This is a genomic window from Diplocloster hominis (assembly GCF_032380655.1).
Taxonomy (GTDB): Bacteria; Bacillota; Clostridia; order Lachnospirales; family Lachnospiraceae; genus Diplocloster; species Diplocloster hominis.
Genome location: NZ_JAWDIY010000002.1, coordinates 168,072 through 225,742, shown reverse-complemented (window position 1 = coordinate 225,742; position 57,671 = coordinate 168,072). Strand labels below are relative to the sequence as shown.

Here is a 57,671-nt window from a genome sequence, read left to right as displayed (position 1 = left end):
TCTTCTATTTTCTTTTCCTCTAATAAATACTCATAACCATCCCGGCCGTCTCAACCAGATTCGTCCCGCTGTCCATACTGCATTTCTGCAGATACCGGTGCGCTTCCTCCTCCGTCATATTATTGCGCTCCATCAGTAAAGCTTTCGCCTGCCGGATCATTTCTTTCTCAGATTCCGACCGTTCCTTCCTCTTCTGGCGGTTCTTCCTTCTTCGCCCGGCGATCGTATGAACCATCATTTCTACGGTACTGACCAGGTCGTGCACCTTGACCGGCATAGCCACACATACAATATCGTTATTCACACACTCGCTCCACAGATGCTGGGAAGCGACAAGAAGCATCTCAAAATGAGGTGGTAGAAAATCATGCAGATCCGTGTACATCATATCCGCAGCCCGATAACCGCAGATCACAATCCCGTCGTTCAGAGCCTCCGCATACTGGATCGCCTGTGAACCGGCTGTGCATACGGCAGCCACGTCAAAGCCATGCCGAACCAACAGATTGCGGATATTTTTCGCGTCCTCGGGTTTTGGAAATACAACAATGATACTGGTCAATTTTTCCCTCCCGTGGCGCATTTACTGCGCCTTTAAATTGAAGAAAAGGTCAGATTTTATAGAGATATTCCGCAATCTCCCAGGAAGTAACCTGCGTCCGGTATGCTGTCCATTCCGCCTTCTTAGCCTCCAGATAACGCCTGCAAATATGGTCTCCCAAAACATTCTGAATATACAAATCCTCTTCCAGGGCCTGGACCGCCTCGATCAGCGTTCCGGGAAGCATGCCGATCCCCAACTCTTCCCGTTCCTGCTCCGTCAGTTCGAAGATATTTCTGTCAATACTGTCCGGCGGCAAAATCTGATTGCGGATGCCGTCCAGTCCGGCAGCCAGGCACACAGCCAGCGCCAGATAAGGATTGGAGGATGCGTCGGGGCATCTTAATTCCACCCTGGTTTTTTCTCCTTTATTAGAAGGTATCCGGATCAGAGGACTGCGGTTCACCGCCGACCAGGCGATATACACCGGCGCCTCAAATCCCGGGACCAGCCGTTTATAAGAATTCACGATCGGATTCGTGATGGCTGTCATTGCGCGGATGTGCTTCATGATGCCTCCGATAAAATAATAGGCCTCTTTGCTGAGTCCTGCCGAATCGGAAGGATCATGAAATATATTTTTGCCGTCCTTGTTCAGAGACATATTCGTATGCATTCCGGAACCATGCACGCCATACTTCGGCTTCGGCATAAATGTGGCATGCAGGCCGTGGCGTTTTGCTATGGTTCTGACGGCCAGCTTAAAGGTCATAATATTGTCAGCGGCAGTCAATGCCTCGTCATATTTAAAATCAATTTCATGCTGCCCGGAGGCAGCCTCGTGATAGGAATACTCGATTTCAAAGCCCATTTCTTCCAGGGTCAGCACCATATCCCGTCTTGCGTTCTCTCCCAGGTCCACAGGACTGATGTCAAAATAGCCGGCTTTTTCATGGGTGGTTGTAGTGGGCTGTCCGCTGTCATCCGTGTGAAAAAGGAAAAATTCACATTCCGGACCAACCTCGAAAGTATATCCCATATCCTGTGCTTCCCGGATTACTTTCTTGAGTATATATCTGGGATCTCCCTCGAAAGCCTCCCCATTTGTGCGGTGTACATCACAGATCAGCCGGGCAACCTTTCCCTGTTGGGGACGCCAGGGGAAAATCTGCAGCGTATCATAATCCGGATACAGATACAGATCGGATTCTTCGATTCCTACAAAACCGTCGATTAGGGAACCGTCGAACATACAACGGTTATCCAGCGCTTTGTTCAACTGGCTGGAGGTGATCGCCACATTCTTAAACATCCCATGCATGTCGGTGAACTGAAGCCGGATAAACTCCACATCCTCTTCTTCCACAAGCTTCATAATGTCTTTTTTTGAATATTTACTCATATCCCGCTCTCCTTCTCCGCTGTTTTCCCTCAGGTTTCTGGCCGCATAAAGCGCCAGGATTCTGGAGTACACACCTATTGAAAAAAAGGCATACCCAAATTATGAGCACGCCTTTGTCCTTTCAAAAATGATAACAAACGCCTTTGTATTTGTCAATCGCTGATCTGTTTAAATTTTTATTTCGGCAATGTACCAGAATTTTCCTCTGATCAGACTCCATAATCATGATATTTGCCCAGGAATTCCCTGGTACGCGCATTGTCGGACTGGAAAATATCCTCAGGAGTCCCCTGCTGCGCAATCACTCCATTGTCCATAAAAATTATCCGATCGGAGATATCTCTGGCAAATGCCATCTCGTGTGTAACGATCACCATGGTGATATCCAGATCTGCCAGCGAACGGATCACCTTCAGCACTTCACCGGTCAGTTCCGGATCCAGGGCGGAGGTTGGTTCATCAAAAAACAGAATCTTTGGATTCAGCGCCAGAGCTCTGGCAATCGCCACCCTCTGACACTGGCCGCCCGAGAGCTGACAGGGATAAGCATCCTCTTTATCCGAGAGCCCCATTTTTTTCAATAATTCCCTGGCCTCCTTATACACCTCATCCTTCGGTCGTTTCTGTACATGAATCGGTGCGTCCGTTATATTTTTCATTACGGAAAAATGAGGAAACAGGTTAAAGTTCTGGAATACCAGGCCATAGTAATTTTGTATCTTTTTTAACTGTGCACTTTTCGCATAGACGGCATTTCCATTTTCATCCGTCCACACCGCCTGTTCGCCCATATAGCTCATCGTTCCGCTGTCCATCCGCTCCAGCATCGTCGCGCAGCGCAGCAGCGTGGATTTTCCGGAGCCGGAAGGGCCTATAATCGACAGTACTTCTCCTTCTTTTACAGACAGGGAGATATCCTGAATTACTTCCAACTCATCAAATGTCTTTCTTAGATTATTGATTTCCAACAGATTCATCCTGGCGCCTCCCTACCGGTAATAGTTAAATTTCTTTTCCACAAACTCCATAACACTGGCCACCAGCAGATTGAATACATAATAAAACACGCCGGCTGCCACATAGGGAATCATACTGACCTGGGAGGAAGCCAGCGCCTTCGCCTGGGTAAACATCTCCGTAACGGCTATGGCAAAGGCCAGGGACGTATCCTTAACCAGGGTGATCACTTCATTGGTAATCGAAGGCAGTATCCGTTTGATCACCTGCGGCAGGATAATCTTGAGAAAGGTCTGGGCCTTGCTGTACCCCAGAAGTTTCGCCGCCTCGTACTGCCCGTCAGGCATAGACTCAATGCCTCCCCGGTAGATCTCCGCGAAATACGCGGCATAATTCAATCCGAATGCGATAAATGCCGCATACAGCCGGTAACTGTTGGTCACCTGGAGTCCCAGAATATAGTAAGGTCCGAAGTACACCACCATCAACTGCAGCATCAGAGGAGTTCCCCGCATAATGGATATGTAGATTTTAAATATTGTCCGAATGATCGGATTCTTGGCCATGCGCCCGAAAGCTATTACCAGGCCCAGCGGCAGCGAAACGATCAGCGTCACGCAGAATATCTCCAACGTTGTCAGCATACCACTGCCCAGTTTTGATAACAATAATGCCCAGTTCACGTTTTATCCTCCTGTCTGCAGGGACGGAATTGAAAAATGCGGGCGAGTCAACGCCCGCCCGACTGTATTCCGAACCTGTATATCTTTTATCTTTTCTTAGTTATTTACCGATTGTGGTGATATCGGATCCGAACCATTTGGTGGAGATCTCAGCTGTGGTTCCGTCTGCCGCCATCTCTTCCAGTGTCGCCTGCACCTTGTCCCTTAATTCCGTATTGTCCTTCTTAAACGCGATACCGTATTCCTCGGTGGCCAACACGTCATCCAGTACTACAAAATTGTTCTCTCTGTTCGCGATCTGATAATCAGCCACTACGCTGTCCATTGCAATGGCGTCCACCGCTCCGGATTCCAGATCCATAAATGCGGTATTATAATCGGGAACTGCCTGCAGCTGGCCAAAGCTGCCGCTTAATTCGGGATCATCATTCAAGGCTGCCTCTGCGGAAGAATCCGCCTGTACATCCACAACTTTTCCGGCCAGTCCCTCTTTGGAATCTATTCCGGAATCTTCTCTCACCACAAATACCTGCTTATTATTCAGGTAAGGATCTGTCCATGCATAGTTCTCTTCCCGTCCGTTCATAGTGAAACCGTTCCAGATACAGGTAATCGTGCCGGCATCCAGCTCCATATCTTTGGAATCCCAGGCGATCGGCTGAGGCACATATTCCATGCCAAGCCTCTTCGCTACTTCCTGTGCCATCTCCAGGTCAAACCCGGTGAATTCACCGTCGTCTCCCACAAATCCCATGGGCGGGAAATCCTGATCGAAACCTACGATAAAGGAACCGCCTGCTGCTGCATCCGAAGCCGGAGCTGCCGTCTCCTTATCCGTCGCGGGTGTGGCAGATGCCTGTACTTCTTCGCTGTTCGCAGGTGTCTCCGAGGGAGCCGCAGCCGGAGCTTCTTCTTTATCTCCACAGCCTGCTGCAAACATACTGACTGTCAATGTCAATGCCAATAAAACTGCTAACTTTTTCATAACTAATCCTCCTGTTTTCCTTTGGTAGTGCTCTACCCTATTAAAGCATTTCCATATTATCATGCAGGGGGCGGGGTTGTCAATATCTTTCCTGCTATGGCTGGATTATGGCTGGATTACAGCTGTATCCGGTTCAATAAGCTGCGTATATCAACCATTCACTTCCCATTCGGGGAAACCCATATTCTTAGCAGAATTGTATACTGGGTGAAGAATCTCCTCCAGATTTTTATAGAAGGTATCTTGCCCGATTGCCGGATCGTAAAGCTTCACTAGTGCGTCCTGACTGTTGATGTGCTCTTTTTTACAATGTTCAAACAGAGCATGAACCGTCCTGTTTTTCCACATGAGCTGATAGGCCTGATATTCGACCCTGCACAGCCTTCCAAAATAGGTATTCCAATCAGGAAGCCGGTTACTCTTGCTGCTGTTGACGTTTTTGGTGGTGGGAGTCAAGTTGTAGAGCTCATCATGAGCGACATAGGACCAGGGGATAAAATGGTCGATCGAAACTTCGTCACCTTTCAGTACGCTGCCGGTATAGATGTCACAGACAGGCTCGGCCGCCACGATAGCCTTCCAGTACTTTTTCACTTTTTCCAGATGGCGCTTCGTGGGAGGATCGATTTTATTAGGTATTCCGGGTACACTGGGATTCCTTTTCTGAAGGTACTCGATCATATGAAATCGTAACCATCCCAGCAAAATAGACTGATTGTCTAGAATATAATCCAACCATTCCCTGTTAATACGGATACTCCTTTTGAGCCCCTGGACCTGATCATAATAGTAAAGCAGATGTTTTTCCTGGTTCATACGTTCAATTACTATGGTCTGGCTCTTCCAGAAGGAAGCCTTCGCTCCTGTAAGAAAAGGCGCCTGCAGCCGGAACGGCACATGCAGTGCCAGTGTCCGTTTCATCTGTAGTACTTCAGGTTCCTGATTGTCCTGGAGATATTTCAGGATATTTTCTTTTTTCTCCGTTGTTTTTAAACCGCTATTTACATATACCTGAAACACCAGCTTTTCCAGCGTATCCGAAGGCCCAAAGTTTAGACGGTATTCTGACACCATATACCAGGCGTCTGCAATCATATAATCGATAATCTCAGAAAAAGTTATCAGATTCTTCCCCTGTATCACGTGTTCAATGACCGCCTGAAACCAAAATAGTTTATAGCTCTCACTCATATTATCGAACAGTCTGGAAAATGAGTGGATGGGCAGCTCAGGTGAGTAGGGCAATTCCATTTTTTTATCTCCGGTTTCCTATCAAAAAATTGTAATTCCATATAGTATACTATCTGATATCTCATATTTTCATACGCTCTCGTCTATTCAGTAATAACACATTTCGACCGTTTCCGCAATATATTCTTTGCGTCTGTATATTCTTCACATCTGTATACTCTGGCCTTGTTTTGCAAACAGCAAAAGGATCAGAACGGTACTGGCTGATATAGAAGGAATAAAGGGCCGGGGAGTAAGGAGCCGGAGATGCCGCAGATCTATATGGCGAACGTTTATAATCAGAAATAATACGGTGCTGATCACATGGTTCGCCGTCCATCTTAAGAAATATGGATAGTCTGATTCCTGAAAAGTCAGGAAAAGAGCTGCGCACAAATATACTTTTGTGTCACCGGAAGAAAACACCCTTCCTTTTTGTAGGAGGTATAAAATAACACAATAAATAATAATACCAATTATCTGTTCACGGTATTCTAAGAACGGAGTATTTTTTCCATAAACAAGATACCGGAATACCCACAGGATTATTCCTGTCACTAAAAATAAATGAGAGATGGCTGGATACAGCAGACCTGTATAATGATCGGTATAGCTCATAACAGACAAATAGAGAAGCAAAGCAGCAAATACCGCTGTCTCAATAAAAGAATACAGACCAGATAATAAAAATATAAACGCGCCAAAGCACAGGAGAACTGTAAATAAACGTGGGACAGCTGGGAGTTGCAGTTCCAGATCTTTTTGCTTTATATAATGCACGATAAATTGAAAAGAAACGGATAAAAGGACAGTGATCAAAATTCCTTTCATCATCTTCGATCCGCCAGCCTGATCCTGGTTTTTAATTCATCCAGCATGTTTCCTGAAACACGGAATTGAGGATACACGGTCTTCGTCAGCTGGTTCCCGTCATTTCCTGTCTTATAGGCTGTCACTTCGGTCGTATAGGCACCTTCCTGGGTATATAACGGGACATAGAACTCCTGGGTAAGCTCCTGACTCATGGCGGGAGACAGATCATATTCCTGATCCAGGTGATTCGGGTTCCACTCATCTTCCTGACTGATTAGCTCCTGTGGAAAGGAAACTTTTACCTTTTCGCACATACCATATACTTTAATAGTCAAGATTCCCTGTTCACCGGTTTTAAAAACAGGATCATGCGGTTCCAGGGTTCTCGTTATAAAAGCCTCCACCTCCAGGATCGGATCCCAGATTGCGTACAGGGTGGTATTCTCGCCCAGCATGATTTGCTGCGCAGGCTGATAGGAACCCAGATTCGTATCTGGTTTCGTACTCCAGCCCAGAAAACGGCAGCCGTCCTTTTCAGGTGTCAGGGGACTGATCGTAAAATTGGCGGAATCGGCATTAACAATGCTCCTTGTCTCTGCTGATGGTGCATCCCTCCCTCCGTTTGCGTCATAAGATAAGGTGATCGTCTTTTTCCAGACCGCGTACAAGTGTATTACAGAATCCTGTGTGGACGACAGATTTTGTACGGTCTGCCGATCCGTGTAACGTACCGTGGCAGAAGACACGCTGGTGCTCCATCCCTGGAATAAGGCTTTGTCCCGTATAAAGCCATTGGTATTGAGCGTTTGTGCCACATCGTAGGTATGTTTGCTGGATACTGTATTTCCTCCGGTATTTCCATTGCCGTGATAAGATACGGTATAGGTTACGGGTTTCCAGGACGCTGTCAGGGTTACAGATCCGGTGGGAGTCCATACAGTCCCCGCATCCCCCACCTTCTTTCCATTTAAATACCACCCCTGAAACAGATAACCGATTCTTTTTACTGCAGGCAGAGTGACGGCGGACTGCCTGTAGTTGGCTGTCAGGCTTCCGTTGCCCGTGCCAAAGGTGTAGGTACTTCCATTTATGGTTCCGGAGCCGGAACGGCTCCATCCGGTAAAAACTTTTCCGGCAGTCAGCGTCTTACTGCCCTCTCCTTTGTTCGCATTACAATACACCGTATATCCAGCCGGCGGAACCGGAGCACCTATCGATCTGCTTGTCCCCCATTGCTGCCTGCGCACACTGATTCCCGTACTGCCTTCCCAGCTGCCACCATTCGGGTTAACCTGCAGGGAGAAGGTCTGCTTTTGGAGCTGAATCGTTACGGTACGAGGTCCCTGCACTACGATACCGCTGGGTGTATCTACCCGGATACCCAGATCGTAGAAAGTGGAAGCACTCACGGTAAAAGCCTGTGATGTCAGTGTATTTCCTCCGTTCGGAAGACGGTTTATAAAATAGTAGTCCTTCCATATAAAATCTCTGTGATCCACAAATTGCTGCAAGGTGGTGGTTCCGCCGCTGTTCTGAACATAGGGCGTACCGGCGAACTCATAGTAAGCAGGCATCTGCCAATGAATTGGAACCGAAAATTCCTGTATGTAGGGAGACCCGCAGTCTCCGCAGAAGGTATAGGGAAATACGGATGCCGTGTTGGAATCCAGCCGCATTCCGCAGGGATTTCCTGATAAGGAAAGATACAGAACAGCTGGAAAATTCCGGTAATAAAATTGTTTTCCGGATAGTCCGCTGACCTGGAGGACCGCGATTCCAAAGTCCCGGTCCGGACTGCAGATCTTAATATAAATTCTGCCGGTATCATCCAGATACCGCCAGTCCCAGTGGCCGCAATCTCCATTTCCCAGTGAGGTGGCGGCGTCTGCGCGATAAGGGGTCATTAAGATCCAGCTTAACAGCAAGGACAGAAAAAACATCAGCTTCCAGATCTTTTTCATATTATTTAACCTCTTTCTATAGATCGTGTATTCTTTTAAATGTAATTTACTGATTCTGTAATTTACTGATTCTCAATTTTACTGTATTTTACTGATTCTCAACAAACCGCTGTTTATTTTTTCGTTAAATGTCTGTTCCATTGCCTTTGGAATCCACAGATTCAGTACAGTGGCTGCCGGCTGCTCCTGTTCCATCGGCATACGCTCCACTCTGTTTCCAGAGGAGGTAAAAGCTCCGGATACATAGATATTGGTAAAGACACGCTCATTTACCCCGGTTTCCCGATCCGTAACCGATAAATTAATACGATCGCCTGTTCTTAAGATCCCTCCTACCACCTGGGACAGATCGGTGACGGACACACTTACTTCCACCGGTTCCTCCAGTTCTTCCAATAATTCAGGAAATTCGCATAGTTTTGATACTGTCATGATCTCCCGCTCACAGATGTCCTCTTCCGTAATATTTCCGGCCAATCGCTTACTGTCTTGAATCGCCTGCTCCGGTATGAAAGAGATAGGCACATAAGTCTCCCGGAAACTGTCCGCTATGATTTCATCCGTTAATTCCGTTCCCTTTGGTATGTAAGCTGCCGCCAGAACTACCAGCTTTTCTTCTTCCTTTTTCAGAAAACCCGCTTCCAGCATCAGAAGCAGAAGGAATACCAGAAAAGCCATGAAAAAGCTGAACAGGAATCTCCATGCCAGATTCTTTTTCTTTTTTTCTTTTTGGTATTTCATTTTTATTCTTTTCATTCTTTTGTTTTTATTCTCCTTGTCCTTTTTTGTGCCAGGACGTATGTAATCTTTACAGCTTCCCTTAATGAATGCCCATCGGGCGGGGTGGCAGCATTCGCTGCTCTAAAAGGTTGGTTCATTCTCTCGTTACCACGTCCACACTCTTTTGAACCGTTACTTCTCTGTCCTGATCCCTCCATCCCCGTATCGGGAAACTGATCCTGCTGTAGATCGTAGTACTTTCGATCACTGTACCGTCCGGTGTTCTCACATCCCCCTGAATTCCCAGGCAGTTTTTTGCCAGCCAGACGCCATCTTTTTTTCCCGTCTGATAAATCAAATGGTTCTCTACATTATATATAATAAAATCCTCTATTCGAATCTGTCCCTTCAGCAGACTGTTTTCCAAAGCAGTTTCGTGCTCATCTAACCTCAGGTTTTCTCTGAGAGCCGTTCTGAATTCCTCATACGCCCGAACTTCATCGCTGATCAGTATCTCATGTGAGACGCCGAATTCCGCCAGATCAATAACGGCGGCGGCCAGATTAGAGGCCGTCAGTCCATCCTGCGCATAGTTCCTGGTAATTTTGATCATTCTGCTCTGATACAGGAAAAGGATCAGCAGTAAAACAATACTTACCATGCTTAGAGAAATGACATATTCCACGGCTCCCGCTTCTTTTTTCCTATCATTAGACTTTCTTCTTATTTCTCGGACCTCCTAATATTTCGCAGTGGAAGCTTTCCGTATTCTCACAGGTGTCAGTACTTCTGTCTGGTTCAGGCCGGCAAATCCGCTTAGACGTTGTTGTTTCTGTCGGATCATTCCCTGTATCTGTAATATTACCTGATTACCATAACCCACTTCACCCCTGGTTGTGCCATCCAGATTGATCTGTTCCATACCCAATTCGGACAATTCCTGTATCAGTTCCTGGCTGTCAGAATCTGTAAGATATCCCTGCGTCTCCATCCGCAGAATATATTCCCGTGCCAGACTATCCAGCCTGTCCCTGGAATCCAAATCAGACATCCAGTTTAAAAATACAATTCCGATAATTCCCAGCATCAGGATACTTAATATACTGGGCATGAACTTAAATATGCTTCCCTGCTCTTTTTTTCCCATAAGATAAGACCTCATTTCTGTTACATACTGAACAACTCAGAAACCTTCGTATTCATTGATGTCATAATCGTTGTGATCAGACTGCTGATCTGAGTCCGGAATATCAGGATCAGGGCCACGGCTATCACAGCCAATGCCACCTCAGCGATAATTTCTTTTCCTCCCAGCTCTTTTTTCATCATCTTTCCTTCCCATCTGTGTATTATCATCATGAATTCCTGTTTCCATATATTTTTCATATTTACCTCCATTCGCGCGTTTTCGCGCATATATAGGGATGGATGAACGTCTTTTTGCTCAACCGAACCCTCCTAAAATAGAATAATCGAATCCATTATCTCAGTTCCCAAGCCCAGCAGGCAGACCCCCATGATTCCCACAAAAATCAGCAGCTGCAAAACCTGGATTTTCCGATCCAGCTTTTCTTTTTCTTTCATATGTATCGCATGCTGCATATCGGTGAGCTGGGAGGATACGTCCTCGAGAACCTGTACAGTACGACCGGATTCTAACGACTGCTGCAAAATCATACATAAAATATCAATATATTTATTCTCAAACTTTCCATGAAACTCATCCAACGCGTTAGTTATATCGCTTTTTGCTACGATACGGTTTGTCAGGGTCAGAAGCGCCGCCTTCAACCTACCGTTCTCTACAGCAAGATAGCATTCCGAAAGTGAATAAGTCAGATACACTCCAGCCTTCGTCTGTATTCTGAGCGTATCATAGACATTCTTTATATCCGCCATCATTTCATCATTGTCCTGGTTGTTGGACAGGCGGATGAACCCATCAGGCGCCTGAAATCCAACCGGCAGCAGCAGCAAACCTATCACAGGGTGAATCTGTAACCCCGCAGCCAAGCACAGCAGCGCAAAAAATCCTTTCACTGCCAGATAGGAAACCGGATCGGCTTTCCCTGGAAACATATAGGTAACCCCGTAATGTTCCAGATAATCCTGAATTCGGTCATATCGGAAATATGGTAATCCAGTGGTTTTCATTTTCCGTCTGACCTGTCCGCCCATCTGATTGCGCCACTGGATCAGACGTTCCTGTACCTGTGTGTAAGATACACTGCAAAGTGCCAGCATAAGCAGCACCGGACATATAAGCTCGGTCACTGTTTTCCCTCTGCTGATCATTTCCATGACCTCCATCTGTGAATAGTGTCTCCTTTCTTTTCATTATTTATCATTCTTTATGTGTCAGCGGATACTTTTATTATGATTGTCCTTTTTTCCCTGCGAAAAACATGGAATACAGGCAGGCAAGCAGTACGATCATACAGTACAGCGCAATGCCGTTCCCAATCACAGAATGGAATAGCACATACAGAAACCCATGGCGGATAAAACCGTTCAGCATACTGGTTACAACAAGGCAGAGCAGCAGAATAATACTGATTTCGATACGTCCATTGTCATACAGTGCTTTTCTTTCTTTTTGATCCTGCAGATATTCCTGCAGGCTTCTGCGGTTGTCGCGGATAATTTCCGCGTAGTTCGCCTCATGCCTGGAACAGATCTCCAGATTCCGGATCAGATTCCGGAACTGGGGATGTTCGATCTGAAGCTCCAGATTTCTCAGCGCCTCCTCCACATTTCCCGTATTGCGCGCCGTACTCACACACTCCTGAAGTGCCGGGCGCAGTGGTACATCCAGATAGGGACAGACCTTTTCGAAAATAAAAATCAGATCGTCGCTGGTTTCACTGAAGTTTTCCAGCAGATTGGCAAACTGTGTAATGCTGTTCTGTGTTTTTTTATAATTGGAAACAGAAAGACTGTAGATTACAAGATAAAAAAGAAACATGGTAAAAGCAGCAGCCGGAATCGTCAGAACCCAGATTCCGCTCAGGCTTTTGGCCAGTGCGGCAGCGGCCACGGATGCCGTCATCATCAGAACCAGAAATATTTCGGTATTCAAAAACGGCAGATAGTAACGGATATTGCTCTGAAGGATCATAAGATCAAAACGGTAAAGAACGCTTTTTCTCCTGCCTGCCCCCTCCTCAAACCACCGTTTGGTCTCCTCCCTTCTGCGGCCTTCCTCCTGTTCTTCCGACAGGCGATAAAATTCCAGCAGTGCCCGTTCCACCAATCGCTGCTCCTTCAGGAAATCATGGAGATTCGTAAAACTGGCGAACAGCAGCGGAAGCAGAAGTATCCGCAAACAGAAACTGATTTCTTTGATCAAGCGGTATCATCCCTCCTTATATTATTTTTCTATATTTCAAATCGTTATTTATCCGGTCCCAGCCGTCTATCTGGGAGATCTCCCTCACTTTAAAATTTTCAAGGAAGACGATCGTGGATATATGACACAGCATATGCAGCGCATCTTCCCGGCTGTAATCGCTTTCGTATTTTACATAATCAGCCAGTTTATTCAGCCCTTCCGTAGAGCTGGCTCCATGCACGGATGCCCAGCACTTATGCCCGGTATATGCCGCATTTAAAAAATACAGTGCTTCACCTCCCTTGATTTCCCCTATGATAAAATAGTCCAGGTCCGTCAGCAGGCCATTGCGGGCCAGATCCTTCAAATCATATCGGATCTTTCCCTCACCCTTGCTGGATACTACGTGCTGAAACATCAGATCCGGATGTGTATTGGAAAACAGTTCTTCATTTTCCTGAATCACCAGGCCGGAATTAGACTCCGGGATACAGTCCAGCAATGCGTTCATCAGGGTGGTTTTGCCGGACGCCCCCTTCCCGGTAAACAGGATTCCAGAAGCCCGGGACGCTTCCTGCCTCATCCATTCTGCGGTTTCATCACTCAGCATACCCATTTTTATCAGATCTGCCAGCGTATTTTTCTGCTTGGCAATCTTACGTATATGCAGATAAGGGGTGTCTACGGAGTTAACAAACTCAGTCGTGATATTAAAGCGCAAAATAAACTTAGGATTTGTTGTTTTGTCTGTAAAGTTCTGAACCGCATTCAAATCGCTCAGGTTCGTTCTGTTTTTGATAACCACCCGGTCCACAAACCGCCGATACGCCTCTTTACTTCTGAATTTTAAGGGCGAAGTCATACGCTTCCCATACCTTTTTACCCGTATATGATTCTCATCCAGCACTTTAATATCTGATATGGACTCATCATTGATCAGCTCATCCAGAATATCATAGCTCCACAGGAATTTGCGAAAGCGTTCCAATACGATACCGGCCAGCGGCTCCCCTACCTGTCTGTGTTTCAGGTATTCCCTTACCTCTTGCAGGAATTCATCCCTGCTTTTCATCCCCCGTTCGACCAGATTCAGCGGTTTCATATCAACTCTGGTAAAATAGTCAATGACGTCATCCAACAGTTTATTTACAAAATCTCCCTGAAGAATATGCTCCCTGTTTTCCGTCCGGGTTTTGTTTACATACAATTCGCTCCTCCTTTCTTTCCGCTCCCCGATCTTGTTTATTGTTATGGGCACTTACGTGCGATGCATGAAAAATAGTCAGTGAGGCTTTTTCGAGCGCTACTATTTTTTATCGCTATGAGCACTTAGTGCCTGTATTTTAGGCACTTACGTGCGATGCATGAAAAATAGTCAGCGAGGTTTTTTCGAGCGCTACTATTTTTTATGAAACTCTCCCTGATCACCTCTCTTACTTTAAACCAATTGCTGTCCATTCCCATCATAGAAATCCTGTCAACACAGCTTCAGAATACCTGTGCCACCTGATGGATGATCATAAATAGGAAATACCGTTCAACGCTTGAAACAGATTGGACAATACATCAGTAAATGGAAAAAATCAGATAAATAAAGTAATGAATGAATAAAATAAAACAGATACAAAACAGATCAATCAGAATTATTCTTTAAAGAATGTACAAAGATCATATCTCAAAATGAGGAGCATGTCAACTCTGCATTCTAACCAAAAAACGCCTTATTTTTAACCCTTATTTTTTACACCCGTACCATTGATTTCTTTCTGTCCCAAACCAGGCCAGACCGTAATCATCATGGTAACAAAACACGCAGTTCCCCCGATAAAATTCGATACCGGCTCAGCCAGAAACACTCCATTCGTGCCCAGATTTCCCATCATTGGCAGAAGAAGAGTCAAAGGGATCACGATAATTGCCTTTCGAAGCAGCGAAAAGAATACAGCCTGCCTGGATTTGCCCAACGCCACGAATACGGACTGTCCGGCGAACTGCAGAGACATCATAAAAATGCCGAAAAAATAAATCTTCATAGCTGGAACACCAGCCTTTATAAGTTCAGGCTCGCTGTTAAACAGGTGGATGAAAAACCGGGGCGCCAGCAGTAATAAACCCCAGACCGCAAACGTATAGATGATACACACTGCGGTTGTGAATTTTATAGCGCTTCGCACCCGTGCGTACTCCTCAGCCCCATAATTAAATCCCATCACCGGCTGGGCACCATTGGTCACCCCCATCACCGGCATGGTTATAATCTCCCGCACCGAGTTGATCACTGTCATGACCCCAACATACAGATCGCCCCCGAAATTTTGCAGTGTAGCGTTGCAAATGATCTGCACAGATCCATTGGTGACAGACATCACAAAACCGGACATCCCAAGCCCTGTAATACTTTTGAGCAGCTCAGCCTTTAACCGCATCCCTTCCCGGTTCAGCTTCAGAATTGCCTTTGGCCCCCGCAGGAACTTAAGCACCCAGACGGCAGACAGCATCTGGGAAATCAAAGTGGCTGCCGCAGCTCCCTGCACCCCCATCTGAAAAAAAAAGATAAACAGAGGGTCCAGTACAATATTTGCCACCGCACCCAGAAGTACAGTCATCATGCCGATTTTACCAAATCCCTGTGAATTGATAAAACTATTCATTCCCAGGCTGATCATTACAAATACGGTACCCAGCAAATAGATGGTCAGATACGCATCTGCGTAAGGAAACGTTGCACTGCTGGCGCCGAACAGATACAGCAGCGGCTTTTTAAACAACAGGCAGAGTATCATCAGAATAAAGCCGGTAATCAAAAGCATGGAAAAAGAATTTCCCATAATCTGCTCCGCTTTTTTGTTTTCTCTCTGTCCTCTGGCTATGGAACACAGCGGTGCCCCGCCCATTCCGAACAGATTGGCAAACGCCGTAATGATCGTAATTATTGGCAGCGCCAGGCCAAGTCCGGTCAACGGCACTGTGGACGCTCCCGGAATATGCCCAATATAGATCCGGTCTACCACATTATATAGTACATTAATCAGCTGAGCCAACGTCATGGGCAGCGCCAGGCTTAAAATATTTCCCGAAACGCTGCCCTTGCTGAAATCATTGTTCACGCTCATGTTTCACAACTCCTCATTTTCCGTCCGCATCTGCAGCCTTTGTCGTCCGGATCTCGCGGGCCAGAATTAATGCTCCTTTGGCACAGGCGGGGCCCACCATTTCATATAGGATACTGGAAGACAGTATAATCGTAGAAAGCATGGTTCCCATCCGGGGCGGCAGAATCCGCTGTCCCAGGGCGGCCAGTCCGATCGCCACACCGGCCTGCGGCACCAGGGCCAAACCCAGATATTTGCGCACCTCCGGGGAAGCCTTACCGATCAGAGCGCCGGTCCAGGCCCCCACATATTTGCCGAGAATCCGTACACCAAAATAAACCACGCCGATCACACCGGCCGACACCAGCATGGGAACATTCAGCTTCATACCGGAAAGTACAAAAAACATCAGCATGATAGGCGGGGAAAAATGATTCACCTGTTTAAACAGGTTCTTTTTTTCGATCACATTTACATATACCGTTCCCATAATCATACAGGGAAGCAGAGGGGAGACATCCAGCATCGTGCACACCCCGGTCATGGCAAAAATCACTGCGTTGATCAGGATCAGTCTGTGATCCCTGGACCGGCTGTCCGATATGATCCATTTCAAAAGATAACCGCACACGGCTCCTAAGAAAAATACCCCCAGATTCACCAGCAGAGGAACCAGGAATACGTTCCACCTCATATGTCCGGCACCGCTCTCCAGTTGATCCGCAATGGCCGCGCACACGCTGAATGCAATCAGGGCTACCGCATCATCCAAAGCTACCACCTGCAGGATGGTATTCACCAGCTCTCCTCTGGCATGATACTGATTGATCGTCATAATCGTCGAGGCCGGCGCCGTGGCAGATCCGATCGCTCCCAGCAAGATGGCAAAGGGGACCGACAGATGAAAGAGAAAGATCATCGTCAGCGCCACCACCGTTCCAGCCAGTAATGCCTCGAATACGGTTATGATAATGATCCGCCTGCCATTTTTCTTCAGTTCCTCCAGTTTAAAGTATTTTCCTACGCCAAACGCAATGTAAGCCAGAGCTATGTCCGTGATAAACCCCATTCCCTCCATAATATCAGGCGAAATCAGATTCAAGACATAGGGGCCGATCAGCACCCCCGCTAAAATATACCCCGTCACATCCGGCAGATGCAGCTTTTTCGTGATCCTGGTCATCAAAAAACCTGCAATCAGAATCAACGCAATACTTAAAATTACCTCCGCAGAAGAATTTCCAATCCTGTCGAGAAGAGCCATCCCACCACGCTCCTTTTCTCTAAGGCGATGTCACACACGCCCACACAGATAATATACTCCCTACGTAATCCCGTTATGCTTTCACTCATTATAGCACAGTTTTCATGTCTTAACCACCAAGGAGCACGGCTGGACGGCTCCGGCGCAAAAAAGCCGGTCCCTCTCAGAAGCATAAGGCCAAAGACACAGCGTACACCGGTATGATCAGTGCCATATGCAGCCATATCCACCCTCTGCTGCAAACATCATTCTCCTTACCCAGATCTTTTTTAAAACCAGGAAAATTAATTACCAGAAGCAGAATCAGGCAGGCAATAAACACCGCGTTAAATATCTTCGAATATAGCGCATAATTCTTCACCGACCATATGATCTGGTTGAGATTTACATAATGTAACTTTCCGGTATTGATCCCCGGCAGAAAGTTCGCCAAAAATCCTCTTGCCACAAAAGAAGGCCCCATAAACCCATTGGTATTCAGGTGGACCAGAACCGTGCTGGCGGACAACAGAACCTCAAGTATCATATTCAACCGCAGATATTTTTTATTGGATATTATCACACACAGCAAAAATGGGTAAAGCAGGATTAACCGGTAATAAAAATATTCCGTAAACCCAAAGAACACGAACTGCGTCGCCATAGCAATATAAATCACATACTGCCGCCACTGCTCCTCCCCCTTTGTCTTAACCACGTAAGCAAAAAAGTAAACCAGACACAGGACCAGAATAAAAATGGAAGTGTTCACCACAGGACCAAAAGAAATATCTTTACTCAGTATTTTTCCGATCTCATCTCCATATTTAATTGCGCCATTCATCGACTTTTGATACAGAGGCGCATTGTGGTAGATCAGAGAAAATAAAATCGTGAGCCAGAATCCGCCCAGTATCCGATATATAATTTTATCCACTCGCTTTTCTATAACCAGTACCAATCCAATATAGGTAAATATGAAAAATGGTTTGGTCGCTATCGCAAAGGAAGATAACAACATAAACAGCCCATATCGTTTTTTCAGCAGAAAATAAACAGCCATAATTCCAAACATACAGATGACCACATCATTTTGTCCGGCAAAGCAGACGGCAATATATACATGAACCGCAGATACCATCAGAAGAGCTGCGAGCCAGCTTCTGTATCGGTTTCCGGTCATAAGCAATACGATCTGATACATAAAATAAGCCGTAACCAAAAGTGCCGCAACTAAGAAAAGTTTGGACCAGATCAGCATCAGAGAATTTTCAACAATCCGGAACCCGAAAAACCTCTGAAGAATCCAAATCGGTATATTCCAGACTGCCCAGGGAAGAACACTGAACACACTGGTCCCCATGTCCTTGTGCATGGCACCGAACAGGTTTTCCCGGCAATACGCATAATAATCCAACGGCTTTCCATCGAAAACGACGTCCAGAAGATTCGTGGACCAGATCGTCCAGGACACACCGTCCGCATAAGTATATGTAATCAGGATCAGTCCTCCGATGATTCCTGCGATTACCCATTCAACCGGCAGGACCCGGCAGCTTTGAAACCAAGCCAGATAACTTTTGTCAAATTTTTTCTTATTCATTTTCACTCGCTCCTTGATTGTCGCAGCCAGGTTCCCAAATTGTCTCCTCCTGTGATCGATTTCCAGCACATATAGTTATGGGGAAACATTTTTTGTTCCGTCTTTCCTTCCTGTCTAATTCTTGACACCTCATCAAAAACCCATACCCGCAAGTCAATATGTAGTGAATTATAGCACGCTAACTCTTTTTCTACAAATCAATCCGCTCATTTAATTCTTAATTTTTAATAGGATAACCTTAATTTTTTCTTAAAGCAGAACAAACGTTCAACAGTTTGTTACGATTCTCATAATTGTTTTTCGTAACAATTCGTTGTAGAATATTAATAAATGGTAACATTGATATTCATTTACAAAAGAGGGGGATTTCTATGAAATGGTATCAAAAAACAGGTTGGATTCTGGCATTTTTAGTCTTGTTCTTTCCTGTTGGCTGTTTTCTTATGTGGAAGTATAAAAAAGAATGGAAAATGCCAATAAAAGCAGGCGCCAGCGCGTTATTTGGAGTATTCTTTTTGATTCTCTTTCTTTCCACATTTTCATCGGACACCAGCCAAACTGCCGCGCTTACCGATCAATTGGAAGCCATACAGAACGAAAAGCAGGAACTGGAAGCACAGGTTGAATCTCTGTCCGCCGATCTGTCCGCTCTGAAGGATGAAAACCAGACGAACGTGGCAAAGATTGAGCAACTGCAGGATCAGTTAGAGACAGCTGAACAAACCATAGACTCCCTGGCTGACTTAGATCAGACGGAGGATTTACAAAATCAGATCGATTCCCTGAAACAGGAGAACACAAAACTAACGGAAGAAAATGAAAAATTGTCTTCCCAGATCGCATCTGCTTCTGTTTCCAATACATCAAAATCATCTCCGGATTCTTCCGTATCAGCTGGTACCGACGCTCCTTCCCAACCGGCCGACACGGATGCTCAAATCGTACTGGTTACCAAAACTGGCAGTAAGTATCATAACCATAAGTGCGGCAATGGCACTTATTATGAATCAACGCTGGAGGACGCCCTGGCAAGGGGATTAACGCCATGTAAAAAGTGCTTTTAAACGTGTTGAAATAAATACATACTTCCATAGACTCCACATATATATGTATAAAACCATATATTGTGGAGTTTTTATATGTGGAGAATTCCAAAAACAGAGTATAAAAATCTGAAAATACCAACGGTTGCAAAATCCGGTTTTTTCTGGTTTGTACTGCTGCTGTTGATTGTATGCAGTGTCCTGTATTTACCAACCGTCACCTCGGTCAGCAGTTCGGTGGACGGGCGCGAGCTTCCGATTTACTGTGTGGAGACACCGAAAAAACAGGTGGCCCTAAGCTTTGATGCCGCATGGGGCAACGAGGATACTCAGACATTATTGGATATTCTGGCGAAATACAATGTCCATACAACCTTTTTTATGACAGGAGGATGGGTGGAAAGTTATCCTGAGGATGTAAAAAAGATTCTGGCAGCCGGCCATGACCTGGGCAATCACTCACAGAATCACAAAAACATGAGTCAGTTAAGCGATGAGGAATGTAAGCAGGAGCTGATGAGTGTACATAATAAGGTCAAAGAACTGACCGGTTATGAGATGTTTTTGTTTCGTCCCCCCTATGGAGATTATGATAATCATGTGATCACGAATGCCCGGGAATGCGGCTATTACCCGATTCAGTGGGACGTGGACAGCTTGGATTGGAAAGATTATGGGGCTGACAGCATCGTACAGATGGTAACGCAGAATGAACATCTAGGTAACGGCTCCATCATTCTTATGCATAATGGAGCCAAGTATACAAAAGACGCTCTGGAAACAGTAATTACCACTCTGCAGGGTGCGGGTTATGAACTGGTTCCGGTTTCCCAGTTAATCTGCCGGGATAATTACCACATGGACCACGAAGGACGCCAGATCCCGGACAGCAAATAAAAAAATCCGTTCAGGTAACCAGTGTCGCTTTCGTCCGGCAGAATAACAGTATTATAAACCTCCAAACGGATACGGACCACTGAGGTGGCTCCAGTAAGTCAGGCTTAATAGCGCAGTGATTCTTAAGCTGCTGCTAATTAGGCCTAACTTATTAGAGTCACCTGTGCAGCCCGCTTTGGAGGTTTTCTATTTACATAGTTGCCTTGCGGCTGTCTCTATTTACCACAAAGATGCCAATACAAACCAGCACCAATGCGGTCAGTCCCATCCACCCAAAAGCCTGCTCCTGTTCATGCAGCAGCAGAGCGGACAGAACAACTCCGAACACCGGATTCATAAAACCAAATACCGCTACCTTCGACGCCGGGTTATATTTCAGAAGATTCCCCCAGATCGAATAGGCTCCCGCCGACACAATGGCCAGATAGAACAGCATTCCCGTCGATCCAGCCGTAAACGTCGTGATCTCTCCGCCGGTCAGCAATCCGCACATAGTTATCACTAGTCCGCCGATCACAAACTGATAGCCGCTCAGCAGCATCGGATCTTCATCTTTTCCGAACTTCTTCAAAAATACGCTGGACATGGCGTATGAGAATGCCGACAGCAGGATGAAGCCTTCTCCGTTCAGTTTGATTCCCGTATCCAAACCGCCCTGGTTCAGGTTGACCAATACCACACCGGCGAATCCCACCATACAGCCCAGTATTTTCGACACAGTCAGTTTCTCCTGATGAAAAACAAGACAGGCCAGCAGAATAACAAAAAACACATTGGCCGCTTCGATTATGGAGGATTTCACTCCTGTCGTATTCGCCAGGCCGATATAGAAAAATATGTATTGAATGATCGTTTGGAACAAGCTTAGTATCAGGATCTTCTTCCAGGCTGCTTTCCTGGGTACCATGAATTTTCGTCCCATCAGACTTCCTATTATAATGACCAGAATCCCCGCCAGTGTGAACCGCATACCTGCGAACAGCATCTGGCTGCTCACCGCATCCGCCGGAATCTCAAACAGGCTATATCCTATTTTAATACAGGGAAATGCACTTCCCCACAGCGCGCAGCAGATCATTGCCATAAGACACAGCACCGGTGTTTTCTTTAACCATTCTCCCTTTTTCGATGACATATTGACTCATCCATCCCTTTCGCAGCAGCTAATCCAGGTGTTATTCCAGACGTTGCTTCTCTTCAAACGGGTTAATCATATCATTTCAAAAGAAAAATCTCAAGAGTTATGTTTTCCTGAATTGCTGCACGATTTGTTGTATTTATGAATCGTTCGTTTAATGGATAAATAGAAGAAAAGATAATAATTCCTGCCATTCCATAAACTCTCTCCTATATATACAAATGGTACCTATTTTCAAAAGAGATCTTTCAAAGTTTCGAAAATCCACTGCGAGAAACGGATCGGGACACCGTTCGGCCATATACCGAATTTTGTCCCGATCCTAAGATATTCCCTCATAACATCTCTTCATTATATATCCCGGATAGAATTATTCATGAATCGCTCTATAGTTTCCCGATCTGGATAGGATGGAATCGTCCCCCGATGTGCCACCGTATAGGCGGAATATCGGTTAGCCCATGTGCAGGCTTCCGTAATCGATTTACCCCAGACCAGATTTGCAGCAAAAGCGGCCAAAAATCCATCTCCCGCTCCGGTTGTATCCACGGCTTTTTGTTTCACTCCTGGGATACGGATGCATGTATCATTCTCCAACACCATGCATCCCTCATCTCCCAGTGTCATAATCACGGTCCCGGGTAAGCAGATCTGTTTCACCAGGCGGATCACTTGTTCCCTATTCCCATTATCATTTCTCCGGGTCTGCTCCACCCCGCCGATTTGAGCCAGGATGCACGCCTCCTCCCAGTTGATAATCAGAATATCGATATCCAAAAGAGCGTCAATTCCATGCTCCGGCATCGGGCTGGCATTTAAGATCGTCCGCATTCCTCTGCGATGGGCGATCTCAGCTGCCTTAAGAGCCAGATCTTCGCGAATTTCAAACCCTGTGATCAGTATGTCCGGGGTGGGAAAATACCCGATATCCGCCTCCAGTTCCTCCGCCGTCATGGCATTGCTGCTGCTTTCACCGACAACAATGGAATTTCTTCCATTATGGTCCGTCAGTATAATACCAGTGCAGGTGTTTACTCGTTCGGAGCGGCGGATTCTGCTGATATCCACCCCTGCTTCTTTCATCCAGGAGATTCCTAAGTCACCCCAGTAGTCCTCACCGATCTTTCCCAGAAAAGCGGTCGGAACTTTTAGTCTTCCAAGAGCAATCGCTACATTGGATCCCTTTCCCCCGTCCTGTTCAAACTGCCAGTCCTGCCCCCGGATTGTCTCTCCCCATTTGGGCAGCCGGTCTATCCTGACATACTGCCCTACTCCATGATTATTAAATACCAGAACCCGGGGCTCTTCTTTTACAGCTACCATAGTTTTATTTTGTGTGACAACGGATGGTCACTGGAAACTTTGTCACAGCACAGTATCTTTTCAGGAATGTATTTAGTCAGGAAAGTCACCGGATATTCCAGGACAGGTTCTTTGCACATAAGCAGGATACGGATTACCGTGTTCTTCCATGCGCCGGTTGTAATCATAAATACAATCCGTCTCGATGTCAGTATGGATTTCATTCCGACCGTAATTGCCATGGGGGGAACCAGATCGTAGAAACCGCCAAAAGTCCGCTGGGCTAAAGCCACGATTGTATCTTCGTTAATCTCACGGATTCTGGTTTTTCCATTTCTGAATTGTTCCCGGGTAATTCTGTGATACCTGGAACGGGGCGCTTCGCAGAAAGCGATCAGTCCCTTGCAGCCGATACCTGCCCATGTGGTATCAATTCCGCCCAACTCCTGCACTTTTTGGTCGAAGCTATCCGGATCGTGTACATCCGGCCAGATTCTATGTTCCTCAGGAACATTGAGTTCCGGATCAATTCGGTTATAAAAACCTCCCTGCATGGTCCCCCGCAGGCTGCGGAAATTCTCCTCTACCGGATAGGGACGGCCTTCCCAATCCAGAAATTCGTCCATATGAAATACATACAGGTTTTTCAGACTGATCCTTTCCCGGTTGACCCGGTTGATAAAGGTCGTATACTGCTCCATAGGACCGGCAGGCAGGATCCACCTCGTCAGTTTACCTGCTCTGTTATTCCTGATCATATCTTCTGCCATCAGGTTACCGATCTCCTCCATGGTCTGTGCCTTTGTTTCAGACAGACGGACCGCTGCGTTTAAGTCCTCCCGTTTACATAATTCTCCAAATGGGATTCGGCACCATTCCTCGATTTGATCTATCGTCAATTGAAATTCCATTTTTTCCTCCCTTCGTATGTTCATGCATTCATCAACTGCCTTTTAAATACTTCTGAATAAAGCCGCGGATATATGGTGTCAGGCTTTCGAATCCATCTTCCGTAATCAGGAATCCCTCTTCGATCCGGTTAGATCCTCCCGGCATTCCAAAAAGACTGATATCCGTGTTCACCGTCATCCCTGACTGGAAGCAGTCGGACGTGTGTTCATCCGGATAGGGAGACTCCGCTTCCGAACTTCCGATCCCATGCATCGGCGGATAGATGTCATACTGTTCCAGATTCTTACTTCGAAAATAGTTCCTTACTGCCTTTACAATCCCGTTCATAGGGTGTCCGGGTATGATCTGCTGCAAAGCGATTTCCGATGCCTCCATCAGTATCCGTATCACTTCTTCCGTCTCAGGTGAATAATGTCCTACGGCAAAAGGCGCGCCGCTGCTGGCGATATAACCTTCATACATAACAGCGATCCCGCACATAATCATATCTCCGTCTTCGATCACCTTGTGCTGAGGTCTCCCCACGATGGATTCTGTTCGTTTTCCTGATGCCAGAATAGTAAATACAATCTGCTCCGCCCCTGCTTTTCTAGCCGCATATTCTGCTTGTGCAGCCGCCTCTATCTCTGTCATACCAATCAGGCGGTCTCCAAGCTCATAGACTGCGGCAAATCCAAGGTCAGCCTGACGGCCCGCCTCTTTTAAACACCGGATCTCCGCGTCACTCTTGATCAGTTTCACCGCCCGCATCACTGGATTGGCATCGATTGGGTCTACCTGAAATGACTGTTTAATATCATCCAAAAGATACAGGGACATCGAATCTATTCCGGCGATCCCCAGGCGCCGCACTTTCCCTGAGGCATTGATTTCCCTGGCCAGATTGCAAAAGTCTGTATAGCTGGCCATAGGATAATCGATCTCCTCCGGCACATAAATACCAGCCAGTCCGGGATGGAGACGGATATCATTCCAAACGGACATCTCCCGGGCAATCATTTCTCCCTCAGGGGCACACATTAATACCGGCTCCCCGTTCTTTGGTATCAGCAGAATCCCACGTTCAAACAACGGCCAGTAATTACTGACATAGCGCAGGTGCTCCCTGCGATATTCGTCGCCGTAGACCAATAGCAGATCCAGATTATTCTTCAGCATCTCCTCCCGTATACGGGTAATCCTTCGTTCAAATTCACTTCGCGGTATCCCATTACCTATTTTCATTTGATTCATCCTCCTGCGTGCACTGCCGCGTCAGCGCAGCACGCCTTTATAGTTGATACTGTCCAGCATGACAGCCAGGAATATGATTGCGCCCCGGACTATGGTATAGGCATAGGGAGACGCATTTACCATAGCCATCCCATTGGTAATCAGTGTAATCAAAAGGATTCCCACCACTGCCCCTGGAAGAATCGTTGCCTTACCCCCAAACAAACTGGCACCGCCAACTACCGCAGCCGAGATAGCGATAAACTCATTGCCTTCACCAAAGGTGGCCGCAATCGTTCCGATCTGTCCGGCAGAGAGTATTCCTCCCAGAGCGGCCAGCACCGCGCAGATCACATAAACAAGGATCATATCCCTGTCCACATTTATTCCGATCCTCTTCGCATTCTCCGGATCGTTTCCTATAGCCATCAGATGCCTCCCGAAAGTGGTGGATCGCAATATATAATTCGTCACTGCCAGCAGCACGATGAAAATGATCAGTACATAAGGAATGTTAAAGATCCGACCACTGGCCAAAGGACTCATAAAAGTAATATTAAACTGTCTGGTATTAGAAATCGTCAGTCCCAGTCCCCGCATCACGCTTCCAACAGCTAATGTGGTAATAAATGGGACCATCCTGAACTTTGTAATGATAATGCCGTTCAGGAGTCCGAATACAACACCCACTGTAATCGCAATCCCCATACATGCCACCAGGGCAGCCGTAGAATTTAAAAAATTTTTACTTACGCTGACCGTCATCACACCTACCAACGTACTGGCCAGAAACATATTTCTGCCGATCGATATGTCAATCCCACCTACTGTAAGCACGAAAATAATACCAATTACCGCGATTCCGTGAGGAGATGCCTGCTGCAATATCAGAATCAGATTATTAAATGTCAGAAAGTTTGAATTCGAGACGCTGAAATAGATCATCAGCAGCAGGAAGATCAGATACATCCCGTAACGCACAGCATACTGCAGAATCCGTTTCCCCACATTTCTTTCACAGGCTTTTGTCATCTGTACTTACCCCCTTTATTTGCCTTGTATTTTCAGGCGTACAATCATAAAGCAAACTTCATGATCTGTTCCTGTGAATACTCTTCCTTTTGCACCTCACTCGTCAGCCGCCCATTAGCCAGCACCAGGATCCGGTCGCAGATCCCCATAAGCTCCTGCATCTCCGACGATACCACCAGAATCGCGGACCCTTCCTTCGCCATATTCAGAATGAGCCTGTAGATCTCATGTTTGGCTCCCACATCCACACCGTGGGTTGGTTCATCCACCAGAAATATCTTCGGCTCTTTCAGAAGCCATTTTCCCATAACTACTTTCTGCTGATTTCCGCCCGACAGGCTATTGGCTGCCTGACGATCCGGGTGCGGCGCTTTGATGCCCAATGTATTTACCATCTTCCGGCACAACCCGGCCTCCGCTTTTGTATCCACGACTCCCAGAGGACCGGTCAGCTCTTCATTTTTCACCATTAGCAGGTTGGTGCTGACCGTCCTGGGCATAAGCAGCCCCTCCTCCCGGCGGTTTTCCGTAATAAATGCCATCCCTTTATGGATACATCTGCCCGGGGAGGGTTTTTTCATTTCCTGTCCGAACACCACTATCTCTCCGCTTTCCAATGGATCCAGCCCGAACACCGCCCGAAGAATCTCAGTCCTCCCCGCGCCCATCAGTCCAAACATTCCCAGGATCTCCCCTTTGCGCAGATGGAAAGACACATCTTTTACAAATCCCGCGCAGCTTAAATCGTTCACTTCCAGAACTGTTTCCTGAACCTCCTTTTCTATGGATGGATAAACCTGAGTCAGCTCCCGCCCTACCATATAGCGTATCAATCCGGCTCGGTCATACCGTTCCTTATCATCGGTATGCACCACTTTCCCATCCCTCAGCACACAGATCCGGTCGCACAACAGCAGCACATCCTCCAAAATATGGGAAATATAGATAATCGAAACACCACTTGCCTTTAAGTCCCGTATCGTTTTAAATAGTTTCTCCTTTTCCCGGTTGGATAAAGATGTAGTCGGTTCGTCAAAAATAATCACCTTCGCATTTTTCATCAGAGCCTTGGCTATTTCAACCATCTGTCTGGAGCCCATGGGCAGATTCCCCATTTTCGCAGAGGTCCGGACATTCAGATCATATTTTTCTATGTATTCCTGGCTCTTTTCCCGGATTTTCTTCTTATCGATTCTACCCAGAAAACCCTTAGGAAAGTTGTCGATGAACATATTTTCCGCCACACTTAAATTGGTAAACAGGTTCAGTTCCTGATGGATGAAAGCGATTCCTTTTTCTGTAGCGTATTTCGGCGAAGAGGGTTCGTAGGGTTCTCCCATGTATTCGATGTTCCCCGCGCTCATTGGGAAAATACCTCCCAGTATATTCATCAGTGTGGATTTTCCGGCTCCGTTCTCCCCCACCAGACCCAGGATTTCTCCATGGCGCAGTTCCAGATTCACATGATGCAGCACCTCCACCGAGAAGAAGCTTTTGCAGATATCGTTTAATTTTAAGATCACATCGGACATATCCTGATTCTCCTTTCCCGGCTTAGTTTTCCTGATACGCGTTCTGCCGCTTCATAAAATAATCCACCATGGCCACGACAAAGATCAGAATTCCCTGTACCAACAATATAATATACCAGGTTACGTTCATGAGGTTCATGACATCGGTCATCAGGGACATGAAAATCACCCCCAGAAGCGTCTGTTTTACACCGCCGGAGCCTCCCAGTACACTGGTACCCCCGATGATTACTGCCCCAATTATATTTAAAAATACCTTATCCCCCAAAGTCGGAATTCCTGATTGATTTCTGGCCGTCGCCAGGATACTGGCGATCCCGGCATACAGGCCGCACAGCACGAACAGGAGGAAAACTGTCTTTTTCACCGGAATGCCAGATACTTCCGCGGTTCTGGCGTTGGTTCCCACTGCGTAGACATTTCTTCCGAACCGGGTTTTCGTCAGTAGCCAGTCAGAGAAAAGGAATACAGCGGCGGCGATCAGTACCGGTACAAAGAACCAGTTTCCAAGCCCGCCCAGAATACTGAACGCCGGCGGCAGCCCTGCGATCGTGGCAGACAGCGTCGTCTCAGCCGCAATCGAGTTGACGAACAGCACAGCGGCGCCGGAACCGATCATCTGCATCACCAGTGTAACGATAAAGGACGGCATCTTAAGTCTGGTCACCGCAGCTCCATTAATGATTCCAAATACCGCCCCTGTACCTGCCATCATAAGAACCGCGGCGCAGATCCCCATCAGGGGACTTGCGGCAAGCGGGGTTCTGGCCATAATGTAAGCACCAAGTACACTGCCCAGGGAAAGAACGGAGGTAATGCTGAAATCGATCCCGGCGTTTAACTGAACCAATGTCAGACCACAGGAGAGAATCAGCAGATCGGTGGACTGCAGCAACAGATTCTTCAGATTAAACACTGTAAAGAAATTAGGAGTGAAGAATATCGCAATCGTTGCCGCTGCCGTCAGGAAAACCAGGATCGGATATTTTATGATCACTGCCGTAAGCTTATGCAGTTTTTCTTTCACACAGATCACCCTGCCTTTATTCCACATCGGCCCAACTCCAGATCGCAGGGCCCGTTTCCTCTACATTTTTATAAGTTGCCAGCGTCGCCCCGTAGACGATCTGCCCGTCGTCCGCTTCCTCTTCCCCATTCAGAATCTTAACCGCATGAATCACGCTCTGCACTCCGCAGTCCACCGCGTCAAAGGCTCCGTCCACTTCGCTGTATCCATCCTTTAACACCTGCATACCTGCCGCATCACCGTCACTGGAGAGGATCACCACATGCCCTTCTTCACCGATCCTATGCCAGCGGTTCACCTGCTGTAGCGCACTCTGTACGGAGGGAATCAGCAGATCGGAAGGAACAATGATCATATTAATCTCCGGATTGGATTGCAGCCAGTTCTGCATTCCCTTTAAAGCCGTCTCCTGGTTCCATTCAGTCGGCACCTCCCCGACGATCTCAATGATGTCCGGATGTTCTGCGATCACTTCCTTGAAACCGGTGGACAATTTCACAGTCGCGGAATCACCAAGGCTTCCAAGAAGCAGCAGCGCCTGATAAGGTTCCGTAATCTTTCCTTCCTCCTTTACATCGTCCACAAACCACTGGATAATATCCTTTCCCATCTGGTAAGTGTCTGCCACCACGGATTTCGCTGCCTGTGCTCCTTCAATGGCCCGGTCGCACATAATCACTGGAATTCCCGCATCCATCGCTTCCTGTACGGTAACGGCTATTGATGTGCCGTCTAACGGGATACAGATGATGGCGTCGACTTTCTGGGATATCAGATTCCTCATCTGCTCATTTTGTTTATTAATGTCGTCGTCTGCCATCAGGGTTACCAGCTCTACCCCCATCTCTTCTGCCGTAGCCGTAATCCCATTATAGGTCCCCACATAATAGGGGGAAAATAAGGAGCAGATCGAAACCCCGACCGTCATACCGCTGTTCCCTTTTTCCTGTCCAGGCGCCGGCTTATTGCCATCCTGCCCGGAATCTTTGGCATCGGTTGATTCTGATGTGGGAGCGGATGCCGTTTCCTTATCCTTTTGATCCGCGCATCCGGCGGCTGCCAACGCAATCAGGACTGCAGCCATGAATAATGCAAATAACCTTTTGAACATAATTTTCTCCTCCTTTGTGAACAGATCAATGTCTCCTCTGGCCCTTTGGTATCTCAGCATTTTAAAGTGGGACTAAATTTTAAACTTTTTCTCTTATTTTACATTTCTTCCCTTCATTGTTTTAATGATTTTAATCGATTATTTAAACCATTTTAATTAAAGAAGTCCCTTTTGAATGCTGTTTTATACCTATTATGCTAGCTTTTATTTGCTATTTTGTCAATATTCGATGTGTTTTTTTTAAATTTTTATTTATTTTTTATTATTTACTATTTTTTACACAGGTTTTCTCCTATGCTCTTTGTTTAAAATATACATAAATTTTAAATCATTTTATTAAAATATTCTCTTGAATTTTAAAATAGAACTTGCTATGATAGATACAGCAAAAATCAAAATAGAATATTGGCTGCAGACACAAAAGAAAACATACTCCAAAAGGAGGACTGAAATTGAATCTAAAAGATATCGCACAAGCCGCACAGGTCTCACCTGCCACCGTATCCCTGGTGCTGCATAACAAAAAAGGGGTAAACAAAGAAACCCGGGAACGTCTGACCGGGCTTCTCTTACAGAATGGATATGTTATTGAATCAGAACCTCTCCCGTTCAGCCAAACCAGAAGCATCCGTTTTTTGAAATACAGCCTGCATTCTTATCTGGTTGACGGAAACGCAAATTTCGTATCCTCCATGATCGACTCCATCGAACACGAGTCCAGACGGCTGGGCTATAACCTCATTATGACCTCATTCGATGCCCATAACGCCGGGGAAGTTTTCGATATGCTGCGCAGCCAGCCCCAGGAGGACGGGCTGATTCTGCTGGGAACCGAGTGGTATCCGCACGACAATACCTACCTGCAGGAACTTCATTCTCCGCTGGTTATCGTGGATAACCTGCTGGTTCATGAGCCTTATGACTGCGTGGTTGCCAACAATGAACAGTTGTCCTATATCGCTGTCAAGCATCTGGCCGATCTGGGACATCAAAAGATAGGCCTGTTAGCCAATTCCCTGCCCACCTGTAATTGCCAGAGTCTGAGATCATCTTATAAATCTGCTCTGCAAACCCTGGGCCTTCCCTTTGATTCCTCACTGATCCATGAAGTGCCTCCTTCCCTCTCCGGTTCCTATGAAAGCACAAAAGCCCTGCTGCGCCAGGGTGTCACATTCCCGTCCGCCATGCTGGCGATCAATGACTGTATTGCTCTGGGCGCCATCAAGGCTTTTAAGGAAGCCGGCGTGAAAGTGCCGGAGGATATCTCTGTTGTAGGAATCGATAATATCTCTTTCTCCGCGATCTCCGATCCGCCGCTGACCACCTGTAACGCTTATCCTGCAGATCTGGGTATCTGGGCGGTACGCCTCCTGGATCATAAGATCAGCCATCCGGATTCTCCTGTACAGAAGATGTTGATCGACGGAGACTTAATTATTCGGAATAGTACCAGGCACTACAGGCCCAGATAGTTACTTTTTTTGCTTTGCCCTGGCCCGCTTCCGGTCGTATCTCAGAAACAGCAGGAAGATGGAATCGATCAGAAAGATCGCAAGGGCGATCGCTCCGGCAATCATAAATGTCTCAAACAGATACGCCTTAACTGCCTCAAAATCTTTCTCCAGCATATAGTAAACCACACGGAACATACCGACACCAGGTACGATCGGCAGAATTCCCGGAACGAAAAACGTGGTTACCGGAGCTTTCCGGCTCCGGGCCAGGATATTGGACAGCAGGGCAACCACGATGGCGGAAATCAGGCTTCCCATAATCGTGCTGTTTTCCACGTGAAGCACCACCAGATAGATGAGCCAGCCAAGAGCACCGGTAGCGCTGGTATACAGCAGATATTTCCTGGGGACCTCCAGAATGATGGAGAAGCACAGGACAGATACGAATGCACCGATAATCTGTAGGATCATAGCAGAACCTCCCATCCGAACAAACTGCAGATGCCAAGGCCAAGCCCCACTCCCAACGCGATCGCCAGAGCTTTTACAAAAGCCTCCAGCATTCTGGCTCCGCCGGACATATAATCCCCCTGGAGGGTATCACGGGCCGCGTTAGTCACCGCTACCCCCGGCATCATCGGCATCATGGTCGCTATGATGATCAGGTCCAGATGGACCGGTACCGGCAGGAACCGGCCCACCGCACAGGCACAGACCGCGATGGACGCACAGATACAGAAGTCACGGATAAACGGTCTCAGACCGATCCGGTTGCCGGCATAGGTCAAGGCTGCCATCAGGATACCGCACACTGCCGCGTTCAGACAGTCGACGGCGTGTCCGCCCAGCAGCATCGTATAGAAGATGGACACCAGTACCAGACACAGATTGACAAGATGGGGACGGTAGATCTTCTCCCGGGATACGGACATCAGCTCTTCCCTGGTCTCTTCCAGTGTCAGGGCACCGGAACAGAAACGCCGGGATATCTCATTCACCCGGCAGATCCGGTTCAGATTCGTATCTCTGTTCTTAATCCTGCGTACGACAGTAATGGGATGCATGTCCCGGTCGGAAGCCGTCACCAAAATGGAGGTAGTCAGCACGACCGCTTCCACCCTGGCAGGCTTTTGCGCTTCCAGCATATGGGTAATCGTCTCTTCACAGCGGTAAGTCTCCGCATTATTTTTTAACATGATCTCACCGGCCAGTACGGCGGTATCTGTCAGGGATTGATAATCCACGTGATCACCCCTTTCTCTCATTTATGTTAGCATCATAGCACATGCCCCATACCGCTTCAAGGGTCAAAAACCGGCGGCTTTGAACTTTCTTCAAAGCCGCCGCTTCTTCAAAACAGCCGTTTTCCCATATATCACATTTCAATAGAACCAGTCTGTTCCGTATCAAAAATCTAATGTAATCCCTGTCTCGTAAATGTACTCATCTACCAATAGCTGCACGCGGAATTTCCCGCCGAGCCCCTTCTTGTTGATAAACAGATCCACATTCCGGGGATTGTTTTTCAGGAACGTTCCGACACACATTGCTTCGAAATTCTTAGATGCCGACGTGTTGATGTAATAGCGATGGACACGGTCATCCTCACCCGTCAGCAGCAGCATGGCCAGCTGTCCTTTTTCATATGTGGCATTGAACAGGATCCGGTCCTCTTCTTCCGTAAGGGAAGCTTCATAGTGATCCGGTACTGCTTCTGCGGCAGCCTGTGCCGGCACCTCGGTGTCGAATTCCCCGGTAACGCTCATGGTGCCGCATACCCGTCCGGCTCCCAGCTCCATCACTTCTCCGGCGTAATAAGCCGGCAGTTTCTCGGCCCGGAATACATTGGACGGAACATGCAGTTCATAGACCACCTCATCATTTACGATCTCACAGGTGATGGAATTCAGGCTGCAGTCCGGCCCCGTGCCGTCCATACTGCCCAGACCCTCCAGAGGTTCTCCGTCCTTGTACGCGATTCCTCCGGAATGTACCATATACCGACCTTCCCCATAATACTCCACATTGCAGATATAAGGGGAAAAGAAATCCGCTCCCCGCTCTTTTCCATACTGCCAGACCTGGCGGACCTTGCGCGCTTGTGTGTCGATCTGGTAACGGACACCCCGGGAATAGCTGTCGGCCGCTTTGGCATACTGTTCCTTAATCTTCGAGCGGTAATGACCATTATCGAACATCATGATGTCCCCGTCCGGGCAGACCAGAACGCCGTGCTGTTCATAGGACCATTCAAATGGTTCCCCTACCGGTGTGAAAAAGTAACGATTTACAAAATCCTCCGGCCAGCCGGTCGGGTCACCGAGCACCCAGTTCAGTTCCCCGCTCACATAGTCGATATTGATGACCGCATCCTGATGCCGCCCCGACAGCGTGACAGAGTCGGTTTTTTTATCATACCACACGGCGTTATTATGGAACCAGTCGTGGGCGGAACCGGAACCGGAATAGGTAGCGGCACACTGGTAGGGCAGCAGCTTTTTATAATCCCAGGTACGGATAATCTTACCTGTCCTGCGGTCTACCAGCGCCAGTACGTCCTCCACCGTTTCCGCATCCGGTGCCTGGGTCAGCATTAGAATATTGCCGTCTTCCATCTCAAATGTGTCGTGATGATAACCGCCCGGTACACGGTATTCCCGGTAGATCTTGCCATGAACCCCCATCTCGTAAACACCGCTGACGTAATAGGGCAGACGGATCAGACGGTCGGTTCCCACCAGCAGATGTCCGTTGGCCAGCCGCTTCATGTCAAAAGATACGTTCACAGTAAGATACCAGCGGACATCCCCCCGGTAATCACAGGCCAGCGCATCCGCTTTGGAAGTCTGCGTCAGGAAGATAAAATTGTCACCCATATGCTCTTTATTTTCTTTGCAGAAGGTGGGCACCGGTACCTCCGGAGCCAGGGGGCTGGTGCGGATCTTGATCAGGCTGGTCTCGCCCCCTGATGTCTTAAGTTCCACCGTATTCTCATAGTCCCCGTATAACCCATATACCGGCAGGATATGTACCGTATTGCGCGGAAATGTATGGGAAATATTTCCTGCGGACTCTTTGCCCCTTACCGTCAGAGTAACCTCCTGCTTTACTTCTGTGCGGAATAAGACCAGGGCAGTTAACGGAGAGATCAGATAGGGGTTCAGTTTAACCAGAGGGGATTTCAGAGTATAATTTCCCTGTTCAAACTCCGCCAGTATCTCCTGCTCTGCCTTGTTCTGCTTAGTGATCAGATGTTCTTTTTTTTCATATTTTATTGTTTGCGCGTCCATTGTTTTCCTCCAGTCCCGCAGTTTTCTGCGGTATACATGCAGGCAGAATCCCCTTTGTCAGAGGACCTGCCGTATCAATACCAGTTACTTCAAGAATCCGGTCAGCGACCAGTAAGGGAATATGATAAGGATCAGGAATATAATGCTCAAAACCGTACGGGTCGTACAGAATTTGATCGCCTTCTTCATATCGAATACATCGTAGCTGAACAGGATCAGGAACAATGCCCACTCATAGGGGAAGAACAGCTGTTCCACGCCCCATACAAAGCTGAACGTCGTACCTACGATGCTCAAACCGAGTTTGGAAGCGATGTCGATAAACAGCGGTGAAAATGCCGCCATACCGGCCAGCGGCGTCATCATCATGTCTGTGACCACACCGGTCAGCCATGCAAACGCAGTCATTCCCAGGTTTCCTACATTTTGTAAAAGCGGCATCACGATGCTGCTGACCAGATCCGCGACACCGACAGCGTTGGACATGCTTCCGATGGACATGGTCGCGGCCACGAAGAATACCATCGGGAAATTCACAGACTTCAGATCTTCCACTTCAGCCACCTGCACACCCGGCAGATAGCAGGCGATCACCGCCAGGGAGAACAGCCATCCGGCATCGATATTGGTAAATATCATAGCGATAACAAGCAATACCAGGACAACCAGGAATTTGATCTCTTTGGGCTTCATTTTTCCGAGTTCTTTATATTTTTCTACAAAATACTCTTTCCCGTCGATCTGCACATCCTGTTTGAACAGAATCCGTACCATAACCAGCAGGACAAGGGTCCAGATCAGCATGACCGGGAAGTTGCTGATGAAATATTCCATCCAGCTTACCGCGTGACCGGTTTCTTTTAAGTAGGAGTTGACCAGCTGAAGATTCTCACTGGCGGATAAGTACAGCCAGGCCGGAGCGATCGCGGCTACAAAGCCTGCGAACATAATACCGGCTCCGGTATTACTGTTGTTCTTTATTTTCAGGGCATGATAGATACCATAGCAGAGGGCGCAGTACAAAGCCACACGGCCGGTCATATTCGGCACCAGTAACGCAACGATCACGCCTGACAGGACGATTCCCGTGACGATACCTTTGTAAGAGCCTCCGGTCTTAACGATGAAAAAATATGCAATTCTCTGCATCAGCCCGCTTTTTTCAAATATAACGGATAATGTCAGGCCTCCCAGGGACAGCCACACAACAGACCCTGTCCAGGGCGAAAGTACCACTGCCGCCGGTGCCACACCCCATAGAATAGCCCCGATCGTCAGCAGCAGCCCGGAGATATAGACAGGCATCAGGTTCAAAGCCCAGGTCAGAATCGCCCACGCCGTAACGACGAAAAATTTCCTCATCTCCGGTGTGACCGCATCTGACTGCGGAATGATGAAATACAAAAGTGCCGGAACCCCGATCGCAATCACCCATTTTATAATCTGTCCATACGGTATAGATTTTTTGTTCATTCCCCAATCCTCGCTTTCAAATATAGAAATCTGCCAGTAAAATTCCCCATAAGGGGCGAACCCTAATCATGGTTCTTTCATTTGCCTTGTTTTTAAGGCATACAGGTATACCTTGAAGCTTTTTCATGCAATAGAAACATACTGGTATTGCATGAAAAAGCTTTTGACCATAGTGTAATGCTATATGGCAAAAGCTTTTTCAAAAGCGCACCCTTCTCGTATTTATCTATGAACATCCTTGAAAGCTTCTGTCTGCGCTTTAATACCTCTCTCAGCAGCAAACCGTTCGATACTGGACGCTCCGAAGAATCCGTCGATTTCCGGAATTCTCTCGATGACATACTGCGCATCTTCCGGCTCCGCGATCGGTCCGCCGTGGCAGATGACCATAACATCCGGATTAACGCTTCTTCCGCCTTCGATGATCGCTTTGATTTTCACCACACAGTCATCCAGTGTGAGGGCGGTCTGCGCGCCGATGGTTCCCTTGGTAGTCAGTCCCATATGGGCAACCAGAATGTCGGCTCCTGCTTCCGCCATGGCTTTCGCCTGGTCCGGATCGAATACGTAGGGGCAGGTCAGCATATCCAGCTCATGAGCCTTGCGGATCATATCCACTTCCAGGCCATAACCCATACCGGTTTCTTCCAGGTTCTGGCGGAACACGCCGTCGATCAACCCTACGGTAGGGAAATTCTGCACGCCGTTAAATCCCATATCCTTAAGCTGTTTCAAATATACATCCATCACACGGAACGGGTCGGTTCCGCACACGCCGGCCAGTACCGGTGTATTCTTAACTACCGGGAGCACTTCAGACCCCATCTCCACAACGATCTGGTTCGCGTCGCCGTAGGATAACAGTCCGGATAGGGATCCTCTGCCTGCCATCCGGAAGCGCCCGGAATTATAGATGATCAGCATATCAGCTCCGCCTGCTTCACTGCTCTTGGCGGTGATACCGGTGCCGGCGCCTACACCTACCAGAATTTTACCATTAGCTGTTTCCTGTTTGAATTTTGCTAAGATCTCCGTTCTTGACATTGTGTTCATTTTACATATCCTCCTATTTCATCATTTCTATTAATTTCTCTGCTGCCGCTTCGGCAAACGCAGGATCATTGATATTGCAGTCCATTTCCTCAATTTCCACAACTTCTGTGTTTACTTTACTCTTTAAGGTGTTGAACAACACCTGGTCTTCCGAAGGCCCATAGAAGGCCCCGCCTTCCATGTCTATCGCGGATACCCCTTTCAGCGGAAGCATCAGCACTGTTTTTTCCGAGGCCATGTTCAGTTTCTCCGCCAGCTTTTCGCCGATCCGGGCATTTTCCTCCTCGGTGGTGCGCATCAGCGTGACCATCGGATTGTGCTTATAGAGATTCCGGCCCGCGAATTTCTCCGGAACCGTGTCGTAGGGCCCGAAATTTACCATATCCATGGCTCCCACCGATACCACCTGGGGAATCCTGCACAGGGAAGCCGCTTCGCTGCGGTGAGGGCCTGCGTTCAGGACACCTCCGATCAGTTCGTCGCACCACTCCGTTGTGGTCAGGTCCAGCACGCCCTTGATGAATCCGGCGCGGATCAGCATTTCCATGGAGCGCCCTCCGATTCCTGTGGCATGGAACACCAGCACCTCATACCCGCGTTTCTCCAGATATTCCCTCGCATGGGTAATGCAAGGTGTCGTCACTCCGAACATGGTAGCTGCGATCAATGGCTTTTCCGGTACTGTTTTCTTATTTTCAAAGCTCACCATTCCGGCGATGGCGAATACGGCATTGGTAAATATTTTCACCGAAATACTGTTCAATCCCGACACGTCCACGATCGACGGCATCATGACGATATCGCTGGTCCCCACATACTGCTGCGTGTTCCCGGAAGCCATGGTGGATACCATCACCTTCGGCACACCGATGGGCAGCGCCTGCATAGCCGGCGTCACCAGCGCCGTTCCTCCGGAACCTCCGAAGGATAATATTCCATCAAACTTTCCCTCATCGTAAAGTCCTGGCAGAAGCTTTTCCATCCCTTTGGACAGCACTTCCATGGCCCAGGCCCTGTCTTTTCTGGCTACAACGTCTTCTATCTTCTCCCCTGCCGCTGCCGCCAGCTCCTGATTGGAGACATCCGGCGTAAATGCCGGTTCGAATACCCCTGTATGTATCATATAGGCCTTCAATCCTATGCTCTCGATCAAATCCTTCACATAAGCAAATTCTTCCCCTTTTGTATCAAAGGTTCCTGCTACTGCTATTGTTTTCAAATACCTTCCTCCTTTCATTCTGTTATTCGGCAACTTATACCATTGCTCAGGTTGTATCATTGCCCAACTTGTACGGTTGCCTGACTGATTCCGTTGTTCTGCTGCTTTTCCATGTGACACTTATCTTTCCTGCATTTTCTGATCCGGCCGGATCTCTCAGAATTCCTATTGTGGAATCCACTGTCTCTTTCTTTGTATTTGGTTTTATGGAACAGGTTGTGTCCCTTTGTAAAAGTTTTTTATTTCATAGGAGCACTTCCTATGAAAAAATAAAAGAAACAGTAAATGTTTGATAAGTACATTTTACTGTTTCCCTCTTCATTAGTAAATGTGGTTATATTTGTATCTTATGTGGTTATATTGGTTTTTCTCCCGTATTCATCAGATATTTTTTGTGTTTATATTAGATTTCCGAAAATCCGTCGGAGAAACGCCCTTGTACTTTTTAAACATCTTGCAGAACTGGGCATAGTCTGTATATCCAACCATATTAGCCACTTCGACAAACGGAATTCCCGTATCCTCCATAAATTCTGCAGCACGGTCCATTCGGAACCGCACCAGGTATTCACTGAAACTCATCCCCTCCTCTTTTTTGAACAGAGTGCTCAGATAAGAAGCGGAGATATGGGCCGCCATCGCCAGATCCCCAAGATGAATCTGGCTCCGGTAATTTTCCTGAATAAACTGTTTGACATAATTTATGTAATCATAATTCCGTCCATTTCCCATGAGTACTTTATATACCACATTGTCCTCGTCCAGACTGCCGGAGGTCTTATAAGCCCGGGTTACATTCAGAATAGCCTTTTCCGCCGGAATTCTTTCAAATGAAGATCCTCCTATGAACCCCTGACAATCAGTTGTTTCATAGATATACTGCATATCAATGGGGGTTTTAATCGGTCCGCCGTAGACGACCTTGATCACATCCGTCCTGCCTTTGCACACATCAAAGATTCTTCTGGCCAGCATGGCGGACTGTTCCAGGGATACGACTTTTTTGGGCCCCAGCACGCCTCCTGTGGTCAGTCCCAGATGCGCACAGATGATATCCGCTCCGGCATCCAGCATCTTCCTGGCCTGCTCCTCGTCAAATACATAGGCGATGGTCAGCAAGTCCAAAAACCGGGCGATCCGGATCGCCTCCACCTCCCGGTCATAGGTGACCTGCTCTTCCTCCAGTGCTTCCCGGAAATGACCGTCGATCAGGCCCACGGTGGGGAAGTTGTTTATACCAGCGAAGCCAAGCTCTTTGATTTTTGATATGTAATCGTAGAGGTGGATGGCCGGGTCACTGGCATTGATTCCAAATATAACCGGGGTATCCGGTATCACCGGCAGAAGTTCCCGGGTGGCGAATTCCATAACGATATCATTGCTGTTGCCATAACAAAGAAAACAGCACAGGGAGCTTCTGCCCATCTGCCGGAACCTCCCCGCACTCAAGGCCAGGATCAGGTCCGCCCCTCCCAGCACCGTGTATTTGGACGTCATTCCGCTTCCGGTGGCGACACCGATAATATGGCCGTTGACATGGATCTGGGCGTGCAGTTGTTTTAAGATCATTTCCCGATCAGGCATATATACCACTCCACTTCCGTAAGATGCTTTGAAAATTCAGCAAGGTTATTTTGAGCGTTACTGCTATTTCACGATAGATTCTCATGTATCGTCCTAAGAACGGTTACCAATTCCGATACTGGGATCTGTCCTGGCGCGGAGGCCTGTTTCGCTGATCCAAAGGTCACACTGGAGCCGAATTCCTCCCCGCACAGCCGGCTGATCAGCCCTCTTACGCCCATGGACATGGTAATGATCGGGCGGTCTGCATACCCGGTGACCATCTCCTGCGTCGCATCCAGCAGGTTCAGTACATCCCGTCTGTTCCGGGGCATAACGGCCAGTTTGGGGATATCCGCACCTGCCTCCTGCATTCCCCGAAGTCGGGCCAGCATCTCTTCCTTTGAAGGAGTCTCCTGGAAATCGTGACTCGACACGATGGCCCTTACTCCGGATTCATGGGCTGCCTTCAGACACTTGTGCAAGTCCTCCCCCACAGTAAAATACTCTATATCAACCAGATCAATCAGTCCTGTCCCGCTCGCCCTGACCACAAGTTCCGTGTACTCAGCAGCTGTGATCGACTTTTCCCCGCCTTCCAGAGCCGTGCGGAATGTAAATAGAAGCGGCAGATCACCTGCTGCCTCTCTTAACTTTTCCAAAACTTCGTTCACCCGTTCAAAATCAAATACATCGGCAAACCAGTCCGCACGCCATTCCACGATATCTACCGGCAGGCCGGGCAGCTCCGCCGCCTGATCTATGATCTCTTTCTCCGTCGCGCCTGCAATGGGCACGCAGATCTTCGGTATACCCTCTCCGATTCTGACATTGCGTATGATAACCGGGTTCATGTGTGTTTCCCTCCATCTGTTTTCCTTTAACAGCTTTAAACTTTGTTAGCATTACTTTGTTCATTTACTTTGCCGGCCTTATTTTTCCAATCATTGGTAAATTATAGCACGTAACCCGACTCTGCTCAATGGATATATCATGTTATTTATCCGGCTGTTTATCAAACCCATGAATCAGAATCTGCTCCCCGGTTCCGAAAGTATCATATCCTCCCAGCTCTTTAAGCTTCATCCGGAATGCTTTACTTGTCAGCACATCCAGGAATGCCTGTATATGCGGAAGTTCCAGAGCCTTCGGGTAGAGCGCAAAGTCGTATTCCTCCGCTCCGATCGGAAGGAAATCCAGATCCATGGCCTTCGCGGCCGACTGAATCCCCATCCCGGCGTCTGCCCCGTCGCTGCTCACCAGAGCCGCTACGGCCATATGGGTTGATGCCTCATGGGAGTATCCGTCTATTTCCTCCGGCGTAAGCCCATTTTCACTCAGAAGATAGTCAAACAGAATTCTGGTTCCGGCCCCCCTCTGCCGGTTCACGTACCGATGGCCCGGCAGATCACTGATTCCCCTGATCTTCAGAGGATTTCCCTTTTTGACGATCAATCCCTGAATCCGTTTCACACCCTTGATCAGCAGAACCGGTTCGTGAAAAAGTTCTTCCAGGTACGGGATGTTATATACACCGGTCTTCTGATCCAGCAGATGGACCGGAGCCACATGGGCTTCCCCCCGGAGCAGTGCCATGAGGCCGCCCATACTCCCTACATGGGTGCTGCTCAAAAACATATGCGGATGCAAATTCGGCATCAGGTCCGCCAGGACATCCAGCAGCAGGTCATGGCTTCCGATCACCATCACCGTATGTTCGATTTCTGACAGGCTTCGGAATAACTCCACCTGCACCGTTTCTCCTGCCTCCACGCCTTCGCTGTTCTGGCCGATGACACAAAAACCATCCGCCCTCACCAGGGACATGGCCGCGCCCGCGCCCCTGGCCAGCGGTGCGGCGATCAGCTTCTCATCCACCTTTCCAATCTTAACCCTGACATACTCTTTATATTTCAGGCTGGAGATCAGGCGTCTCGACAGCACCGCTTCGGCACAGGCTACCGGCTGCCGGTTCCGGTCTAAGAAAAGATCCATCACCGGTATCACAAAATTCTGAAAGCCGATGAAGGCGGACACCGGGTAGCCCGGAAGCCCGATTACCGGTTTCCCGTCCACAACAGCCAGTATCACCGGCTTTCCTGGTTTTATCGCCACGCCATGAACGATCACCTGCCCCAGCTCTCTTAACACATGCACGGTATAATCCTCCGTCCCCGCGCTGGACCCGGCATTCACCAGCACCATATCATGGTCCTGTACAGCCGTATGGACCGCCTGCCGAAGCAGCTCATAATCATCAGGAACGGGCGGCAGACGGCGGGGCACTCCCTCCTGCTCTGTCACCATATTCTCAAACATCCGGGAATTTGACTCGATGATCTCACCCTCCCGCGGCTGCCGTCCAGGTTCAATCATCTCAGAACCGGTAGGGATCACCGCTACCAGCGGCCGCCGGATTACCTCCACGTCCACAATCCCTCCTGCAAGCAATACGCCGATATCAATCGGACGAATCCTGTGTCCTCCGGGCAGAATCATTTCGCCGGCCACGATATCCTCCCCGATGGGCCGCACATGCTGCCACGGCGCGGCGGACGCCAGAACCCGGACGACAGCCGGGTCCTCCGTCTCCACCAGCTCCTCCGCCATAATCACCGCGTTGTATGGGGGCCTGATCGGATCACCGGTATCGATCATCTGACAGTCCTCGCCGATCACCAGCTCTGTGGGTTCCCGCTCGGAGGCATGGTTCGTGGTCTTTGCCATGACAGCGACTCCGTCCATGGCTGCCGAATTGTAAAGAGGAGAACAATATTTTGCATAAACTGCCGACTTCGTCACCCGGTTCAGCGCTTCCGTTACCGGTATCCTCTCATAACTGACGCGGATGACCGCTTCCAGTGCCTTCCGATAGATCCGGACCGCTTCTTCTGCCGGAGTATTATTCAGATACAGATTCCGTTTCTCCATCTTGCTTCTATCCTTTCCCAACTGCCCTGTAAAGTATTATAAGATGCAAAGCAGCCCCGTTATCTCTATAACATCCACACGCGGACCCTTTCCCCAGTACACAGTCCTTCCCGGTTAACCGGTATCATCGTATAACCGTCCGCTTCCGTCAGTGTGGTGATCAATCCCGACTTTCCAAACACCGGCCTGGCCAGGTATCCGTCCTCACCGGGCAGCAGCCGTACCAGCTGGCAGGTCTCCCTCCCCGGCGCTCCCGGCACATTGCATTCCATCTGCGCCGGGATACAGACCGTTTGTCTTTCCCCCCGGAGTTTCTTAAACATCCGCCCGAACAGCAGGACAAATACAAGCATTGCAGCCGCAGGGTGTCCCGGCAGCCCGGCCAGAACCGTACGGCTGCGCTCATCATATCCCAGGATGGTCGGTTTTCCCGGTTTTAACGCCAGTCCGTGGGTAAATACTCCCGGCTTTGCAAGCCGGTCGATCACCTCAGCGGTAAAATCCTTATTTCCCTGTGAGCTGCCACCGGAGAGCAGCACCAGATCACTGTCCCGCATGGCAGCATTTACCGTCTGTAAGAACTGCTCTCTGTCATCCTGCAAAAGGCCGGTACGAATCACATCGCAGCCATACTGGCAGGCCAGCGTTTTCAGCACCCCCGTATTGATATCCCGCATCTGTCCGGGACCAGGCATAATTCCCGGCTCCACCAGTTCATCACCTGTGGATAAAACCGTAACCCGAAACGGGGCGAATACCGGAATCTCTTCGATTCCTGCCGCCAAAAGCCCCCCGATCTCCTGGGCACGGATTTTAGTTCCTTTTTTGATAAAAACATTCCCGATGCGGATATCATCCCCCACGGGCACCACATCTTTTCCCGGGGATACCGACTGCCCTACCGCGATCTGTCCTGTGCCGAAAGGTTCACAATATTCGATCATCACCATGGCATCCGCTCCCTCCGGAATCATACCTCCGGTGGGAACATAGGCACACTGACCGCTATGTAACCGATGCCCGGGAACTTGTCCTGCGCTCACTTCCTCCGTCAATTCCAAAAAAACCGGAAGAGTTTCCGCCGCCCCCTGTGTATCCTGTGCCAGCACAGCATATCCATCCACCGTGGAACGCCGGAACCCCGGGATATTCTCTGTACTTACCATATCCCCGGCCAGAATACTTCCCAGCGCTTCCCCTGTCCGGACCCGATGCGTCTTAAGCGGCAGCTTTTCAGCCGCCCGGAGCAGCTTCTCCATCGCCTCTTCCAATGTATCCACTCTCAGCAACTTCATCTTTACCTCCAAGTGTGCATGTTACAGCACATATAGGTTTATGGGGGAACAGCTTTTTGTTCATCCATTTCCTTTTCCATCATGCACTTTTAATAGTTCCCTGTCTAAAAAAGCCCGAAGCCTTTCTTCCCCGCAGCTGCGAATCACTTCCCGGGCAGGGCCGCTGACGGCCAGCTCCCCCTGCGACAGAAAGTGAATCTGATCACACATACGGTATATATGGGAAAGCTGATGGCTGATCATCACCCAGGTGACGGCGGACTGTTCCTGGATCTCCCTGATCCACTGCTCGAACAGCTCCACACTGTCCGGGTCCAGATTCGATAGGGTTTCATCCACAATAATCAGCTTCGGCCGAAAGATCATGGCACGGATCATGGACAATTTCTGCCGTTCCCCTCCGGACAGACTGCCCGCGTACTGGTCTTTCTTCTCCCACAGCCCGCAGCGGGTAAGCCACGGCCTGATATCTGCCTCTTTGGGCTTCATCCCCCGAAGTTTCAGCGGATACGCCGCATTCTCATAGACACTGGCATGCATCAGATAGGGTCTCTGGGCGGTCATGGTAATCTCCCTTCCGGTCAGGCCCTCCCTGTCGATCCGCCCGGAATCCGGTGTCAGGATTCCCATCATCAGTTTCGCCAGCGTGGTTTTCCCACAGCCGTTTCCGCCGATCAGCCCGTGAATACACCCGCCTTCCAGCCGCAGTTCCGGAATCCGAAGGCAGAAATCCCCGACCCTCTTTTGGATATCAATCATTTTCAACGGGTATTTCCTCCTTTCGGAAAAAGTCCGCCAGGCACTGCAGGAGAAAAGCCATCAGTAATAGGATCAGCCCCAGGGCCACTCCCTCCGTAAAGATTCCCTGGCTTTTCAGCAGAGAAATGGCCGTAGTCATGGTACGGGTATTTCCCTTGATATTTCCTCCCACCAGCATAACCGCTCCCACTTCACTGATAGAACGCCCGAAGCCTGAGAGAATGGCAAAATAGATTTCATTTTTCATCTCCCGGAGCATCAGCCGGTTCGTCTGCATTGGATTTGCTCCCATCGTAACGGCAAAGCTGCGGATGGCGGGCGCAGTGCGCACCGCGTAAGAATAGACCATCCCGCATATAATCGGTGTGATGATGAGAGTCTGCGCCAGCACCATACCCTTGATCGTAAACAGCCAGCGGAACGCCCCCAATGGTCCCCGCCGCATCAAAAGCATATAGACCAGCAGGCCGATCACCACCGGCGGCACTCCCATCAAGGTCCTGTTCACCCGCACCGCAATACGCCTGCCTGGAAAATGGTGTTTCTCCAGCAGCAGTCCCAGCGGGATTCCCAACAGAGCGGAAATCACGGTGGAACAGACCGCCATCTGAAACGTCACCTTTATAGAGCTTAATACCCCTACATTGGAAAATGTCTCATTGATCCATTGTTCAATCGCGTTCATTCCCGGCCCCTTTCCTGTGAAATGAAAACAGCACCGCATCCGCCGGAAGACCTTGGTCCTACGCGGATACGGCGCTATGCATCTTCGTATTTTATGAATCGGTTCCGGCATTGGGCACAAAGAGCGCCTGCCCGTATTCTTCCACACCGTATTCGCCGATTAGCTGCTGCACCTTTTCAGAGCAGATCCAGTCGATGAAATCATTGGCTCCCACGTTATTGATATCAGGATATTTATCCGGATTCACCGCGATCACCCCGTACTGATTCAGCAGGCTGGAATCCCCCTCACAGACGATCTCCAGCTCCAGCGGTACCGTGGCATCCTTCTTCATCTTCAGATACGTTCCCCGGTCTGTCAGGCAGTAAGCCTCCCTCTCATCCGCCATCGTCAGCGTAGCGCCCATGCCCTGTCCGGATTCCACATATTCCGGGTCCTTGGCCGGATCAAGGGCCAGCTTCTTCCATATTTGTTTTTCTTTCTTATCTGTGCCGGAATCGTCTCCCCGGGAGACAAAAGGAAGCTGGTCTTTGATGATCTGCGAGAAAACAGCTTCTATATTATCTGTATGCGCGATCGGCTCAGCCGGCCCCGCCACGATAAAATCATTGTACATCACCGGAAAACGCTCCACCCCGTAACCCGCTGCCACAAATTCTTCCTCGCTGGCCTTGGCATGTACCAAAACTACGGCCACATCTCCGTTCTCGCCCATTTTCAGGGCTTCTCCCGTACCGACCGCGTCCCACTGCAGATCCCAGCCGGTATCCGCAAGAAATATGGGCTTCAGGTAATCCAGCAGCCCCGTATCATCGGTGCTGGTAGTCGTAGCCATCAAAAGCACCCCTTTTTCTTCCACCGGAGTCTGTTCCGGTTCTGCCGGTACCGAGCTGTCCACCGGAGCGGCAGCCTTAGCCGGCGGTGTTTCGGGCGCCTCCGTAGCCGCCGGTTCCGCCGGCCCGGCAGGCGCTTCTTCCTTTTTTCCGCAGCCCGCGGCAGCAGTAATGATCATGAGCAGGCACAGAATGAGTGACAGGATCTTTCTTGCTTTTTTCATCATAACCCTCCCTTAAAACAGAATCATTGACATCCAGCTATTTGGCTTCCTGTTTTTATCATACAGGAATTTTCTGGTAAGTGAAAGCTTATTTCGCACTTCCCGCGACTTTTTCGATCAGCTCTTCACAGATATCCGGCACATCTCTTCCGTCTGTCGCGATGATAATATCTGCCGCTTTCAGGTATTTCGGCCGCCGTTTTTCCAAAAGCCCGGCGATAAATTCCACATTCATATTATGATTCAGAATCGGGCGTTCCCGGCTGTCCTTGACCCGTTCGTAGATCGTTTCGGGCCTGGCCGTCAGAAGTACGATTTTCCCGTTTTCTTTCATCAGGCGGATATTCTCATCCTGAAGCACCATACCTCCGCCGCAGGATATGATCAGATTCTTCCGTCTCTGAAGCTCTGCCAGCAGCTGGGTTTCACAGCGGCGGAAATAGGCTTCGCCGTCTGTTTCGAAAATATTGGCAATGCTCCTGCCCTCTCTTTGCTCGATCAGGCGGTCCGTATCTGCCTCCTCTACCCCGAGCGTTTTCACCAGATAGGATGAGATCGTGCTCTTCCCGGTTCCCATGAAACCCACCAGCAGGATATTACAGGAGAACAAGGACTGTGCGCGGACTTTATCGGCACTTTCAATTATTGTCTGATAGATATTACGGATGATTGATTCATCAGCGCAGCCGCGAAGAAGGCGATCGATCTGACCGCCCAGGTCCCTCTTTAATTCTCCGTACAATTCTCCGTCCGCCTCTTCATCCATACTGTCATCCTGAGATTTCTTCATGATTTTATCCTGGTCTGTTCCAGGTCCCAGCAAGGGCTGATGATGCTTTATATCGAAATCTGTCAGTTCTCTGGTCAGCTTCATCCTTTGATTCAGGGCTTCTATGATATGCTCATCACACTGCCGGATGCGCTCTTGCAGCTTCTCTTTGTCTTGGGTTTTCATAGTTACCTCCGTTGTCTGTATGATAGAAATTAGTATGTAGGGCGAAAGTACAGTTACACATTCGTTTTTAAGCACTGCAACGGATATATTATAGCAATATGCAAGCACGAATACAAATGCTTTTTCCATTTAATGCAATAAATTATGTTGTGATAACAACGTTGGCACTAAAGACTATTTTCTGTACCGGAATACAATTGATTTATTATCAGTTCATTCATATTATCATATGATGATTGGATAGACTCATTTTGATAAATACCGGCTTTTCTGGCTAATTTCCATAAAGTCTCCATGATATCAGCCGGGGATTTCCCACATTCTTTTGTAATTATATCCTCAGTTAGACAAATGATTACATGTGCTGCAAAATTACGGACATTTTGCTCAACTCTTCTCAATTCTTTCACCATGGAAAAAACGTTTTTATCACTTCCATAACTCTCAATAAGAATTTTCAGATGTACCGATGAATACGGTAAGTTTTCGTTATATCCCTTTCCAGATCCTATTGAAAAACCATTCTCCAGCTTTTCTAAAATATCCCTGCCCTTTTTCGTTTGCCCCAGTTTCTTCCTGGTGATATATACTTTTCCACTTTTAGATTTTTCACAATAGTCTTTTATCCTGATATCTAAGATATTGGATAAATAACTCTCTAATACATCTATAATGATCGGCGTAACACCTCTTATGAAATCGACATATTCCTTGCGTTTACGTTTAATATCCAACGTTAAAAGATATTCTATATTCATTTGATATACTGTATCTAATCTAGGCATAAAATTAAACTCATATTGCTTTTGTAAGGCCCAGACTTCATCCAGTTCCAAACGGAATCTCTTTTCTGAAGCTTCCAGCATCGCTAATGATATTTTTGACAGATGATTACAGTTTTTTGCAACATTGTTTGCCGCAGTATAATCGTAAACCTCCAGATGTCCACGAATAATACCATATCTGATCTCTTCTGCCAGATTCAGATGTTCCGAAACCACACACCGGTCATTAAAATTTTCTTGGTTATCTTTATTAGTGACCCACCTCTCCTCAAAATCAAATTCTTTATTAAAATTTCCTCCGTTTGCGGGAGAGGGTACTTGAATCGGACGATATTTACTATCACTAAAGGCAGCCAGGGTCTGTAAAGCTGCATCCATCGCAGGTGTTCCCGAAGAAACGTTTAATAGCAGCTCGAAATCCTCTCCTTTGTATTTATCGCTTATCTCACTTAGTATGCTGCGGAATTCGTGATAGAAGATGTCAAATACATGGGGATTGTCTAAATCAGGCCTTTCGATAATTTCAATCTTGAACGTATATCCTAATGTCTCGCCTAATCTGTTCAGGCTCCGGCAATATCGATCATCTCTTCTGTGTAATTCCAGCATTTCTTTCGATAAATATAGATAAATTACAGCCGGTTTATATTTTCGACAAATATGTAATAGTGGACCGTCACTATTCCTTGCAATGGGATCGGTGCCGCTTACTGCTGAGAATAAGATGTATTTTTTCATTGTTATCCTTCTTTCAGTATTTTCTCTACTTAAAAATTAGGCGCGTATAGAAGTAATATTTTTGAATGCGGACATGTTGTATCTCCTTGCGGAGCGCAGGTTGGAATGAGTATACTATATAGCCAGTTAGGAATTACACAATTTCCATCTCCTTGCGGAGCGTAAGTTGTAACGCCGGAACGGTGATTTGTGGTGCTACTATTCCGGGTTTCCATCTCCTTGCGGAGCGTAAGTTGTAACGATTACTAGACGGGCAAAAACACAGTTGGACGAGGTTTCCATCTCCTTGCGGAGCGTAAGTTGTAACGATTATGAATACAAGCGATCAACTTTGGGAATTGCAGTTTCCATCTCCTTGCAGAGCGTAAGTTGTAACCATTGAACAGGTGTATACCGGAGCTAACTACGATGTTTCCATCTCCTTGCGGAGCGTAAGTTGTAACGTTGGTCTCTCTTTCAAAATGGGAAAGTAAATGGTTTCCATCTCCTTGCGGAGCGTAAGTTGTAACTGATGCGATGTTGGAGAATGAGCAGCCAAACACGTTTCCATCTCCTTGCGGAGCGTAAGTTGTAACCTAATAATTGATCCTGATAGTGAGAGGCTGTCAGTTTCCATCTCCTTGCGGAGCGTAAGTTGTAACAGGCGGCCTGAATGATATCTATGACCGGGATAAGTTTCCATCTCCTTGCGGAGCGTAAGTTGTAACGAAAATATATGGTAATATTAATATAGAGTTAAGGTTTCCATCTCCTTGCGGAGCGTAAGTTGTAACTGATCTTTTCGGCGGTCAACAAGGTTGCCGGATGTGTTTCCATCTCCTTGCGGAGCGTAAGTTGTAACCCCTCCCAAAACAACCCGCTGCCAAAGCCATCTCCATACATATAAAGTGCGAACCTATAAAACCCCATCAAAATTTCCCCTCAAAAAACCACCAAAAACATCTCGCCCCCTAGAAACCTCCAAGGTGCGAATCCCCCACACTTTTCATGTTCACTGCCGGTTCGCACCACACTCCTTCCCTCCAATCAGCTCAACACAGACACCTCCCATCCCCAGCGCCGTCTTCGCTCCAACCCCACACCAATTACCAAAGTACAACAATGCCTGAGCTAAAATTCTCAGCGGCTCGGGCAAATAAAATTTTATCATTATATATCCCCGGAAGCCCTTCGTGAACATATTTTTCATAGGATAATAACTGCTCTCCAATTTATATGCCGTGATCTTCGTGCCAATTAAAATCTGCCTCACCGCGTCCTCATCATTTACCGGTACCTTCGGAAATATTTTGTTCCAACGCATAATAAGGCTTTGCATGACCAATTCCGCCGTAGGAAATAGCACATATTCTCCGTTTTGTTTGAATGTCGCAGGGCTGTGAAAATAAATCCGATATTGTCTGGCCTCTCCATAACGCATCCCCGCTTCATAAAAAATCTCCCGCTCACCCGGAATCAAGATTTCTGTTTTCTGGACCATATGGTATTCCTTACCGCGAATATCTACCTTCCTGTCCTTTAAAATATCTTCGATCTGTTGCTCCAGCCTGTCATCAAAACAGGAAAGAGTCCAAACCGCCCGCTGCGTCCGGTTATCATACTTCACATATTGACTCATCACTACGCGTTCCTGCTGATGCAGCAGATCCGACAGTTCCGAATCCAACTTGTTGCTCAGCATTCCATAGAAGGCATATCCGGGATTCACATCCACTTCGCCATTATATTCCCATTCAACTGTAAACTTTTTCGCCAAATCTGCGTCCCCGCTTTCCTTCTATTTAAATCCTACCGTACACACACCATAATGGTAAACATCACGGTTATAATACGTACACTTTAGATTTCTGGGGGAGATTCCCACCAGCTCGTCCTTGTCGTGAAAATGCTTTGGGAACTGCCTCTTCATCACAGAAGAGACCAGTTTCACAGCCTGTTCATGCCTGTGCTTCCCCATGGCTGCATACGCAATATTTTTAGAGAAATATCCGCAGCCTCCTCCGACCACCAGCATCTGATTATGCACGGGAAATTCACCGCCTTTATACTTCATATAATAAGGCAAATATGTATCTTTGTAATGCTTTCCATAATCCTGGATACATTGTTCTAAGAATTTCAGATTCCAATCCTTCCAGATCCTTCTGTCAATCGTTATCCTGCTTCTGATCTTTACTCCTGTGCGGACGCATTCCCGTACCAAAGGCATCTGTTTTATATTCCCACTGGGAGACATATCCCATTTTCCGCATAAAACCATATCATCCGGGGAAATCGTTTCGCTGTCGGATACAGCGAATCCTCTCATAATACTATTTTGTTCGTCGCCCGGATGATCCGTCACCTGCAAAGTATTCAGATAGGTCTGTTCCAGTCTTTTAGCATTTAAATCATTCTTCTGAAGCCCATTCTTCTGCAAAAGCAATCCTGTCAATAGAGCAGTCCGCAATGCCCCTTTTAAAGAACTTCCGGGAATATAAGGTCTGCCATAGCGATCTCTGTAAAACATCCAGATCTCTTTCAGGGATCTTCCCGCCTCCAGTCCTTCCCCACAGCGGATGGTATATCGAGTAAATGATGCCACTTCCTGTTCTGTTACGGAATTTTCCGACAGAAATTTATATAAATAACCACTAAACGGATTGGTGATAAACGCTTCATACTTTTCCACTAACCCTCTTTCGATTAAGAAAGAAAAGAATTTTTCATCATCTAATACGGATACCATTCTCTTGTTGGCATCCATATAATATTCCACCTTGCTGCAGGACTTTCCATTTCCTACAAATACTGGTGCTCTGGTTTCTAATATCATCTGATAACTCTCCAGATATCCTTCACGGATCATTGTTTTACCTCCATAAAAATCGGACGGGAATATCGATAAACCGGATGATCCTTCCCGTTGAATACTTGATAAATATCTCCCGAAAAGCGATTCATAAAAACGGAACCTGCGGAAAAGAAATATTGCGTTTTTTTCTTGCAAAAATGGTCCCTGTATTTTGACGAAAGTACATACCCCCCTCTTCTGGTAAGGGTATAATAGGCTCCCTGCATCGATCTGTCTAGTTCCTCATCCTTCGGCAAAGCTGTCGTAAGCAGAAGACTTAATCCTGCCGGCTCCGCTGTCAGACTGCTCTTAAAGAATGCCCTCTGCTTGTCACGATTCTCCGCGCTGTCATCCAGGATTGTTTCTTCTATCAAACGGAATTTCCCATAACCGGAACTGATTTTCCCGCCCAATCCCTCCATCTCCAGATCTTTCAACAGCCTGCGAACCAGATCCAGATCATCCTGATTTTCATATTGGACCAACCCATACAAACCGCAATCCTCATAAAATAAAAATCCGCTTACCATATATGGCAATGCGTCTTCTTCCCTACGGACCGCTGCCTTAATTACATCCCACGGAGTCCCGAATTCAGCACCCAATTCTTCCACATTCAAGTTCTGCTCTCCCTGCAGGCCTCTCCAAAATTCATCCAGCCTCATAGCCGGAATAAACTTTATCCCTTTCATCTGTTTTCTTCTGGATGAATCCATTGTGTTCCATGTTAACTTCGCTGGCAGAGAAGGCTTCGGTACATAAAGGATATCCTTTTTATAAGGGAACAGATCTGAAAAAGCCAATTTTCTGTCTGTCACTCCTTGAACCAGTGCCGGTATTTCATTCTCTCCATCACTTTGGCAGGCACTATGGCATAGCGCAGAAAAAAGTGTATCCGCGCACAGACTGACCGTCGTATGTTCCAGAGCCTTAGCGTCAGCGCCATTGCCAAAGTGAACGGGCCCCGTAAAGCGTAATTTATATAGATAAAAGCTCATAATTTTCCACTTCCATAAACAGATTTTTGATCTCAGACAGGTCGGTTTGTAAATTCATTGATTCTATACGGATATTCTCAAAGCTTACACGGCCGCTTCCCCTGGTCCCATGGCCCCCCAGATAGTCGATCTGCAGCAGCTTCATCCCTTTCGCCAGCATCTCAAGATCCTCATCCCGCTGACCGTCATCCTCTACATTGTATACGATACACACCTCGAACAAGGCCCCGCTGACCACCCGTTCGATCGATCTCGGTTTCGCTTTTGCCGTCACTCTGTCTATCGTATTTTCAGCCTTCACTTCCGTCACATCACTCAAGTGTAAAAATTCCTCTTTATTCTTTAAGAAAGCGTCTGCGAACTGCAGCCGGCTTCTTCTGATAGGCTTCTGCGAAGTTCCAAACATACGTAGCAAAATTTCCGGATCACTATTGGGAGAACTGTAGACTATGCCTGCTTTTTCCATGTACCTGGCCAGTAAAGTTCTGATTTTCCCTTTCAGGCTGCTTCCTGGAATAATTGGATAATTCGTTCTTTTATCCCTTATAACCGGACTGTTTATGGCGCCAATTGCAGCATATTCCTCCGATCCTCCGATATGTAATCCCGTCAAAACCTTTAGAACTGCCTTTATGATTATTTTATCACTCATTTTCGTTCCTCCTTATGCATCATCTCCACCCAAAAACCTGTGGTAGGCCACCAACGCTTCCATGTAATTCGCAAAATTAATAAATTTCTCCCTATCGCTGCCAATCCCTTTTATATACTGCAGAAGATGTGCCGCTTCAACAAAACTTTTCACCGCTCCTTCTCTGCCTGCATCGTATAGAATACGTACCCTCATCTTTTGCAGGGCGGATACACTCTCCGGTTTTAATTCCGGCTCCCTCCTTCTGCTCTCTACGTTATATATATCTGTTGACAGCGAAAAGATATTCCGTATTTTTGATGTGGTCAGCTCAAACTTATAATTCCCACCGGGCTGCTTTTTCCCCAGCCCCCTCATTACTCTTTCCGCCCGATCCACATAATCCACCGGTATCTCCTCGGCTGTCAATTCCAGGTTTTTATGCTCCTGCCTATAGTCGCTGTTCTTCCTGTAATCATTATTCTGACTATAATTACTCTTTTGCCTATTGCCCTTATTCTGGCTATAGGCATCGTGGTGTTCTCCATGAAATCCATTATTTCTCTGTCTCTGATATTCACTCATAGCGTCTCCTCCTTTTCTTTCGTTCTTGTAAAATATAGGAAAATATAAATCGCAGTGATTAGTTCCTTCCTGTCCTTATCGTCCAAAATCCACTGATACATCGATCGTGAAAACTCACTATATATCTGCCAATTTAACTGGTCAGTCGGATCCGGTTTCATAGTGGCCAGCAGGTAGGCATAGCGCGCGATATTTATTTTTTCATCCGTACCCCTCAGGAACTCCAGAATCCGATATAAAAAAGCATTTCCCCGTTCCTGGTTCTTAGCATGAAAGAACCTCCTGAGCAATGTCAATTTCTCACCAATTACCCCTTTCCGGAACGCAGGCCACGGATACACATGGTCGGCATCAAACAATGCCACCGCATTTTTCCCGGGCAGCGCCTTCGCCATGGCTTCCAATTCAGCAGTTCTGTCCGCCGACCGGTGAACCGGATATTTGAGATCATAGATGCCGATCCCTCCGGATAACGACAGCTTACCGGCAGTATAACGCCGAAAGCCCTCCTGAATCCTCATAGCGGCATCGATCACATCACTCCATGCCCCGATCAAAAACACATCGTCCCCTCCTGAATAAACCACATCGACCTTTAGGAAAGAATTACTCTCATCTCCTTGTAAAATTTGATTTATATAACCTTTAAAGAACATGGACAATTTACGTGAAAGCACCGCGGTTCTATTTAATGTTACATAACGCTCTCTCTTAGAAAGAATCTCTTCCCCAATCATCTGAAATCCACCAATAAAAGTAGAACCAAGATTATCGACATCCAGTCTTAAAACTCCAATTTTACCGATTCCTTGTGCTTCCTCCGCCATCACAGACAGCAAATCACTATAATAGTAATCTCCCATATAGATCCGAATCGCGCCACACTCAGAAATAGGAGTGTTATTTTTCACATACGTTCTGCGCACCTCTTCACTCTTTAGCTCCCGCCGGATTTGAAGCGGATTAAAAACATACAAAAAGGCTTCTCCGGCCTTTCCGTTATCGATCACAGGCACGGAAACCCCCGTTTGACCACTGATCTCGCTCTCGTATATCACCAGCACCCCATCCGGCTTTAATATCTTATTCGAAAATTCAGCAAAAGCACCGCACCAGGCACATATATCATCTCCTTGCAATAACTTCTCCGTACGACCACATATTTTACATTCTCTGCCTTCATCCAACCCACGGTTTCCATTGAGTTCTCTAATCTCATCCGGTGTATACCTTTGCATTTTGCAGGCACTGATCTGACGGGACAGAGATCGAAATAGGCTTTGATAGGCCTCATCTTCCGCCGGTATATTCATCAATTCTTTCCCGCTGCACGGCACCCAGGCAGAAGCCATATATAAATGTGTATCGAAATTATCCCGAAACCATTTATTTACAATCGAATTCCACAATTTCAGACCGTCCTTCACCTCTGCAGTATTCGGAAGCAAAAGATAGCAATGCGCACCTCCCGAATAAATCAGGTTGGCCCGGGATAGGCCAATAAACGAGAGCAGTTCGTCTATATAATGCTCCATAAATATTTCCAAAAAAAATGACCGGCTGCGAAGAGTTTTAAGGACCTTGTCACTTTTTATCATATAAATAAATTGCTGCACCCCCGAAATATCACTTGTATAAAGTAAGAATGCTTTTTCCTCTGCAAATTTCTCCCGATCGAAAACGGATTCATCCGCTGACCCGCTCATCTTCTCCCAATCAATAAATTCACTGATACAACTTCCCAAGGCTGCTAACATATTATTTCTGTCAAACAGGGAAATATCTTCGTCCTCTCCATCCTCCCCTGCTGTTCCAACCACAGAGAACCATTTTCTCCCGCTTTCTATTAACGAATTTAATTTATCCGGTCCAACACCATGCTCACGCACATCTTGTGCAAAATGCTGCAGACAATTCTGATAGTCTTCGCCAGACCATTCTATAAACTGATCCTCTTCAATCGGAAATAATAATCTTTCGGACATTTTAGGTTCATAAAAAACCATATCCGATCTTCCATTTAAATAATTAAAAACTGACTGCAGCCTCCTCAACTCATTTTGATTTGATCTCTGCCCCGTCAGTTTCTGCCATCTCATGTCCGTCAATATATAATTTGCTATAGAAACTATATAAGCAGGTAAATCCTCCCATCTCCCCGCCTTCTTACTCCCCTCTATAATCTGCTCTGATCCAATCATAAATTCCAGCAATTCAGAATCCCCGATAACTTTACTATCCCCCAGCCACCGGACAGCACCCGTTTCATAAGCTTGCCCATACACATCTGGATAAGCCCTGCAAACAATCCGTCCAATATCATGAAAAAGGCCGCCGAGGATCACTTTATAAGTGGTATCTTTCATCCCAATCTCCCTCTTTTGTATTCTAATACCGCCAACCATTTTATATCATTTTACCATTTTACAGTGTCTTTTCGCAACTACTTTGTATAAAATCCCCAAACTCCAAAACTAAAAATACCGAAATCCCCCCGTTCCGGCCCTTCGAGCTCCAGCCCTTCATCCTTCTAAATCCGCCCGATAACTCAGCAGCAGATCCACCATCCGCCCATAACTCTTCACCCCGTCACTCTGAGAATTCGCCTTCAGGTAAGTATCATTAAACTTATCATAAGTTTTCGCCACCACACCGTCATATTTACTCCACCACTCATTATGATGCACCAGCTCACGATTCGCCGTATCACACAGTTTCGCCCGCACCTCAGAGTAAGCCTCCGGGTCATCCTTCGCCAGCGCATTCGTACTGTAGATATAAGCCAGCAGATCCCCGCTGTACCGGAATTCCGGACTGTCCGACTCCTGACAGGCCAGATACGCGATGAAATTCGCTTCATCCTCCCGCATAAACCCTTTCAGATGGGACAGCTCATGGCACATGGTGGATGGTATACTGTAAGCCGGCATATTCCTGTTATAATTGGCCTCCACCGTGAGAAAATACACCCCCTGCAGTTTCTCATAAGACATCACAAAACTTGCCAGGATCGGCTTTGGCAGCGGATAATACCCATCGAGGCTCTCATACCGGTCCCCCAGCTTACTCATAGAAGCGCTGGCCTCCCTTTTGACACCTTCCGGCAGCGCGCATAAACCATCTGCGTCCGTTTCGATCAACTGCGCTTCCCTGTTGATTTCCTCTGTAAGCCATTCACACAGATCCGTAAGTTCCGCCTTCGTATACTCTTTCATCTCGAATCCGGCTTCCTGGGAAAAGGGATAGCGGTAATAATTAATCCCGCAGTTCAGATTAAATATCAAAAAGAGAATGACACCCGCATGCAAAACAAAGATGCCCCCGCTTCTTCCCATTTTGCTTAAACTGTAAATCCCCTTCCGGATTCGGATTACACCCACTGCCAGCCAAACCGCCACCAGCAGAATTCCCCCGTAGATCAGGAACTCTCCCACGGAAAAAGGCAGCACGCTGAAGAGCCTGCCCACTGTATTCACCCACAACGGATAGATATTCACCGCATACCATTCACCGAACCAGGCCGTATGCCTGGATAGCACCTGCATCAACAAGCCGAGTACCGTCAGTGATCCCAAAAGTATCCCTCTTCTTTTCCAGTTG

At 47.5% G+C, this 57,671-nt stretch carries 51 protein-coding genes and 1 CRISPR repeat array (1 of these 52 only partly in view); of the genes, 3 read left to right on the top strand and 48 right to left on the bottom strand.

Features of this window, described 5'->3' with window-relative positions:
- Positions 1-19 precede the first annotated feature (19 nt).
- From ABC831_RS03100 to ABC831_RS03015, 18 genes are all read right to left on the bottom strand, one after another.
- Positions 20-562: an ANTAR domain-containing response regulator gene (locus tag ABC831_RS03100; RefSeq protein ID WP_343246779.1), complete on the bottom strand. Its 543-nt coding sequence runs from the start codon at positions 560-562 to the stop codon at positions 20-22.
- 49 nt (positions 563-611) lie between these two features.
- The gene (gene glnA, locus ABC831_RS03095) at positions 612-1,943 is read right to left on the bottom strand and encodes a type I glutamate--ammonia ligase (RefSeq protein WP_343246778.1); all 1,332 of its coding nucleotides are present in this window, start codon (positions 1,941-1,943) and stop codon (positions 612-614) included.
- 209 nt (positions 1,944-2,152) lie between these two features.
- On the bottom strand, positions 2,153-2,920 hold the full coding sequence (locus ABC831_RS03090) for an amino acid ABC transporter ATP-binding protein (protein WP_343246777.1): 768 nt from the start codon (positions 2,918-2,920) through the stop codon (positions 2,153-2,155).
- Positions 2,921-2,932: 12 nt separating this feature from the next.
- A complete protein-coding gene (locus tag ABC831_RS03085; RefSeq protein WP_343246776.1) occupies positions 2,933-3,583 on the bottom strand; it encodes an amino acid ABC transporter permease in 651 nt (216 codons plus the stop codon).
- A 100-nt stretch (positions 3,584-3,683) separates the two neighbouring features.
- Positions 3,684-4,568 carry an amino acid ABC transporter substrate-binding protein gene (locus ABC831_RS03080; protein ID WP_343246775.1) on the bottom strand — a complete coding sequence of 295 codons (885 nt, stop codon included), beginning with the start codon at positions 4,566-4,568 and terminating at the stop codon, positions 3,684-3,686.
- A 150-nt stretch (positions 4,569-4,718) separates the two neighbouring features.
- The gene (locus ABC831_RS03075; protein ID WP_343246774.1) at positions 4,719-5,819 is read right to left on the bottom strand and encodes an HNH endonuclease domain-containing protein; all 1,101 of its coding nucleotides are present in this window, start codon (positions 5,817-5,819) and stop codon (positions 4,719-4,721) included.
- A 144-nt stretch (positions 5,820-5,963) separates the two neighbouring features.
- Positions 5,964-6,632 (bottom strand): prepilin peptidase, encoded by a 669-nt coding sequence (locus ABC831_RS03070; RefSeq protein ID WP_343246773.1) that lies wholly within the window; start codon positions 6,630-6,632, stop codon positions 5,964-5,966.
- The gene (locus tag ABC831_RS03065; protein WP_343246772.1) at positions 6,629-8,572 is read right to left on the bottom strand and encodes an InlB B-repeat-containing protein; all 1,944 of its coding nucleotides are present in this window, start codon (positions 8,570-8,572) and stop codon (positions 6,629-6,631) included. The genes ABC831_RS03070 and ABC831_RS03065 overlap by 4 nt, the downstream gene beginning before the upstream one ends.
- A gap of 78 nt (positions 8,573-8,650) precedes the next feature.
- Positions 8,651-9,328 carry a CpaB family protein gene (locus tag ABC831_RS03060; protein WP_343246771.1) on the bottom strand — a complete coding sequence of 226 codons (678 nt, stop codon included), beginning with the start codon at positions 9,326-9,328 and terminating at the stop codon, positions 8,651-8,653.
- A 118-nt stretch (positions 9,329-9,446) separates the two neighbouring features.
- Positions 9,447-9,977 (bottom strand): hypothetical protein, encoded by a 531-nt coding sequence (locus ABC831_RS03055; RefSeq protein ID WP_343246770.1) that lies wholly within the window; start codon positions 9,975-9,977, stop codon positions 9,447-9,449.
- Between the two features lie 54 nt (positions 9,978-10,031).
- Positions 10,032-10,439 (bottom strand): hypothetical protein, encoded by a 408-nt coding sequence (locus ABC831_RS03050; protein WP_343246769.1) that lies wholly within the window; start codon positions 10,437-10,439, stop codon positions 10,032-10,034.
- Positions 10,440-10,459: 20 nt separating this feature from the next.
- The gene (locus ABC831_RS03045) at positions 10,460-10,678 is read right to left on the bottom strand and encodes a Flp1 family type IVb pilin (RefSeq protein ID WP_343246768.1); all 219 of its coding nucleotides are present in this window, start codon (positions 10,676-10,678) and stop codon (positions 10,460-10,462) included.
- Positions 10,679-10,750: 72 nt separating this feature from the next.
- Positions 10,751-11,602: a hypothetical protein gene (locus ABC831_RS03040; RefSeq protein WP_343246767.1), complete on the bottom strand. Its 852-nt coding sequence runs from the start codon at positions 11,600-11,602 to the stop codon at positions 10,751-10,753.
- 64 nt (positions 11,603-11,666) lie between these two features.
- Complete coding sequence (locus ABC831_RS03035; RefSeq protein WP_343246766.1) at positions 11,667-12,641, bottom strand: type II secretion system F family protein; 975 nt, start codon at positions 12,639-12,641, stop codon at positions 11,667-11,669.
- 16 nt (positions 12,642-12,657) lie between these two features.
- Positions 12,658-13,830 carry an ATPase, T2SS/T4P/T4SS family gene (locus ABC831_RS03030; RefSeq protein ID WP_343246765.1) on the bottom strand — a complete coding sequence of 391 codons (1,173 nt, stop codon included), beginning with the start codon at positions 13,828-13,830 and terminating at the stop codon, positions 12,658-12,660.
- 520 nt (positions 13,831-14,350) lie between these two features.
- A complete protein-coding gene (locus ABC831_RS03025) occupies positions 14,351-15,736 on the bottom strand; it encodes an MATE family efflux transporter (RefSeq protein WP_343246764.1) in 1,386 nt (461 codons plus the stop codon).
- A 13-nt stretch (positions 15,737-15,749) separates the two neighbouring features.
- Positions 15,750-16,979 carry a cation:proton antiporter gene (locus ABC831_RS03020; protein WP_343246763.1) on the bottom strand — a complete coding sequence of 410 codons (1,230 nt, stop codon included), beginning with the start codon at positions 16,977-16,979 and terminating at the stop codon, positions 15,750-15,752.
- Positions 16,980-17,142: 163 nt separating this feature from the next.
- Positions 17,143-18,561 (bottom strand): hypothetical protein, encoded by a 1,419-nt coding sequence (locus ABC831_RS03015; RefSeq protein WP_343246762.1) that lies wholly within the window; start codon positions 18,559-18,561, stop codon positions 17,143-17,145.
- A gap of 371 nt (positions 18,562-18,932) precedes the next feature.
- Here ABC831_RS03015 and ABC831_RS03010 point away from each other — a divergent pair, with 371 nt between their 5' ends.
- Together ABC831_RS03010 and ABC831_RS03005 are read left to right on the top strand one after the other, a co-directional pair.
- Entirely contained in the window at positions 18,933-19,625 is a 693-nt protein-coding gene (locus ABC831_RS03010) for an SH3 domain-containing protein (protein WP_343246761.1), read from the top strand.
- Positions 19,626-19,700: 75 nt separating this feature from the next.
- The gene (locus ABC831_RS03005) at positions 19,701-20,501 is read left to right on the top strand and encodes a polysaccharide deacetylase family protein (RefSeq protein WP_343246760.1); all 801 of its coding nucleotides are present in this window, start codon (positions 19,701-19,703) and stop codon (positions 20,499-20,501) included.
- A gap of 190 nt (positions 20,502-20,691) precedes the next feature.
- Here ABC831_RS03005 and ABC831_RS03000 read toward each other — a convergent pair whose 3' ends face one another.
- The 8 genes from ABC831_RS03000 to ABC831_RS02965 all read right to left on the bottom strand — a co-directional run bounded on the left by ABC831_RS03000 (position 20,692) and on the right by ABC831_RS02965 (position 29,767).
- Entirely contained in the window at positions 20,692-21,636 is a 945-nt protein-coding gene (locus tag ABC831_RS03000; RefSeq protein WP_343246759.1) for a DMT family transporter, read from the bottom strand.
- Positions 21,637-21,990: 354 nt separating this feature from the next.
- Positions 21,991-22,962 (bottom strand): ribokinase, encoded by a 972-nt coding sequence (locus ABC831_RS02995; protein ID WP_343246758.1) that lies wholly within the window; start codon positions 22,960-22,962, stop codon positions 21,991-21,993.
- Positions 22,956-23,852, bottom strand: a complete 897-nt coding sequence (locus ABC831_RS02990; RefSeq protein ID WP_343246757.1) for a sugar phosphate isomerase family — start codon at positions 23,850-23,852, stop codon at positions 22,956-22,958. The genes ABC831_RS02995 and ABC831_RS02990 overlap by 7 nt, the downstream gene beginning before the upstream one ends.
- A 31-nt stretch (positions 23,853-23,883) precedes the next feature.
- On the bottom strand, positions 23,884-25,077 hold the full coding sequence (locus ABC831_RS02985) for a M24 family metallopeptidase (RefSeq protein ID WP_343246756.1): 1,194 nt from the start codon (positions 25,075-25,077) through the stop codon (positions 23,884-23,886).
- A gap of 30 nt (positions 25,078-25,107) precedes the next feature.
- Complete coding sequence (locus tag ABC831_RS02980; protein WP_343246755.1) at positions 25,108-26,097, bottom strand: ABC transporter permease; 990 nt, start codon at positions 26,095-26,097, stop codon at positions 25,108-25,110.
- Between the two features lie 44 nt (positions 26,098-26,141).
- Positions 26,142-27,629, bottom strand: coding sequence for a sugar ABC transporter ATP-binding protein (locus ABC831_RS02975; protein WP_343246754.1), 1,488 nt, complete (start codon positions 27,627-27,629; stop codon positions 26,142-26,144).
- Between the two features lie 22 nt (positions 27,630-27,651).
- Positions 27,652-28,683 carry an ABC transporter permease gene (locus ABC831_RS02970; protein ID WP_343246753.1) on the bottom strand — a complete coding sequence of 344 codons (1,032 nt, stop codon included), beginning with the start codon at positions 28,681-28,683 and terminating at the stop codon, positions 27,652-27,654.
- Positions 28,673-29,767, bottom strand: a complete 1,095-nt coding sequence (locus tag ABC831_RS02965) for a sugar ABC transporter substrate-binding protein (RefSeq protein WP_343246752.1) — start codon at positions 29,765-29,767, stop codon at positions 28,673-28,675. Before ABC831_RS02965 ends, ABC831_RS02970 begins: the two co-directional genes overlap by 11 nt.
- A gap of 452 nt (positions 29,768-30,219) precedes the next feature.
- On the opposite strand from ABC831_RS02965, the gene ABC831_RS02960 reads away from it, so the two are divergent.
- Positions 30,220-31,239: a LacI family DNA-binding transcriptional regulator gene (locus tag ABC831_RS02960; protein WP_343246751.1), complete on the top strand. Its 1,020-nt coding sequence runs from the start codon at positions 30,220-30,222 to the stop codon at positions 31,237-31,239.
- Here ABC831_RS02960 and ABC831_RS02955 read toward each other — a convergent pair whose 3' ends face one another.
- From ABC831_RS02955 to ABC831_RS02850, 22 genes are all read right to left on the bottom strand, one after another.
- Positions 31,240-31,692: a threonine/serine exporter family protein gene (locus ABC831_RS02955; RefSeq protein WP_343246750.1), complete on the bottom strand. Its 453-nt coding sequence runs from the start codon at positions 31,690-31,692 to the stop codon at positions 31,240-31,242. It abuts the gene before it with no gap.
- Positions 31,689-32,486: a threonine/serine exporter family protein gene (locus tag ABC831_RS02950; protein WP_343246749.1), complete on the bottom strand. Its 798-nt coding sequence runs from the start codon at positions 32,484-32,486 to the stop codon at positions 31,689-31,691. The genes ABC831_RS02955 and ABC831_RS02950 overlap by 4 nt, the downstream gene beginning before the upstream one ends.
- Before the next feature lie 141 nt (positions 32,487-32,627).
- Entirely contained in the window at positions 32,628-34,511 is a 1,884-nt protein-coding gene (locus ABC831_RS02945) for an aryl-sulfate sulfotransferase (RefSeq protein WP_343246748.1), read from the bottom strand.
- 84 nt (positions 34,512-34,595) lie between these two features.
- Positions 34,596-35,984, bottom strand: a complete 1,389-nt coding sequence (locus ABC831_RS02940) for an SLC13 family permease (RefSeq protein ID WP_343246747.1) — start codon at positions 35,982-35,984, stop codon at positions 34,596-34,598.
- Between the two features lie 222 nt (positions 35,985-36,206).
- On the bottom strand, positions 36,207-37,037 hold the full coding sequence (locus ABC831_RS02935) for a phosphoenolpyruvate hydrolase family protein (protein ID WP_343246746.1): 831 nt from the start codon (positions 37,035-37,037) through the stop codon (positions 36,207-36,209).
- A gap of 13 nt (positions 37,038-37,050) precedes the next feature.
- The gene (locus ABC831_RS02930; protein WP_343246745.1) at positions 37,051-38,256 is read right to left on the bottom strand and encodes a Tm-1-like ATP-binding domain-containing protein; all 1,206 of its coding nucleotides are present in this window, start codon (positions 38,254-38,256) and stop codon (positions 37,051-37,053) included.
- Between the two features lie 381 nt (positions 38,257-38,637).
- A complete protein-coding gene (locus tag ABC831_RS02925) occupies positions 38,638-39,840 on the bottom strand; it encodes a phosphoenolpyruvate hydrolase family protein (RefSeq protein WP_343246744.1) in 1,203 nt (400 codons plus the stop codon).
- Between the two features lie 68 nt (positions 39,841-39,908).
- Positions 39,909-40,673, bottom strand: coding sequence for a type I 3-dehydroquinate dehydratase (aroD, locus tag ABC831_RS02920; protein ID WP_343246743.1), 765 nt, complete (start codon positions 40,671-40,673; stop codon positions 39,909-39,911).
- Between the two features lie 142 nt (positions 40,674-40,815).
- On the bottom strand, positions 40,816-42,750 hold the full coding sequence (locus ABC831_RS02915) for a molybdopterin biosynthesis protein (protein ID WP_343246742.1): 1,935 nt from the start codon (positions 42,748-42,750) through the stop codon (positions 40,816-40,818).
- A 65-nt stretch (positions 42,751-42,815) separates the two neighbouring features.
- Entirely contained in the window at positions 42,816-44,045 is a 1,230-nt protein-coding gene (locus ABC831_RS02910) for a molybdopterin molybdotransferase MoeA (protein WP_343246741.1), read from the bottom strand.
- Between the two features lie 60 nt (positions 44,046-44,105).
- Entirely contained in the window at positions 44,106-44,804 is a 699-nt protein-coding gene (locus ABC831_RS02905; RefSeq protein WP_343246891.1) for an ATP-binding cassette domain-containing protein, read from the bottom strand.
- Entirely contained in the window at positions 44,797-45,489 is a 693-nt protein-coding gene (locus ABC831_RS02900; protein WP_343246740.1) for an ABC transporter permease, read from the bottom strand. The genes ABC831_RS02905 and ABC831_RS02900 overlap by 8 nt, the downstream gene beginning before the upstream one ends.
- Positions 45,490-45,580: 91 nt before the next feature.
- Positions 45,581-46,546 carry an ABC transporter substrate-binding protein gene (locus tag ABC831_RS02895; RefSeq protein ID WP_343246739.1) on the bottom strand — a complete coding sequence of 322 codons (966 nt, stop codon included), beginning with the start codon at positions 46,544-46,546 and terminating at the stop codon, positions 45,581-45,583.
- An 88-nt stretch (positions 46,547-46,634) separates the two neighbouring features.
- Positions 46,635-47,501 carry a shikimate kinase gene (locus ABC831_RS02890; protein ID WP_343246738.1) on the bottom strand — a complete coding sequence of 289 codons (867 nt, stop codon included), beginning with the start codon at positions 47,499-47,501 and terminating at the stop codon, positions 46,635-46,637.
- Between the two features lie 167 nt (positions 47,502-47,668).
- Complete coding sequence (csm6, locus tag ABC831_RS02885; protein ID WP_343246737.1) at positions 47,669-49,024, bottom strand: type III-A CRISPR-associated CARF protein Csm6; 1,356 nt, start codon at positions 49,022-49,024, stop codon at positions 47,669-47,671.
- Positions 49,025-49,164: 140 nt separating this feature from the next.
- Positions 49,165-49,865: direct repeats of the CRISPR family, unit length 33 nt; unit sequence GTTTCCATCTCCTTGCGGAGCGTAAGTTGTAAC.
- A 150-nt stretch (positions 49,866-50,015) separates the two neighbouring features.
- Positions 50,016-50,780, bottom strand: coding sequence for a CRISPR system precrRNA processing endoribonuclease RAMP protein Cas6 (gene cas6 / locus ABC831_RS02880; protein WP_343246736.1), 765 nt, complete (start codon positions 50,778-50,780; stop codon positions 50,016-50,018).
- A 21-nt stretch (positions 50,781-50,801) separates the two neighbouring features.
- Positions 50,802-51,872, bottom strand: a complete 1,071-nt coding sequence (csm5, locus tag ABC831_RS02875; RefSeq protein ID WP_343246735.1) for a type III-A CRISPR-associated RAMP protein Csm5 — start codon at positions 51,870-51,872, stop codon at positions 50,802-50,804.
- Positions 51,869-52,855 (bottom strand): type III-A CRISPR-associated RAMP protein Csm4, encoded by a 987-nt coding sequence (gene csm4, locus ABC831_RS02870; RefSeq protein ID WP_343246734.1) that lies wholly within the window; start codon positions 52,853-52,855, stop codon positions 51,869-51,871. Before csm4 ends, csm5 begins: the two co-directional genes overlap by 4 nt.
- Positions 52,836-53,507: a type III-A CRISPR-associated RAMP protein Csm3 gene (gene csm3, locus ABC831_RS02865; RefSeq protein WP_343246733.1), complete on the bottom strand. Its 672-nt coding sequence runs from the start codon at positions 53,505-53,507 to the stop codon at positions 52,836-52,838. Before csm3 ends, csm4 begins: the two co-directional genes overlap by 20 nt.
- Positions 53,508-53,519: 12 nt before the next feature.
- Entirely contained in the window at positions 53,520-54,071 is a 552-nt protein-coding gene (gene csm2 / locus ABC831_RS02860; RefSeq protein WP_343246732.1) for a type III-A CRISPR-associated protein Csm2, read from the bottom strand.
- On the bottom strand, positions 54,068-56,437 hold the full coding sequence (cas10, locus tag ABC831_RS02855) for a type III-A CRISPR-associated protein Cas10/Csm1 (RefSeq protein ID WP_343246731.1): 2,370 nt from the start codon (positions 56,435-56,437) through the stop codon (positions 54,068-54,070). The genes csm2 and cas10 overlap by 4 nt, the downstream gene beginning before the upstream one ends.
- Positions 56,438-56,593: 156 nt before the next feature.
- Positions 56,594-57,671 carry the 3' portion of a DUF3810 domain-containing protein gene (locus ABC831_RS02850; protein ID WP_343246730.1) on the bottom strand. The gene runs 11 nt beyond the window's last position, so the window shows 1,078 of its 1,089 coding nt (coding positions 12-1,089); its start codon lies beyond the right edge, outside the window; its stop codon occupies positions 56,594-56,596.

What these genes read in the sequence shown, in the direction of transcription:
- glnA (WP_343246778.1), bottom strand. Translation starts at nt 1,943, where the DNA reads ATGAGTAAATATTCAAAAAAAGACATTATGAAGCTTGTGGAAGAAGAG.
- ABC831_RS03090 (WP_343246777.1), bottom strand. Translation starts at nt 2,920, where the DNA reads ATGAATCTGTTGGAAATCAATAATCTAAGAAAGACATTTGATGAGTTG.
- ABC831_RS03080 (WP_343246775.1), bottom strand. Translation starts at nt 4,568, where the DNA reads ATGAAAAAGTTAGCAGTTTTATTGGCATTGACATTGACAGTCAGTATG.
- ABC831_RS03075 (WP_343246774.1), bottom strand. Translation starts at nt 5,819, where the DNA reads ATGGAATTGCCCTACTCACCTGAGCTGCCCATCCACTCATTTTCCAGA.
- ABC831_RS03070 (WP_343246773.1), bottom strand. Translation starts at nt 6,632, where the DNA reads ATGATGAAAGGAATTTTGATCACTGTCCTTTTATCCGTTTCTTTTCAA.
- ABC831_RS03065 (WP_343246772.1), bottom strand. Translation starts at nt 8,572, where the DNA reads ATGAAAAAGATCTGGAAGCTGATGTTTTTTCTGTCCTTGCTGTTAAGC.
- ABC831_RS03060 (WP_343246771.1), bottom strand. Translation starts at nt 9,328, where the DNA reads ATGAAAAGAATAAAAATGAAATACCAAAAAGAAAAAAAGAAAAAGAAT.
- ABC831_RS03050 (WP_343246769.1), bottom strand. Translation starts at nt 10,439, where the DNA reads ATGGGAAAAAAAGAGCAGGGAAGCATATTTAAGTTCATGCCCAGTATA.
- ABC831_RS03045 (WP_343246768.1), bottom strand. Translation starts at nt 10,678, where the DNA reads ATGAAAAATATATGGAAACAGGAATTCATGATGATAATACACAGATGG.
- ABC831_RS03040 (WP_343246767.1), bottom strand. Translation starts at nt 11,602, where the DNA reads ATGGAGGTCATGGAAATGATCAGCAGAGGGAAAACAGTGACCGAGCTT.
- ABC831_RS03025 (WP_343246764.1), bottom strand. Translation starts at nt 15,736, where the DNA reads ATGAGCGTGAACAATGATTTCAGCAAGGGCAGCGTTTCGGGAAATATT.
- ABC831_RS03020 (WP_343246763.1), bottom strand. Translation starts at nt 16,979, where the DNA reads ATGGCTCTTCTCGACAGGATTGGAAATTCTTCTGCGGAGGTAATTTTA.
- ABC831_RS03015 (WP_343246762.1), bottom strand. Translation starts at nt 18,561, where the DNA reads ATGAATAAGAAAAAATTTGACAAAAGTTATCTGGCTTGGTTTCAAAGC.
- ABC831_RS03010 (WP_343246761.1), top strand. Translation starts at nt 18,933, where the DNA reads ATGAAATGGTATCAAAAAACAGGTTGGATTCTGGCATTTTTAGTCTTG.
- ABC831_RS03005 (WP_343246760.1), top strand. Translation starts at nt 19,701, where the DNA reads ATGTGGAGAATTCCAAAAACAGAGTATAAAAATCTGAAAATACCAACG.
- ABC831_RS03000 (WP_343246759.1), bottom strand. Translation starts at nt 21,636, where the DNA reads ATGTCATCGAAAAAGGGAGAATGGTTAAAGAAAACACCGGTGCTGTGT.
- ABC831_RS02995 (WP_343246758.1), bottom strand. Translation starts at nt 22,962, where the DNA reads ATGGTAGCTGTAAAAGAAGAGCCCCGGGTTCTGGTATTTAATAATCAT.
- ABC831_RS02990 (WP_343246757.1), bottom strand. Translation starts at nt 23,852, where the DNA reads ATGGAATTTCAATTGACGATAGATCAAATCGAGGAATGGTGCCGAATC.
- ABC831_RS02985 (WP_343246756.1), bottom strand. Translation starts at nt 25,077, where the DNA reads ATGAAAATAGGTAATGGGATACCGCGAAGTGAATTTGAACGAAGGATT.
- ABC831_RS02980 (WP_343246755.1), bottom strand. Translation starts at nt 26,097, where the DNA reads ATGACAAAAGCCTGTGAAAGAAATGTGGGGAAACGGATTCTGCAGTAT.
- ABC831_RS02975 (WP_343246754.1), bottom strand. Translation starts at nt 27,629, where the DNA reads ATGTCCGATGTGATCTTAAAATTAAACGATATCTGCAAAAGCTTCTTC.
- ABC831_RS02970 (WP_343246753.1), bottom strand. Translation starts at nt 28,683, where the DNA reads ATGTGGAATAAAGGCAGGGTGATCTGTGTGAAAGAAAAACTGCATAAG.
- ABC831_RS02965 (WP_343246752.1), bottom strand. Translation starts at nt 29,767, where the DNA reads ATGTTCAAAAGGTTATTTGCATTATTCATGGCTGCAGTCCTGATTGCG.
- ABC831_RS02955 (WP_343246750.1), bottom strand. Translation starts at nt 31,692, where the DNA reads ATGATCCTACAGATTATCGGTGCATTCGTATCTGTCCTGTGCTTCTCC.
- ABC831_RS02950 (WP_343246749.1), bottom strand. Translation starts at nt 32,486, where the DNA reads ATGAGAGAAAGGGGTGATCACGTGGATTATCAATCCCTGACAGATACC.
- ABC831_RS02945 (WP_343246748.1), bottom strand. Translation starts at nt 34,511, where the DNA reads ATGGACGCGCAAACAATAAAATATGAAAAAAAAGAACATCTGATCACT.
- ABC831_RS02940 (WP_343246747.1), bottom strand. Translation starts at nt 35,984, where the DNA reads ATGAACAAAAAATCTATACCGTATGGACAGATTATAAAATGGGTGATT.
- ABC831_RS02935 (WP_343246746.1), bottom strand. Translation starts at nt 37,037, where the DNA reads ATGAACACAATGTCAAGAACGGAGATCTTAGCAAAATTCAAACAGGAA.
- ABC831_RS02925 (WP_343246744.1), bottom strand. Translation starts at nt 39,840, where the DNA reads ATGCCTGATCGGGAAATGATCTTAAAACAACTGCACGCCCAGATCCAT.
- aroD (WP_343246743.1), bottom strand. Translation starts at nt 40,673, where the DNA reads ATGAACCCGGTTATCATACGCAATGTCAGAATCGGAGAGGGTATACCG.
- ABC831_RS02915 (WP_343246742.1), bottom strand. Translation starts at nt 42,750, where the DNA reads ATGGAGAAACGGAATCTGTATCTGAATAATACTCCGGCAGAAGAAGCG.
- ABC831_RS02910 (WP_343246741.1), bottom strand. Translation starts at nt 44,045, where the DNA reads ATGAAGTTGCTGAGAGTGGATACATTGGAAGAGGCGATGGAGAAGCTG.
- ABC831_RS02905 (WP_343246891.1), bottom strand. Translation starts at nt 44,804, where the DNA reads ATGATTGATATCCAAAAGAGGGTCGGGGATTTCTGCCTTCGGATTCCG.
- ABC831_RS02900 (WP_343246740.1), bottom strand. Translation starts at nt 45,489, where the DNA reads ATGAACGCGATTGAACAATGGATCAATGAGACATTTTCCAATGTAGGG.
- ABC831_RS02895 (WP_343246739.1), bottom strand. Translation starts at nt 46,546, where the DNA reads ATGAAAAAAGCAAGAAAGATCCTGTCACTCATTCTGTGCCTGCTCATG.
- ABC831_RS02890 (WP_343246738.1), bottom strand. Translation starts at nt 47,501, where the DNA reads ATGAAAACCCAAGACAAAGAGAAGCTGCAAGAGCGCATCCGGCAGTGT.
- csm6 (WP_343246737.1), bottom strand. Translation starts at nt 49,024, where the DNA reads ATGAAAAAATACATCTTATTCTCAGCAGTAAGCGGCACCGATCCCATT.
- csm5 (WP_343246735.1), bottom strand. Translation starts at nt 51,872, where the DNA reads ATGATCCGTGAAGGATATCTGGAGAGTTATCAGATGATATTAGAAACC.
- csm4 (WP_343246734.1), bottom strand. Translation starts at nt 52,855, where the DNA reads ATGAGCTTTTATCTATATAAATTACGCTTTACGGGGCCCGTTCACTTT.
- csm3 (WP_343246733.1), bottom strand. Translation starts at nt 53,507, where the DNA reads ATGAGTGATAAAATAATCATAAAGGCAGTTCTAAAGGTTTTGACGGGA.
- csm2 (WP_343246732.1), bottom strand. Translation starts at nt 54,071, where the DNA reads ATGAGTGAATATCAGAGACAGAGAAATAATGGATTTCATGGAGAACAC.
- cas10 (WP_343246731.1), bottom strand. Translation starts at nt 56,437, where the DNA reads ATGAAAGATACCACTTATAAAGTGATCCTCGGCGGCCTTTTTCATGAT.